General features: G+C 44.2%; 62 protein-coding genes, 1 tRNA gene and 1 other annotated feature. Of the genes, 55 read left to right on the forward strand and 8 right to left on the reverse strand.

Annotation, left to right across the window (positions count from 1 at the left end; genetic code table 11):
• Positions 1-21: 21 nt before the first annotated feature.
• Positions 22-1,041: an adenosine deaminase gene (add, locus tag AC3E8G_RS02895; RefSeq protein WP_490676978.1), complete on the reverse strand. Its 1,020-nt coding sequence runs from the start codon at positions 1,039-1,041 to the stop codon at positions 22-24.
• A 138-nt stretch (positions 1,042-1,179) separates the two neighbouring features.
• Here add and yghU point away from each other — a divergent pair, with 138 nt between their 5' ends.
• From yghU to rfbB, 9 genes are all read left to right on the forward strand, one after another.
• Positions 1,180-1,971: a glutathione-dependent disulfide-bond oxidoreductase gene (yghU, locus tag AC3E8G_RS02900; RefSeq protein ID WP_490676979.1), complete on the forward strand. Its 792-nt coding sequence runs from the start codon at positions 1,180-1,182 to the stop codon at positions 1,969-1,971.
• An 81-nt stretch (positions 1,972-2,052) separates the two neighbouring features.
• Positions 2,053-2,742, forward strand: coding sequence for a tRNA (adenine(22)-N(1))-methyltransferase (locus tag AC3E8G_RS02905; protein WP_490676980.1), 690 nt, complete (start codon positions 2,053-2,055; stop codon positions 2,740-2,742).
• Entirely contained in the window at positions 2,729-3,526 is a 798-nt protein-coding gene (locus AC3E8G_RS02910) for a Nif3-like dinuclear metal center hexameric protein (protein ID WP_490676981.1), read from the forward strand. Before AC3E8G_RS02905 ends, AC3E8G_RS02910 begins: the two co-directional genes overlap by 14 nt.
• Positions 3,527-3,535: 9 nt before the next feature.
• Positions 3,536-4,624 (forward strand): NAD(P)/FAD-dependent oxidoreductase, encoded by a 1,089-nt coding sequence (locus AC3E8G_RS02915; RefSeq protein ID WP_490676982.1) that lies wholly within the window; start codon positions 3,536-3,538, stop codon positions 4,622-4,624.
• Positions 4,625-4,876: 252 nt separating this feature from the next.
• Entirely contained in the window at positions 4,877-5,701 is an 825-nt protein-coding gene (locus AC3E8G_RS02920) for a ZIP family metal transporter (protein WP_490676983.1), read from the forward strand.
• Positions 5,702-5,818: 117 nt separating this feature from the next.
• A complete protein-coding gene (locus AC3E8G_RS02925; RefSeq protein WP_490676984.1) occupies positions 5,819-6,253 on the forward strand; it encodes a hypothetical protein in 435 nt (144 codons plus the stop codon).
• 185 nt (positions 6,254-6,438) lie between these two features.
• On the forward strand, positions 6,439-7,308 hold the full coding sequence (gene rfbA, locus AC3E8G_RS02930; protein WP_154858332.1) for a glucose-1-phosphate thymidylyltransferase RfbA: 870 nt from the start codon (positions 6,439-6,441) through the stop codon (positions 7,306-7,308).
• Complete coding sequence (locus AC3E8G_RS02935) at positions 7,308-7,901, forward strand: dTDP-4-dehydrorhamnose 3,5-epimerase family protein (RefSeq protein WP_490676985.1); 594 nt, start codon at positions 7,308-7,310, stop codon at positions 7,899-7,901. Before rfbA ends, AC3E8G_RS02935 begins: the two co-directional genes overlap by 1 nt.
• A 202-nt stretch (positions 7,902-8,103) precedes the next feature.
• Entirely contained in the window at positions 8,104-9,150 is a 1,047-nt protein-coding gene (rfbB, locus tag AC3E8G_RS02940) for a dTDP-glucose 4,6-dehydratase (protein WP_006596502.1), read from the forward strand.
• Positions 9,151-9,667: 517 nt separating this feature from the next.
• Here rfbB and AC3E8G_RS02945 read toward each other — a convergent pair.
• Both AC3E8G_RS02945 and AC3E8G_RS02950 read right to left on the reverse strand, forming a co-directional pair.
• A complete protein-coding gene (locus tag AC3E8G_RS02945; RefSeq protein WP_490676986.1) occupies positions 9,668-10,066 on the reverse strand; it encodes a DUF6556 family protein in 399 nt (132 codons plus the stop codon).
• 102 nt (positions 10,067-10,168) lie between these two features.
• A complete protein-coding gene (locus AC3E8G_RS02950) occupies positions 10,169-10,732 on the reverse strand; it encodes a hypothetical protein (RefSeq protein ID WP_490676987.1) in 564 nt (187 codons plus the stop codon).
• A gap of 238 nt (positions 10,733-10,970) precedes the next feature.
• Between AC3E8G_RS02950 and AC3E8G_RS02955 the strand changes: the two genes are divergently transcribed.
• The 12 genes from AC3E8G_RS02955 (at position 10,971) to proC (ending at position 21,268) form a co-directional block, all read left to right on the forward strand.
• Entirely contained in the window at positions 10,971-12,113 is a 1,143-nt protein-coding gene (locus AC3E8G_RS02955; protein ID WP_490676988.1) for a cysteine desulfurase family protein, read from the forward strand.
• Between the two features lie 21 nt (positions 12,114-12,134).
• Positions 12,135-13,355, forward strand: a complete 1,221-nt coding sequence (gene thiI / locus AC3E8G_RS02960) for a tRNA uracil 4-sulfurtransferase ThiI (RefSeq protein ID WP_490676989.1) — start codon at positions 12,135-12,137, stop codon at positions 13,353-13,355.
• A 74-nt stretch (positions 13,356-13,429) separates the two neighbouring features.
• Complete coding sequence (locus tag AC3E8G_RS02965) at positions 13,430-14,029, forward strand: hypothetical protein (protein ID WP_238656298.1); 600 nt, start codon at positions 13,430-13,432, stop codon at positions 14,027-14,029.
• 106 nt (positions 14,030-14,135) lie between these two features.
• Positions 14,136-14,222 (forward strand) — a sequence feature (ribosomal protein L21 leader region).
• A 33-nt stretch (positions 14,223-14,255) separates the two neighbouring features.
• Positions 14,256-14,570, forward strand: coding sequence for a 50S ribosomal protein L21 (gene rplU / locus AC3E8G_RS02970; RefSeq protein ID WP_003007734.1), 315 nt, complete (start codon positions 14,256-14,258; stop codon positions 14,568-14,570).
• A 15-nt stretch (positions 14,571-14,585) separates the two neighbouring features.
• Positions 14,586-14,930: a ribosomal-processing cysteine protease Prp gene (locus tag AC3E8G_RS02975; protein WP_006596492.1), complete on the forward strand. Its 345-nt coding sequence runs from the start codon at positions 14,586-14,588 to the stop codon at positions 14,928-14,930.
• A 16-nt stretch (positions 14,931-14,946) separates the two neighbouring features.
• Positions 14,947-15,240, forward strand: coding sequence for a 50S ribosomal protein L27 (gene rpmA, locus AC3E8G_RS02980; RefSeq protein WP_003002805.1), 294 nt, complete (start codon positions 14,947-14,949; stop codon positions 15,238-15,240).
• Between the two features lie 448 nt (positions 15,241-15,688).
• Positions 15,689-16,591: a LysR family transcriptional regulator gene (locus AC3E8G_RS02985; protein WP_048690250.1), complete on the forward strand. Its 903-nt coding sequence runs from the start codon at positions 15,689-15,691 to the stop codon at positions 16,589-16,591.
• Positions 16,592-16,594: 3 nt separating this feature from the next.
• Entirely contained in the window at positions 16,595-17,056 is a 462-nt protein-coding gene (gene lspA / locus AC3E8G_RS02990; RefSeq protein ID WP_048716749.1) for a signal peptidase II, read from the forward strand.
• The gene (locus tag AC3E8G_RS02995) at positions 17,046-17,936 is read left to right on the forward strand and encodes an RluA family pseudouridine synthase (RefSeq protein WP_490676990.1); all 891 of its coding nucleotides are present in this window, start codon (positions 17,046-17,048) and stop codon (positions 17,934-17,936) included. The genes lspA and AC3E8G_RS02995 overlap by 11 nt, the downstream gene beginning before the upstream one ends.
• A gap of 146 nt (positions 17,937-18,082) precedes the next feature.
• The gene (gene proB, locus AC3E8G_RS03000) at positions 18,083-19,192 is read left to right on the forward strand and encodes a glutamate 5-kinase (protein WP_490676991.1); all 1,110 of its coding nucleotides are present in this window, start codon (positions 18,083-18,085) and stop codon (positions 19,190-19,192) included.
• Positions 19,193-19,204: 12 nt separating this feature from the next.
• Positions 19,205-20,449: a glutamate-5-semialdehyde dehydrogenase gene (locus tag AC3E8G_RS03005; protein WP_490676992.1), complete on the forward strand. Its 1,245-nt coding sequence runs from the start codon at positions 19,205-19,207 to the stop codon at positions 20,447-20,449.
• Positions 20,450-20,452: 3 nt separating this feature from the next.
• Complete coding sequence (gene proC, locus AC3E8G_RS03010) at positions 20,453-21,268, forward strand: pyrroline-5-carboxylate reductase (RefSeq protein WP_490676993.1); 816 nt, start codon at positions 20,453-20,455, stop codon at positions 21,266-21,268.
• Positions 21,269-21,554: 286 nt separating this feature from the next.
• On the opposite strand, the gene AC3E8G_RS03015 is transcribed toward proC, so the two are convergent.
• Positions 21,555-23,078 carry an ATP-binding cassette domain-containing protein gene (locus AC3E8G_RS03015; RefSeq protein WP_490676994.1) on the reverse strand — a complete coding sequence of 508 codons (1,524 nt, stop codon included), beginning with the start codon at positions 23,076-23,078 and terminating at the stop codon, positions 21,555-21,557.
• Positions 23,079-23,396: 318 nt separating this feature from the next.
• On the opposite strand from AC3E8G_RS03015, the gene hemW reads away from it, so the two are divergent.
• The 20 genes from hemW to ldcB all read left to right on the forward strand — a co-directional run bounded on the left by hemW (position 23,397) and on the right by ldcB (position 42,777).
• Positions 23,397-24,527, forward strand: coding sequence for a radical SAM family heme chaperone HemW (gene hemW / locus AC3E8G_RS03020; protein ID WP_490676995.1), 1,131 nt, complete (start codon positions 23,397-23,399; stop codon positions 24,525-24,527).
• 3 nt (positions 24,528-24,530) lie between these two features.
• Positions 24,531-25,289, forward strand: a complete 759-nt coding sequence (locus AC3E8G_RS03025; protein ID WP_048716761.1) for an acyl-ACP thioesterase domain-containing protein — start codon at positions 24,531-24,533, stop codon at positions 25,287-25,289.
• Positions 25,271-25,975, forward strand: a complete 705-nt coding sequence (locus AC3E8G_RS03030; protein ID WP_490676996.1) for a hypothetical protein — start codon at positions 25,271-25,273, stop codon at positions 25,973-25,975. Before AC3E8G_RS03025 ends, AC3E8G_RS03030 begins: the two co-directional genes overlap by 19 nt.
• Positions 25,965-26,735 carry a TIGR01457 family HAD-type hydrolase gene (locus AC3E8G_RS03035; protein WP_023023020.1) on the forward strand — a complete coding sequence of 257 codons (771 nt, stop codon included), beginning with the start codon at positions 25,965-25,967 and terminating at the stop codon, positions 26,733-26,735. The genes AC3E8G_RS03030 and AC3E8G_RS03035 overlap by 11 nt, the downstream gene beginning before the upstream one ends.
• Complete coding sequence (locus tag AC3E8G_RS03040) at positions 26,728-27,357, forward strand: TIGR01906 family membrane protein (RefSeq protein ID WP_490676997.1); 630 nt, start codon at positions 26,728-26,730, stop codon at positions 27,355-27,357. Before AC3E8G_RS03035 ends, AC3E8G_RS03040 begins: the two co-directional genes overlap by 8 nt.
• A gap of 12 nt (positions 27,358-27,369) precedes the next feature.
• Complete coding sequence (locus tag AC3E8G_RS03045) at positions 27,370-28,329, forward strand: CPBP family intramembrane glutamic endopeptidase (protein WP_490676998.1); 960 nt, start codon at positions 27,370-27,372, stop codon at positions 28,327-28,329.
• A gap of 313 nt (positions 28,330-28,642) precedes the next feature.
• Positions 28,643-30,004 (forward strand): hypothetical protein, encoded by a 1,362-nt coding sequence (locus AC3E8G_RS03050; protein ID WP_490676999.1) that lies wholly within the window; start codon positions 28,643-28,645, stop codon positions 30,002-30,004.
• Positions 30,005-30,082: 78 nt separating this feature from the next.
• Positions 30,083-31,075: a hypothetical protein gene (locus tag AC3E8G_RS03055; protein ID WP_490677000.1), complete on the forward strand. Its 993-nt coding sequence runs from the start codon at positions 30,083-30,085 to the stop codon at positions 31,073-31,075.
• A 144-nt stretch (positions 31,076-31,219) separates the two neighbouring features.
• Positions 31,220-33,052: an excinuclease ABC subunit UvrC gene (uvrC, locus tag AC3E8G_RS03060; RefSeq protein WP_490677001.1), complete on the forward strand. Its 1,833-nt coding sequence runs from the start codon at positions 31,220-31,222 to the stop codon at positions 33,050-33,052.
• A 27-nt stretch (positions 33,053-33,079) separates the two neighbouring features.
• Positions 33,080-33,292, forward strand: coding sequence for a hypothetical protein (locus AC3E8G_RS03065; RefSeq protein WP_490677002.1), 213 nt, complete (start codon positions 33,080-33,082; stop codon positions 33,290-33,292).
• Between the two features lie 371 nt (positions 33,293-33,663).
• Positions 33,664-34,095: an immunity protein Imm33 domain-containing protein gene (locus tag AC3E8G_RS03070; protein WP_490677003.1), complete on the forward strand. Its 432-nt coding sequence runs from the start codon at positions 33,664-33,666 to the stop codon at positions 34,093-34,095.
• A gap of 115 nt (positions 34,096-34,210) precedes the next feature.
• Positions 34,211-35,047, forward strand: a complete 837-nt coding sequence (locus tag AC3E8G_RS03075; RefSeq protein WP_490677004.1) for a metallophosphoesterase family protein — start codon at positions 34,211-34,213, stop codon at positions 35,045-35,047.
• Between the two features lie 79 nt (positions 35,048-35,126).
• Positions 35,127-35,732 carry a nitroreductase family protein gene (locus AC3E8G_RS03080; RefSeq protein WP_219074230.1) on the forward strand — a complete coding sequence of 202 codons (606 nt, stop codon included), beginning with the start codon at positions 35,127-35,129 and terminating at the stop codon, positions 35,730-35,732.
• Positions 35,733-35,854: 122 nt separating this feature from the next.
• Positions 35,855-37,261 (forward strand): dipeptidase PepV, encoded by a 1,407-nt coding sequence (pepV, locus tag AC3E8G_RS03085; protein ID WP_490677005.1) that lies wholly within the window; start codon positions 35,855-35,857, stop codon positions 37,259-37,261.
• A 52-nt stretch (positions 37,262-37,313) separates the two neighbouring features.
• On the forward strand, positions 37,314-37,913 hold the full coding sequence (locus AC3E8G_RS03090; protein WP_195550524.1) for a uracil-DNA glycosylase family protein: 600 nt from the start codon (positions 37,314-37,316) through the stop codon (positions 37,911-37,913).
• Between the two features lie 28 nt (positions 37,914-37,941).
• Positions 37,942-38,433, forward strand: a complete 492-nt coding sequence (locus AC3E8G_RS03095) for a prolyl-tRNA synthetase associated domain-containing protein (RefSeq protein WP_154852715.1) — start codon at positions 37,942-37,944, stop codon at positions 38,431-38,433.
• Positions 38,434-38,454: 21 nt separating this feature from the next.
• The gene (locus tag AC3E8G_RS03100) at positions 38,455-38,736 is read left to right on the forward strand and encodes a rhodanese-like domain-containing protein (RefSeq protein WP_154852718.1); all 282 of its coding nucleotides are present in this window, start codon (positions 38,455-38,457) and stop codon (positions 38,734-38,736) included.
• A gap of 98 nt (positions 38,737-38,834) precedes the next feature.
• Positions 38,835-40,121, forward strand: coding sequence for a DUF6574 domain-containing protein (locus AC3E8G_RS03105; RefSeq protein ID WP_154852721.1), 1,287 nt, complete (start codon positions 38,835-38,837; stop codon positions 40,119-40,121).
• Between the two features lie 81 nt (positions 40,122-40,202).
• On the forward strand, positions 40,203-41,993 hold the full coding sequence (locus AC3E8G_RS03110; protein ID WP_490677006.1) for a TcaA second domain-containing protein: 1,791 nt from the start codon (positions 40,203-40,205) through the stop codon (positions 41,991-41,993).
• A 10-nt stretch (positions 41,994-42,003) separates the two neighbouring features.
• Positions 42,004-42,777, forward strand: a complete 774-nt coding sequence (gene ldcB / locus AC3E8G_RS03115; protein ID WP_154852724.1) for an LD-carboxypeptidase LdcB/DacB — start codon at positions 42,004-42,006, stop codon at positions 42,775-42,777.
• A gap of 248 nt (positions 42,778-43,025) precedes the next feature.
• On the opposite strand, the gene AC3E8G_RS03120 is transcribed toward ldcB, so the two are convergent.
• The 3 genes from AC3E8G_RS03120 to AC3E8G_RS03130 form a co-directional block, all read right to left on the reverse strand.
• Positions 43,026-43,268 (reverse strand): type B 50S ribosomal protein L31, encoded by a 243-nt coding sequence (locus tag AC3E8G_RS03120; RefSeq protein ID WP_023023047.1) that lies wholly within the window; start codon positions 43,266-43,268, stop codon positions 43,026-43,028.
• Positions 43,269-43,488: 220 nt separating this feature from the next.
• The gene (locus tag AC3E8G_RS03125; RefSeq protein WP_445278213.1) at positions 43,489-44,517 is read right to left on the reverse strand and encodes a hypothetical protein; all 1,029 of its coding nucleotides are present in this window, start codon (positions 44,515-44,517) and stop codon (positions 43,489-43,491) included.
• A gap of 179 nt (positions 44,518-44,696) precedes the next feature.
• Positions 44,697-45,635, reverse strand: a complete 939-nt coding sequence (locus tag AC3E8G_RS03130) for a DHH family phosphoesterase (protein WP_236128119.1) — start codon at positions 45,633-45,635, stop codon at positions 44,697-44,699.
• A 176-nt stretch (positions 45,636-45,811) separates the two neighbouring features.
• On the opposite strand from AC3E8G_RS03130, the gene AC3E8G_RS03135 reads away from it, so the two are divergent.
• The 13 genes from AC3E8G_RS03135 (at position 45,812) to AC3E8G_RS03195 (ending at position 53,153) form a co-directional block, all read left to right on the forward strand.
• Entirely contained in the window at positions 45,812-46,255 is a 444-nt protein-coding gene (locus AC3E8G_RS03135) for a flavodoxin (RefSeq protein WP_023026746.1), read from the forward strand.
• A 133-nt stretch (positions 46,256-46,388) separates the two neighbouring features.
• A complete protein-coding gene (locus AC3E8G_RS03140; protein ID WP_048689907.1) occupies positions 46,389-46,661 on the forward strand; it encodes a chorismate mutase in 273 nt (90 codons plus the stop codon).
• Between the two features lie 9 nt (positions 46,662-46,670).
• Positions 46,671-47,882 carry a chloride channel protein gene (locus tag AC3E8G_RS03145; RefSeq protein WP_490677007.1) on the forward strand — a complete coding sequence of 404 codons (1,212 nt, stop codon included), beginning with the start codon at positions 46,671-46,673 and terminating at the stop codon, positions 47,880-47,882.
• A gap of 117 nt (positions 47,883-47,999) precedes the next feature.
• Positions 48,000-48,347 (forward strand): 50S ribosomal protein L19, encoded by a 348-nt coding sequence (rplS, locus tag AC3E8G_RS03150; protein ID WP_003003254.1) that lies wholly within the window; start codon positions 48,000-48,002, stop codon positions 48,345-48,347.
• 44 nt (positions 48,348-48,391) lie between these two features.
• Positions 48,392-48,463, forward strand: a tRNA-Arg gene (locus tag AC3E8G_RS03155).
• A 205-nt stretch (positions 48,464-48,668) separates the two neighbouring features.
• On the forward strand, positions 48,669-48,902 hold the full coding sequence (locus tag AC3E8G_RS03160) for an Imm74 family immunity protein (RefSeq protein ID WP_129822124.1): 234 nt from the start codon (positions 48,669-48,671) through the stop codon (positions 48,900-48,902).
• Between the two features lie 20 nt (positions 48,903-48,922).
• The gene (locus AC3E8G_RS03165) at positions 48,923-49,477 is read left to right on the forward strand and encodes a hypothetical protein (protein WP_490677008.1); all 555 of its coding nucleotides are present in this window, start codon (positions 48,923-48,925) and stop codon (positions 49,475-49,477) included.
• Between the two features lie 69 nt (positions 49,478-49,546).
• Positions 49,547-49,969, forward strand: a complete 423-nt coding sequence (locus AC3E8G_RS03170) for a hypothetical protein (protein ID WP_490677009.1) — start codon at positions 49,547-49,549, stop codon at positions 49,967-49,969.
• Between the two features lie 12 nt (positions 49,970-49,981).
• Positions 49,982-50,404 (forward strand): hypothetical protein, encoded by a 423-nt coding sequence (locus AC3E8G_RS03175; RefSeq protein WP_195213966.1) that lies wholly within the window; start codon positions 49,982-49,984, stop codon positions 50,402-50,404.
• A 33-nt stretch (positions 50,405-50,437) separates the two neighbouring features.
• Positions 50,438-51,082: a DUF6572 domain-containing protein gene (locus AC3E8G_RS03180; protein WP_490677010.1), complete on the forward strand. Its 645-nt coding sequence runs from the start codon at positions 50,438-50,440 to the stop codon at positions 51,080-51,082.
• Positions 51,083-51,139: 57 nt separating this feature from the next.
• The gene (locus AC3E8G_RS03185) at positions 51,140-51,607 is read left to right on the forward strand and encodes a hypothetical protein (RefSeq protein ID WP_129822121.1); all 468 of its coding nucleotides are present in this window, start codon (positions 51,140-51,142) and stop codon (positions 51,605-51,607) included.
• Between the two features lie 191 nt (positions 51,608-51,798).
• Positions 51,799-52,086: a hypothetical protein gene (locus AC3E8G_RS03190; protein WP_129822120.1), complete on the forward strand. Its 288-nt coding sequence runs from the start codon at positions 51,799-51,801 to the stop codon at positions 52,084-52,086.
• A 254-nt stretch (positions 52,087-52,340) separates the two neighbouring features.
• Entirely contained in the window at positions 52,341-53,153 is an 813-nt protein-coding gene (locus AC3E8G_RS03195) for a PrsW family glutamic-type intramembrane protease (RefSeq protein WP_195611004.1), read from the forward strand.
• Positions 53,154-53,197: 44 nt separating this feature from the next.
• Here the strand turns inward: AC3E8G_RS03195 and mnmE are convergent, their stop codons facing one another.
• Positions 53,198-54,571 (reverse strand): tRNA uridine-5-carboxymethylaminomethyl(34) synthesis GTPase MnmE, encoded by a 1,374-nt coding sequence (gene mnmE / locus AC3E8G_RS03200; protein WP_195610997.1) that lies wholly within the window; start codon positions 54,569-54,571, stop codon positions 53,198-53,200.
• A 162-nt stretch (positions 54,572-54,733) separates the two neighbouring features.
• Here mnmE and rpiA point away from each other — a divergent pair, with 162 nt between their 5' ends.
• Complete coding sequence (gene rpiA / locus AC3E8G_RS03205; RefSeq protein WP_490677011.1) at positions 54,734-55,411, forward strand: ribose-5-phosphate isomerase RpiA; 678 nt, start codon at positions 54,734-54,736, stop codon at positions 55,409-55,411.
• The last annotated feature ends 111 nt before the right edge of the window (positions 55,412-55,522 follow it).

Below are 55,522 nucleotides of genomic sequence, written 5' to 3' on the forward strand. Positions count from 1 at the left end.
TAAAGTGCTAGTTTTTTTCGTTTATAAATAGTCTGCGTAGGCTTTTTCGAGTTTGGTCAGGAGTTCTTGTTTTTCCTTGTCGCTAGCAAAGGAAGCTTGGATAGCATCGACATTGTGCTGGTAAAAGTCAGCTGGCGTTGTATGGAAGTAGCGATGGTAGAGTTCATATTCCTTGGTCAAATCTGTATCAGAAACGGTTCGGTTATCTGTGTTGATACTGATATGGGCCTGAGCTTCCTTCATCTTGAGGTAAGGGAACTCTTCCACAGTGGCAGCAGCCTTGGTTTGGAGGTTACTGGTCAAGCAAAGTTCACCAGTAACCCCATTTTTTACAAACTCTTTTAGAAGTTCTGGTTCGTCAGCTAGCAAGGTCACGTGGCCATTTCGTTTGATGCCATAGGCCATGGATTGAACGACATTGGCTGGGCAGTGACACTCACCTGCGTGAAGGGTCATGGGGCGGTTGTAACATTTGACTTGTTGGATGAGGGCATCAATGGCTTGTGGTGGGTAGTGGTGCTCATCGCCAGCAAAGTCAAAGCCAACAAAATCCTGATCCCTAACCTGGTTGGCTTCTGCAAGGATGCGAGAGGTGAGCTCTTGATTGGACTGGCGCATGCCACAGACTAAGGCTTTCGCGACAATGCCAAATTCATCCTGGGCTTGGCGTAGACCATCGCAGACAGCATCGATAATTTCTGGGACGGTAAGTCCTTGGTCCATGGACAATTCTGGGGCAAAACGAACCTCGATATAGAGGACATTCTCCAGAGCAGCTTGCTTAGCGACATCGTAAGCAGCAAGGGTCAAGGCTTCCTTGGTCTGAAGAAGAGGGCGAATGTAGTCAAAGGCCTCCAAATAGTCCAAAAGATTCTCACAGTGGGCAGGTGCGGTGACATGGTGCTTGAGCTCTTCATCGCTAGCAGGCAGGTCGATAGTTGCCATGGCTGCCAATTGGCGAATGGTCGGAAGAGACAAGGAACCGTCTAAGTGGCAGTGTAGTTCTGTCTTTGCCAAACTATGAAAATCGATCGTGGACATGATTTTTCTCCTTCAAAATGTATTTTTTCTATACTATCATTTTGCCAAGAAAAGTCAAGTAAAGCCAGCGTAGCAGATTTTTGAAACTAGCGATGGGATTTGATATGCTAGTAGTAACATAGACAAAGGAGAAAAGAAATGTCAGATTATCAATTACCAGAAGTATGGGAAGCACCGAGCCAAATGGGAGGAGCCTGGGGTGGCTTGAACCAACCAACAGCAGGTGCCCGCTTTGAACAGACTCTTCCAAAAGGTGATCAGCCTTTCCAACTCTATACCCTTCCAACACCCAATGGGATTAAGGTGACCATTATGCTGGAAGAATTGAAAGAGCTTGGAGTGGAAGCTGGTTATGATGCTTATCGGATTAAGATTGGCGAGGGAGAACAGTTTGGTAGTGACTTTGTAGCCATCAATCCCAACTCGAAAATTCCAGCTATGTTGGATCAATCAGGAGAGGAAGCCATTCGGGTCTTTGAATCAGCCAATATTCTCTTGTATCTAGCAGAGAAATTTGGACAATTGCTTCCTACAGATCCTGCTAAACGGACAGAAGTGCTCAACTGGCTCTTCTGGCAGACAGGGGCTGCACCTTTCTTAGGTGGAGGCTTTGGTCATTTCTTCCACTATGCGCCTGAGAAAATCGAGTATGCCATCAATCGCTTTGCCATGGAAGCCAAACGCCAATTGGATCTGCTTGATAAGGAGCTCGCAAGTAAGCCTTATATCGCAGGGGATGACTATACCATTGCAGATATCGCCATCTGGTCTTGGTATGGTCGTCTAGCCCAAGACAAGGTCTGGGACCGTGCAGGAATTTTCCTAAATGTGAAGGAATACAAGCATTTGCAAGCCTGGACAGAGAAAATCGCCAATCGCCCAGCTGTAAAACGTGGCTTGGAAGTGGACTATAAGGAAATTAATCCGTAAGAAAAGGGCGCCGTTGCGCCTTTTTTTAATGGTGTAAACATGGTATACTAAGGAATGGAATAAAAGTATAGAAAGAAGCACATGGAATTTACGAAATTATCAAATCGCTTGGACTTGGTGGCTAGCTTCGTCCCAGCTGGAGCGAGTCTGTTGGACGTGGGGAGTGACCATGCTTATCTGCCAATCGCCCTCTTACAAGTAGGCAAGATTGAGGCTGCCATTGCTGGTGAAGTGGTTGAGGGACCATATCAGTCTGCCCTCCAAAATGTAGCGGATAATGGCTTGGAGGACAAGATTGAGGTTCGCCTGGCCAATGGCTTGGCTGCCTTTGAACCAGTAGACTGCATTTCTTGTATCACTATTGCAGGTATGGGAGGACGCTTGATTGCGGATATCCTAGCGGCAGGCCTTGAAAAATTAGCCAATGTCTCTCGCTTGGTCCTGCAGCCCAATAATCGAGAGGATGAACTGCGGGCTTGGTTAGTAGACCATGATTTCCGCATTGTTGATGAAGCTATCTTGGAAGAAAATGAGAAGTTCTATGAGATCCTCGTGGTGGAACAGGGTTCTCAAGAGTTGTCAGCCAAGGAATTACGCTTTGGTCCCTATTTGATGCAGGAACAAGCTCCAGCCTTTGTCCAAAAGTGGTCCAAGGAAGTGGAGAAATTGGCCTTTGCCTTGGAGCAAGTCCCAGTTGAGAATCAATCTGCCAGAGCATCATTAGAAGAGCGCATCGCACAAATCAAGGAGGTCCTAAATGCTAGCAAGTGAAGTCATCAAACGCTATGAAGCCTATTGTCCTCAGGAGCTTTCCATGGAGGGAGATGTCCGTGGCCTACAGGTCGGTACCCTGCAAAAAGACATCAAGAAGGTCATGGTTGCCTTAGATATCCGCGAGCAGACGGTGGCTGAAGCCATCGCTCATGGAGTGGACTTGATCATCGTCAAGCACGCGCCGATTTTCCGTCCCATCAAGGATTTGGTAGCCGATCGGGCTCAAAATCAGATCTATATTGACCTGATCAAGCATGATATCGCAGTCTATGTCAGCCATACCAATATTGACATTGTCCCAGATGGTCTCAACGATTGGTTCTGCCAGCTCTTGGACATTGAAAATACAGAGCCCCTCAGTATGACGGGAGAAGGAATCGGAATCGGCCGCATCGGTCAGGTGTCCGCCCAAACCTTTGGTCAGTTGGCTGAAAAGGTCAAAGAAACTTTTGGACTAGATGCTTTGCGCTTGGTCAGTTATGACCAGACTGACCTGGATCGGGTTATTGAGCGTGTCGCTATCTGTGGAGGAAGTGGCCAGTCCTTTTACAAGGATGCTCTTGCTAAGGGGGCTGAGGCCTATATCACAGGAGATATCTACTATCACACGGCTCAGGATATGCTGAGCGATGGCCTCTTGGCCTTGGATCCAGGACACCATATCGAGGTTCTTTTTGTGTCAAAATTAGTAGATAAGCTCAATCAGTGGAAGGCTGAGGAAGCCTGGGAGATTGAAGTGATTGGCAGTCAAGCCAGCACCAATCCTTTTTACCATATCTAAGGGGTCAAGATGAAAGTTGCCATTATCGGTGCAGGGATCGTGGGATCGACTGCAGCCTATTATTTATCCAAGAAAGCACAGGTGGATGTGATCGTCTATGATCATGGAGTCGGCCAAGCGACCAAGGCGGCTGCTGGCATTATTAGCCCTTGGTTTTCCAAACGGCGGAATAAGGCCTGGTATCGTCTGGCTCGTCTGGGAGCTGATTTTTACCAAGAATTGGTAGAAGACCTGGCCAAGGACGGTATTCATACAGATTTTTACCAGCAGACCGGTGTCTATCTCCTCAAGAAAAAGGAGGACAAATTAGAGGAACTCTATCAGTTGTCACTGAGTCGTCGGGAAGAATCTCCCTTGATCGGGGACTTGGCGATCTTAACAAAAGAAGAAGTAGCTCAGCAATTCCCAGGGCTGCAAGGTTTTGAAAGGCTGCTCTATGCATCAGGTGGTGCTCATGTAGAAGGAGCCCTTCTGACAGAAACCCTTCTTAAAGCCAGTGGGGCGCGAGTGATCAAGGAAGAGGTTGCTCTATCAGTCTCGGATCATGGCTATCAGATAGCAGGAAAGAGCTATGACCAAGTTATCCTAGCAACAGGAGCCTGGTTGGGGCAAATCCTCGAGCCACTTGGTTACCAAGTCGATGTCCGTCCCCAAAAAGGACAGTTGAGGGATTATCAGCTAGACCTAGATACTGATGACTATCCTGTGGTCATGCCGGAAGGAGAGCTGGATATCATTCCCTTCCAAAAGGGCAAGATCAGTATGGGAGCCACTCATGAAAATGAGATGGGCTTTGACCTGACGGTGGATCAAGCTCTACTCAATCAGATGGAAACAGAATCCTTGGCCTACTATCCAGAACTAGCTCAAGCGGAAGTCGTCGGCGAGCGCGTGGGAACTCGTGCCTACACCAGTGATTTTTCACCATTTTGGGGAGCTGTTCCTGATCGAGCAGGCCTCTATGTCGCTAGTGGACTTGGTTCGTCTGGCCTCACAACAGGTCCCCTCATTGGGTGGCACCTGGCCCAACTAGTGGTAGGAGGAAAGGTGCGCTTAGATCCAGCAGATTATCCAGTTGAACAGTATGTGAAGAAGTAGGATGGGACAAAAGTCCTAGCCTCTCAATTTTCTTTGGATTGTCGAGCAAGACGCAGTGGTTGAGTGGGCTCTACTACGCTGATTTCATCAGCTTTTACAGCCCTACTCAACTGTGCGGAGGTGGGACGACGAAATCGAATTCTAACGAATTACCGATTTCTGTCCCACTCTCTTTTTTTCGAAAGACCTTTCTTCATTCGGATAAAAATAGTAGAATAGAACAAGTGAAGCAACAAGAAAATGGGAGTTGTTATGAATTGGTTTCAATCACAATCCGTGGTCTTACAGGCCTTTCTCGCAGGATTGTTTACATGGGGCTGTACTATTATCGGGTCAGCCATCGTTTTTTTCTTCAAGCATATTAGTCGTAAATTACTGGACATCATGATGGGTTTTGCGGCAGGGGTCATGATTGCGGCCTCGTTTTGGTCGCTCCTGCAACCGTCTATTGAGTATGCGGAAAAATCATATGGGAGCCTGGCTTGGTTTCCGGCTGCGATCGGTTTTTTAGCTGGAGGATTTTTCCTCCGCTTGATCGATGCCATCGTCCCTCACCTTCATATGAGTAAGGAGATTGAGGAGGCTGAGAGTATCCATACACCTCGGGAGAAGAAGTTGTCGAAAACGACCCTACTCTTTCTCGCCATTACTATCCACAATTTTCCAGAAGGCTTGGCGGTCGGGGTTGCCTTTGGAGCTCTGGCTAGCAATCCTAGTCCAGAAGCCTTTATCGGGGCGGTTGGCCTGGCCATTGGGATTGGTTTGCAGAATATCCCAGAAGGAGCTGCTCTCTCGATCCCGATTCGAACGGATGGGAAATCCCGTCTCAATGCCTTTTATTGGGGATCTATGTCAGCCATCGTCGAGCCCATCGGAGCTCTGCTAGGTGCAGTAGCGGTCATATCTATGACGGCCATCTTGCCTTACGCCCTCTCCTTTGCGGCAGGTGCGATGATCTTTGTAGTGGTCGAAGAGTTAATCCCAGATTCCCAGACTAACGGCAACACAGATGTTGCGACCCTCGGTCTCATGGTTGGATTTGTCATTATGATGATCCTCGACGTCGCTTTGGGATAAGGAACTGAAAATGAGAGCATCAGGACAAGCTCTCTTTTTGATTGCTGTTATTGTCTTTGAGAAAAAAATAGTCAGATACAGCTCAAAGGGTTCTTCATTAGTAAGGAGTATCGTCTTATGGTAAAAATCAAGTTTATAAAGAAAAGCAAAAGGATGATGAGTGTCATCGCTTTGGCTCTCCTTTTTGCAATTGGGTTTTCTTTGTTTTACGTGAATAAAAAATTAGAGGAAAAGCAACGCAACAGAGAGTATGAAGTCAGCCTTGTGAAGACCTTGAAGAATTCTTACAAGGGTATTGAGGAGATTGAGATTCTAAATCCATCCTATAGCTCCATTCCTTCAGACGCATGGGGAGCTGAAGTGAAACTCACATTTGTTGACGGGACTTGCAAGAAACATGAATTGGCTTATGATAAAGATGCGAATAAAATTAAGATAGGGGTCTATCATTATGAAGATGAGGAATTTCAGAGTTTTATGGATTCTAGGAGAGGCACGACAAAATCAAGAGTAAGAGTAAGATATTCTGACGGCTCAGAGGAGAAGCAGTGATTAGTGTATAAATGGATGCCAGGGAGCCTTAGTTCAGGTGTCCTATTTGAACCGCGAGAAAGAAGATAGCTAACAAGACTAGAGCGTCTATATCTTGTCATCACCTTGTAGCATGGAAACAAGGTGACTTTTTTATATAAACATGATAAAATAGGGGTAATGAATACGTAGAAAGGCCTAACATTATGAAAGGTATTATTTTAGCCGGTGGTTCGGGTACTCGTTTGTATCCTTTGACTCGTGCCGCTTCCAAACAGTTGATGCCCATTTACGACAAACCAATGATTTACTACCCATTGTCAACTCTTATGTTGGCAGGGATCAAAGAAATCTTGATTATCTCAACTCCGCAGGATCTTCCTCGTTTTGAAGAGCTTCTTGGAGATGGTTCTGAACTTGGTATTTCCCTCTCTTATGCAGAGCAACCAAGCCCAGATGGCTTGGCACAAGCCTTTATCATTGGAGAAGATTTTATCGGTGACGATCATGTTGCCCTCGTTCTTGGAGATAATATCTTCCACGGAAATGGTCTAACCAAGATGTTGCAACGGGCTGAAGCCAAAGAAAAAGGGGCGACTGTCTTTGGTTACCAAGTCAAAGATCCAGAACGCTTCGGTGTGGTAGAGTTTGATGATGATATGAATGCCATCTCTATCGAAGAAAAACCAGAACATCCAAAATCAAACTTTGCGGTGACAGGACTTTACTTCTATGACAATGATGTCGTAGAGATTGCTAAAAACATCAAACCAAGTCCTCGTGGCGAGCTTGAAATCACAGATGTCAACAAGGCTTATTTGGAGCGTGGAGATCTCTCTGTTGAGCTCATGGGCCGTGGTTTTGCTTGGTTGGATACAGGAACTCATGAAAGTCTCTTGCAGGCTTCTCAATATATTGAGACTGTTCAACGCTTGCAAAACGTCCAAGTTGCCAACCTTGAAGAAATCGCCTATCGCATGGGTTATATCACCAAAGAACAAGTTCATGAATTGGCGCAACCGCTGAAGAAAAATGAATACGGACAATACTTGCTCCGTTTGATTGGAGAAGCTTAATGACAGAACAATTTTTCGGAAAAGAATTAGCAGCCCGCAAGATTGAAGCCATCCCAGGCTTGTTGGAGTTTGATATTCCAGTCCATAGGGACAACCGTGGCTGGTTCAAGGAAAACTTCCAAAAAGAAAAAATGCTTCCTCTTGGATTTCCTGAAAGCTTCTTTGCGGAAGGCAAGTTGCAAAACAACGTTTCTTTCTCACGCAAGCATGTTTTACGTGGTCTGCATGCAGAACCTTGGGACAAGTACATTTCTGTGGCAGATGAAGGAAAGGTTCTTGGCACTTGGGTAGACCTTCGTGAAGGTGAAACATTTGGGAACACCTATCAAACTGTGATCGATGCCTCTAAAGGGATTTTTGTTCCTCGTGGCGTAGCCAATGGTTTCCAAGTTTTGTCTGACAAAGTAGCCTACAGCTATTTGGTCAATGACTACTGGGCATTGGAGCTCAAGCCAAAATATGCTTTTGTCAACTATGCAGACCCAAGCCTAGACATCCAATGGGAAAACTTGGAAGAAGCAGAAGTCTCAGAAGCAGACAAGAACCACCCATTGCTCAAAGACGTCAAACCCCTAAAAGCAGAAGATTTGTAAAAATAAACCTTGCACAGTATTTTTGCGACTGCAAGGAGCCTGGTAGGATTGTTCCTGCCCTAGTGGAAACAAGATTGCCGTAGGGAATCTTGTAGGGAAATCCGGAGACTTCGGCTCCGGATTTAGCCATGAAACCGAAGGGTTGCTGGCGTCCCTCACTAGCCAAAGGAACAATCAAAACTAAAAATTATTTGGAGAAAAAATGACTGAATACAAAAACATCATCGTAACCGGTGGCGCTGGTTTCATCGGTTCAAACTTCGTACACTATGTTTACAACAACCATCCAGACGTGCATGTGACTGTCCTTGACAAACTCACTTACGCAGGTAACCGTGCCAACATTGAAGAAATCCTTGGGGACCGTGTTGAATTGGTTGTGGGTGATATTGCTGATGCAGCATTGGTTGACCAATTGGCTGCTAAGGCTGATGCGATCGTCCACTATGCGGCTGAAAGCCACAATGACAATTCATTGAATGACCCATCACCATTTATCCATACAAACTTCATTGGTACTTACACACTCTTGGAAGCTGCGCGTAAATACGATATTCGTTTCCACCACGTATCAACAGACGAAGTGTATGGAGACCTTCCATTGCGCGAAGATCTTCCTGGACATGGGGAAGGTCCTGGTGAAAAATTCACAGCAGAAACTAAATACAACCCATCATCACCATACTCATCAACCAAGGCTGCTTCAGACTTGATCGTGAAGGCTTGGGTTCGTTCCTTCGGTGTTAAGGCAACCATTTCAAACTGTTCAAACAACTATGGTCCATACCAACACATCGAGAAGTTCATCCCACGTCAAATCACCAACATCTTGTCAGGTATCAAACCAAAACTTTATGGTGAAGGCAAGAACGTCCGTGACTGGATCCACACCAACGATCACTCAACTGGTGTTTGGGCTATCCTCACTAAGGGCCGTATCGGTGAAACTTACTTGATCGGTGCTGATGGTGAAAAGAATAACAAGGAAGTGCTTGAGCTGATCCTTGAAAAAATGGGACAACCAAAAGATGCTTACGACCGTGTAACAGACCGTGCTGGTCACGATTTGCGTTACGCTATTGATTCAACAAAATTGCGTGAAGAATTAGGTTGGGAACCACAATTCACAAACTTCGAAGCAGGTTTGGAAGAAACCATTAAGTGGTACACAGACAACCAAGACTGGTGGAAAGCTGAAAAAGAAGCTGTCGAAGCCAACTATGCGAAAACACAAGAAGTTCTCAAATAACAATTAGCCTCTGTCAATCAGGATTTCTGGCCGGCAGAGGCTTTTCTATATTTTTAAAATAGACTATACTGTTTTTTAGAATGCATACAAACTTTTTTTGCATAAAATAACTAGTTAATTTTTTAAAAAAAAGTGATGTCTAATGGTTCGATTCATTTATGTAGTTATAAAACTTTCCGCTGTGAGAAAAGTGCTTGAAACAATAATGTTTCAAGCACTCGGGAGTTTTGGGAGTAAAACAGTTTGGGAAACTGTTTTAGCCTGAGCCCGGAAATTAAAGAGCGAGGGGGTTCAAAACGAATTGAACACAGGCTGCGGATTGTGTCAAAAAGATAAGTTCTCCTATAATCTAAAGATTCTGCGTCAAACTTCCTATTTTGACTTTATCCGCAGACGCCCTTTGTATCTTAATTGGTCATGGAACTTCTTCGAAGTTCGCTGACGTCCGTACTCACATAAGGAAAGTTTTTTTAAAAAATACTCTTTTCTATAATAAAAAGACCAACTGGTCTTTTTATTAATTAGCAGATGATTCGGTATCAGCAGCAGATGGTGTTGTGTCTGCAGGAGCTTCACTGGCACTGGTTTCTACCTGTGATGAATCAGTTTGTTCAGAGCTTGCTTCCGATGCTTGGCTGCTGCTAGCACTGGTATCTGTTCCCGTAGCACTTGAATCAGTAGCAGATCCATCCTTTTCATGGACAACCACAACGCTAGTGGAGCCATCTTTTTTCTCCTCTGTCTTAGTCGTCGGTTTCATGATACTGTATATAGTAAAGGAAGTAACGATAATCCCGAGAAGACTAGCAATCGTTGCGACAATCATCTGGAATAAAGAAAGGCTCTGTTTCACTTTTTCGCTTCTTGATGGTCTGTAGCTGTCTTGGTGTTTTTCTTTTCGTGAGTATTGTGACATAATCTCTTTCCTCTACATTTCATATTTGGTTCTTTTATGTGAACACTTTAGTCATTATACGTTATTTTTATGAAAATGTCTAAGAAGAAATGAAAGAGGTTTTTAAAATTTCAAATTGCTTTCAAACTGGACGCTTTGAGTCTCGCTTGCCTCAGAGGACGTTTCAAAGTTTGCCTGTCCTTTTTCAGAGACGGAAATTGCTTGGTTTGTTTGACTAGGCTGGCTGATGATTTCATGGTTACTAAAACTAGAGGAGTCATTAGGAGAGATAAACTGGCCATTCGCCTGAATCTCTATCTTGTTTGGATCCGAGATAGAGTAGTCAATCTTACCCTTGAATTCCTTGGTTTTTGAAATCACTTTTACATCTTTGACACGGATGATACGACGGAACCAGCCATTGTATTCGACCAAGCATTTGAATTCGATGTGGCTATCGGATTCACCAGGGATTGGTTGGATAAGGCTCATTTCGCGGAGGCTGCCTTCATCTTCCCTAAAGTATGGTGGCTTCTCCAAGGGCTGCTGTAGGTCACACTGTCCTTTACCGTGACAGGCTAGTTGGGTAGAAGGGAGGGCAAATGGAAGTGGTGGTAGGACAGTGAGTAGTCCTCCGAGAGCAAGGCTTCCAGCTAGGGCAATGGAAAGATAGATCGGTCGTTTCATGCTTGTCTCCTTGTAACTTCAATCAGTTCCAGTTCTGGACTTGAGTAGGTCATAAAAAACAACAGGGGATCTTGTAAGCGTTTTACAAAACTCTCCATCTTCATCATAAGCTATTTTGAGAAATTTACAAGTTTTCTGTCTGAAACTAGGAACAAAATGAAGCCTGCCAAATCCTTGTCCCTCCAACCTATAAATGTTACAATAAGATGATTGAAAATTGACTAGGAGAGAGTGGAAGATGATTTACTTTGATAATTCAGCAACAACCAAACCTTATCCAGAAGCCTTGGCTACCTACACGGAAGTGGCAAGCAAAATTTGGGGCAATCCATCTAGCTTGCACAATCTGGGAAGTCAAGCGACTCGGATCTTGGAGGCATCTCGTAAGCAGATTGCTTCCCTCCTAGGCAAGAAAGCAGAAGAAATCTTTTTCACCTCAGGTGGGACTGAAGGAGACAACTGGGCGATCAAGGGAGTTGCTTTTGAAAAAGCTCCTTATGGAAAGCATATCATTGTCTCAGCTATTGAGCATCCGGCTGTGAAAGAATCAGCCCTCTGGCTACAAGGTCAAGGATTTGAAGTGGATATTGCTCCAGTTGATGCGCGTGGCTTTGTCAAAGTAGAAGAGTTGGAAAAACTCCTGCGTCCGGATACAACCCTCGTTTCGATCATGGCAGTTAATAACGAAGTAGGTTCTATCCAGCCTATTCAATCCATTGCAGACCTGTTAGCAGATCGTCCGACCATCACCTTCCATGTCGATGGGGTTCAGGCGCTGGCTAAGGTTTCAAACGCTCTATACCTACCAGAACGGGTGGATCTAGCCACCTTCTCCAGTCATAAGTTCCATGGACTTCGTGGGGTTGGTTTCCTCTATCTCAAAGAAGGGAAGAAGATTAGTCCCCTCTTAACAGGTGGCGGACAAGAAAAGGACCTTCGTTCGACGACGGAGAACTTAGCTGGGATTGCAGCGACTGCCAAGGCCTTGCGCTTGGCGATGGAGCGTCAAGAGGACTTTGAACGGAAATGTCACCAGTTGAAGGAAGTTATTCGTGAGGAATTAGCCAACTATCCAGATGTGACTGTCTTCTCAGGAGATGAGGGCTTTGCACCCCATATCCTGACTTTTGGTATCAAGGGAGTACGAGGAGAAGTCATCGTCCACGCTTTCGAAGAGTATGAGATTTATATCTCGACAACCTCTGCCTGCTCTTCCAAGGCTGGCAAACCAGCTGGAACCCTGATCGCTATGGGAGTCGATAAGGCTCTGGCGCAAACAGCTGTCCGTCTTAGCCTCGATCTCGAAAATGACATGAGTCAGGTCGAGCAATTTTTGACCAAGTTCAAACTGATCTATGAAAAGACGCGAAAGGTGCGTTAAGGAAAAGAAAAGGAAGTTACTATGCCATTAACTTATTCAGAAATTATGATCCGCTATGGGGAGCTTTCTACTAAAGGAAAGAACCGGATGCGCTTCATTAATAAATTGCGCAATAATATCTCAGATGTCTTGTCCATTTACCCAGCTGTCAAAGTGACAGCCGATCGGGACCGGGCCCATGCCTATCTAAATGGGACGGATTATGAACAGGTAGCTGAATCCCTCAAACAGGTCTTCGGTATTCAAAACTTTTCACCTGTCTACAAAATTGAAAAATCTGTCCCAGCCTTGATTTCAGCCGTTCAAGAAATCATGCAGGATATTTACCAAGAAGGGATGACCTTCAAGATTTCCAGCAGACGAAGTGACCATTCTTTTGAGTTGGATAGCTGTGAGCTCAACCAAACCTTGGGTGGCGCTGTCTTTGAAGCGATCCCAAGTATCCAAGCCCAAATGAAAAAAACGGATATCAACCTCCAAGTAGAGATCCGGGAAGAAGCAGCCTATATCTCTTATGAAACCATTAAGGGAGCAGGTGGTCTGCCAGTTGGGACGTCTGGTAAAGGCATGCTCATGCTATCTGGTGGGATTGATTCTCCAGTAGCGGGTTACCTAGCCTTGAAGCGTGGTGTGGACATTGAAGCGGTTCACTTTGCTAGCCCGCCTTATACCAGCCCGGGTGCGCTGAAAAAAGCCCACGATTTAACTCGTAAATTGACCAAGTTTGGGGGCAATATCCAGTTTATCGAGGTGCCTTTTACTGAGATTCAAGAAGAGATTAAAGCCAAGGCGCCGGAAGCTTATCTCATGACTCTGACCCGTCGCTTTATGATGCGCATTACAGACCGTATCCGTCAAATCCGTGGTGGCTTGGTCATCATCAATGGGGAAAGTCTTGGTCAGGTTGCCAGCCAAACACTGGAGAGCATGCAGGCTATCAATGCCGTGACCAATACGCCCGTCATTCGTCCAGTGGTGACTATGGACAAGTTGGAGATTATCGATATCGCCCAAGCCATTGATACCTTTGAAATCTCCATCCAGCCTTTCGAAGATTGCTGTACCATTTTTGCACCGGATCGTCCAAAGACTAATCCAAAACTCAAAAATGCGGAGAAGTATGAGGAACGCATGGACGTGGAAGCTTTAGTTGAGCGTGCGGTAGCAGGCATCATGATTACTGAGATCAGACCACAAGCAGAGACTGATGAAGTTGACGAGCTGATTGAAGGGCTGTTGTAGGAGTTTAGAAGTAGCTTTTTACTGAAAGAATCTGGAATTGTATCCATTAATGCTGAAGATAAGAGGGGGTATTTATGAACGAATGGGATTCCTTTTTGAGTGGGCTCATGGGAGCATTGTCTTGGAAAGATGGACAAGATAATGCTTTGCTGTTTGGAATGCCCAGTTGGACTTATTTACTTGGTCTCTTAGTTCATTTTCAGATTTTCCTGAGCTTGTATGCTCTCTTATTTTGGGGATTTCATTTAAGTATTAAGGAAGCTGGCTCTGTCAAGAGGGCCATGAGAAATAAATGGGAAATCATACGTCAAAGCCATAAAAGTAAGGGCAGAGCTATTTTTGCTACAATAATTGGCTCTCTTCTTATATTTATTATCTTTCCTGCTTATGAAGGATATCGTGTGACCAATGGTGTTTGGCGCTACAATTATTTTACTAATCAGACAACCGAGCTAAAAACGGCTTTAGTTACTGGTGTTGATACGGAGACAGGAGGAAGCAAGTCTACCTATTCTCGAATTACCTTCACTATTACGGTTGATGGGAAAGAGCGAAAGGTCAATGTTTCAGATAGTAATAAAAGTCTTGCCAGATCAGCTAAAAAACATTTGAAGCCTCCGATAGCTATTGAGGTTCATGTCAATCAAGAAGGGCAGATTGTATATTTGAAATAAATGGAAGTAAAGAATGAGGCTATTTACTTGAAAATCCGTTTTCATTAAATGAAATCACTTGCCAAAGGTTAGTAGAAGTGCTATACTTAGAGAGTTGACTATGCACATGCCTGTGCAACCGCTCGATCATCGTTGCTCATCCTTTGAGCTTAAGTGGTTCGTCCCACGATGCTAGGCGAGTCTTCACAAAATACGGGGAAACCCAAAAATACATAGGAGGTGCATAATGAGCACATACGCAATCATTAAAACTGGCGGAAAACAAGTTAAAGTTGAAGTTGGTCAAGCAGTCTACGTTGAAAAATTGAACGTTGAAGCTGGTCAAGAAGTTACATTTAACGAAGTTGTTCTTGTTGGTGGTGAAAACACTGTTGTCGGAACTCCACTTGTTTCAGGAGCTACTGTTGTTGGAACTGTTGAAAAACAAGGAAAACAAAAGAAAGTTGTTACTTACAAGTACAAACCTAAAAAAGGTAGCCACCGTAAACAAGGTCACCGTCAACCTTACACTAAAGTTGTCATCAACGCAATCAACGCTTAATTTTTAGGAGAACACATGATACAAGCAGTCTTTGAACGAGCCGAAGATGGCGAGCTGAGGAGTGCAGAAATTACTGGTCACGCCGAAAGTGGCGAATACGGCTTAGATGTCGTGTGTGCATCGGTTTCTACGCTTGCCATTAACTTTGTCAACTCTGTTGAGAAATTTGCAGGCTATGAACCGGAACTAGAATTAAACGAAGAAGAGGGTGGCTTCATGCGGGTCACAATCCCGACAGACATTCCACCTCATCAAAGAGAAATGACCCAACTATTCTTTGAATCATTTTTCTTAGGGATGGCAAACTTATCGGAGAACTCATCCGAGTTCGTCCAAACAAGAGTTATCACAGAAAACTAACTGGAGGAAAACAATTATGTTGAAATTGAATCTTGCTAACTTGCAACTTTTCGCCCACAAAAAAGGTGGAGGTTCTACATCAAACGGACGTGATTCACAAGCTAAACGTCTTGGAGCTAAAGCAGCTGATGGACAAACTGTAACAGGTGGATCTATCCTTTACCGTCAACGCGGTACTCACATCTACCCAGGTGTGAACGTTGGACGTGGTGGAGACGATACTTTGTTCGCTAAAGTTGAAGGCGTAGTACGCTTCGAACGCAAAGGTCGCGATAAGAAACAAGTTTCTGTTTACCCAATCGCAAAATAAAAAGCGAAGAAACGGATTTAAAAACTCTCTGATTCATCAGGGAGTTTTTTTGCTATGTCCAAATTATTAGTTGATTATCTGAACACTAATAAATCTTTCTATATTTCATAAATTTAGATCACAGAAAAAATTTTTAAAACTTTCCTTAGGTGAGTACGGACGTCAGCGAACATCGAAGAAGTTCCATGACTTAGTTTTGAACCTAAGGTTTCAAAACTCCCGAGTGCTTGAAACATGATTGTTTCAAGCACTTTTCTCACAGCGGAAAGTTTCAAAATTTGCTTGAATTACTCAATCAAATAGAAATTATTTAATACTTAAAACTTTTCTTATAATATTTATGAGTAAAAATTCAACTCCTAGTATATCTCTCTCGATTGATACCCCCATCTTTTTTCATCCTCTAGATTATGATATAATGGAGTGATATTGTTAGAAGGAAGAAGACATGAATATTCAACAATTACGCTATGTTGTCGCGATTGCCAATAGTGGTACTTTTCGTGAAGCAGCTGAAAAAATGTACGTCAGTCAGCCGAGTCTGTCTATCTCTGTGAGAGACTTGGAGAAGGAACTGGGATTTAAGATTTTCCGTCGGACTAGTTCAGGGACTTTCTTGACCCGCCGCGGGATGGAATTTTATGAAAAGGCCCAAGAATTGGTCAAGGGCTTTGATGTTTTTCAAAACCAGTATGCCAATCCTGAGGAAGAAAAGAAGGAATTCTCGATCTCGAGTCAGCACTATGATTTCCTTCCCCCTTTGATTACCCAATTCTCAGTCCTTTATCCTGAGAATAAAGACTTCCGGATCTTTGAGTCGACCACGGTTCAAATCCTGGATGAAGTGGCTCAGGGTCATAGTGAATTGGGGATTATCTACCTCAATAAGCAAAATACCAAAGGGATTATGCAACGGGTGGATAAATTGGGCTTGGAAGTCGTTGACCTGATTCCTTTCCAGACCCATATCTATTTGCGTAAGGGCCATCCATTAGCCAAGAAAGAATCCTTAGTGATGGAGGACTTAGCACACCTACCGACTGTTCGCTTTACCCAGGAAAAGGATGAGTATCTCTACTATTCGGAGAACTTTGTCGATACGAGTAGCAGTTCCCAGCTCTTCAATGTGACGGACCGGGCAACCCTGAATGGGATCTTAGAGCGGACTGATGCCTATGCGACTGGGTCTGGCTTCTTGGATAGCCAGTCGGTGAATGGGATTACGGTTATCCCCTTGATCGATGATCTGAATAATAAAATGGTCTATGTCAAACGGGAAGAGGTAGATCTCTCACCAGTGGCTGAGAAGTTTGTCCAAGTCATGGAAGCCTACTTTGATGAGAAGAGGTAGGCAATGAAGAGAAAAGTAAGTATTTTTATCAGTATCCTCCTCTTGATCCTTCTGGATCAAGCGGTGAAGGGGTATGTCGTCAAGGAGATCCCGCTAGGGGGTATGCGTCGCTTTATCCCCAAAGTAGTCAGTCTGACCTACCTAAAGAACTCAGGAGCAGCCTTCTCCATGTTGGAAAACCAACAGTGGTTCTTTACCATCATTACCCTGATTGCGATGGGGGCAGCCTTTGTCTATCTCTATCGTCATATCAAAGGTTCCATTTGGCTCTTGTTGGGATTGACCTTGATTATTTCAGGGGGAATCGGCAACTTTATTGACCGGCTCCGTCAGGGCTTTGTCGTCGATATGTTCCACTTGGATTTTATGAATTTTGCCATCTTCAATGTAGCGGATATCTATTTAACCATCGGGGTGGGACTGCTACTGATTTATCTTTTGAGAGAGGAGAGCCATGGAAGTTAGAGTAGAAGTCGCTGGAGCGCGACTGGATAAGGCCGTCTCAGAGTTGACTGAACTCTCACGTGGCTTGGCCAATGAGCAGATCAAGGAAGGAAAGATCCTCGTCAATGGTCAAGTCAAAAAGGCTAAGTATACTGTAAAAGAAGGGGATGTTATCAGCTATGAAGTCCCTCAAGTGGAAGAAGTGACCTACGAGGCAGAAGATATTCCCTTAGAGATTGTCTATCAAGATGCGGATGTCGCAGTGGTCAACAAGCCCCAGGGCATGGTGGTCCATCCAAGTGCCGGTCATACCAGTGGGACCCTGGTCAATGCCCTTATGTATCACATCAAGGACTTGTCAGGGATCAATGGTGAGCTTCGTCCAGGAATCGTCCATCGGATTGACAAGTCCACCTCTGGCCTTCTCATGGTGGCCAAGAATGATGTGGCCCATGTAGCCTTGGCAGATGAGCTCAAGGCTAAGAAGTCCCTGCGCAAGTATTGGGCTATTGTCCACGGCAATCTTCCTAACGATCGGGGTGTTATTGAGGCGCCGATTGGGCGGAGTGACAAGGACCGTAAGAAGCAGGCTGTGACAGCCAAAGGAAAACCAGCTCTGACCCGTTTCCATGTCTTGGAGCGTTTCGGGGATTATAGCTTGGTCGAGCTGCAATTGGAGACAGGACGGACCCACCAGATTCGGGTTCACATGGCCTACATTGGCCATCCGGTCGCTGGTGATGAAGTCTATGGGCCTCGCAAGACTTTGAAAGGCCATGGCCAGTTCCTCCATGCCAAGACACTGGGCTTTACCCATCCACGGACGGGAGAAGTCATGGAGTTTTCAGTGGAGGTTCCGGAGATTTTTCAAAAAACCTTGGAGCAGCTCCGTCAAGGATAAGCATTCAATCATCAAAACGAGTTTACCTCTTGAGGTTCAAACTCGTTTTTTTGTGGACAAATGGGGGTTTCCCCTGGTCCGCTCTTAGTAATTTTTAAGGCTTTCATGGTATAATGTTACAATCGAATACTCTGGAGAATGAATGGATGAAGAATAAGAGAATTGTGTTTAAAGTGGGAACCTCTTCCCTAACCAATCAAGATGGAAGCTTGTCTCGGAGCAAGGTCAAGGCCATCACCCAGCAACTAGCTCTCTTACACGAGCAAGGGCATGAATTGATTTTGGTATCTTCGGGTGCGATCGCAGCTGGATTTGGTGCACTGGGCTTCAAGAAACGCCCGACCAAGATTGCAGACAAGCAGGCTTCTGCAGCAGTTGGCCAAGGTCTGCTGTTAGAAGAATATACCTCTAATCTACTGGTACGCGACATCGTCTCTGCCCAGGTCCTCTTGACCCAGGACGACTTTGTCGATCAACGCCGCTATAAAAATGCCCACCAGGCTCTCTTTGTCCTCTTGCAAAGAGGGGCCATTCCGATCATCAATGAGAACGATACAGTTTCGATTGAAGAACTCAAGGTCGGAGACAACGATACCCTAAGTGCCCAAGTGGCGGCTATGGTCCAGGCAGATCTCTTGGTCTTGCTGACGGATGTCGATGGTCTCTACACGGGACATCCCCAAAAGGATCCTACTGCCAAACGCTTGGAGCAGATTGACTCAATCAGCAAGGACATTATCGAGATGGCCGGTGGAGCAGGCTCAAGTAATGGGACAGGAGGCATGCTGACAAAAATTAAAGCAGCCACCATTGCCACAGAATCAGGAGTTCCTGTTTACATTTGCTCGTCCTTGAAAGAAGACGCTCTTCTAGAAGCGGCAGAGAAGACTCAGGATGGCAGCTATTTTACAGCTCAGGCCAAGTTTTTGCGCAATCAGAAACAATGGCTGGCCTTCTATGCCCCTAGTCAAGGGTCTGTATGGCTGGATCAAGGAGCGGTTAAGGCCGTTAAAGAAGAGGGCAAGAGTATCCTTGTGTCTGGTGTGGTAAAGGTTGAGGGAGCCTTCTCTTTCTCCGATATTATCACGGTTCATGATGCAGAGACTGGACAGGTCATTGGGAAAGGGCGTACCCGCTTAGGGGCTGCGGCCATTAAGGATTTGCTCCATGGGCAAAAGCCAAAAGGTATCGTCATTCACCGGGATGATTGGATTACCATCACACCTGAGGTAGAACTCTTATTTACAGAATTTTAAAGGAAGGAATAGATGGAGACGATCGATCAGATTCGCCTGGCTAAACAGGCCAAAAAAAGTATTAATACTGCAACAAGTGATGAGAAAAATAAAGCCTTAAGAGCGATGGCCGACGCCTTGGTTGATGCCACAGCTGACATTTTGGCTGCTAATCAATTGGATATGGAAGCAGCTCAGGGCCGGATTTCGGAGGTAATGCTGGATCGCTTACTTTTGACAGAAGAGCGGATTCAAGCCATGGCCGATGGGATTCTCCAAGTGGCTGCCCTGCCCGATCCAGTCGGAGAACTCTTGGAGGAGCGGACCCTGGAGAACGGTTTGGTCATTCAGAAGAAACGAGTGGCCATGGGGGTTATTGGGATTATCTATGAAAGTCGTCCAAACGTGACCTCTGATGCAGCAGCCTTGGCCCTGAAAAGCGGTAGTGCTGTTGTTCTGCGCAGTGGCAAGGATGCCTATCAGACAGCCCATGCCATCGTTAGCGCCTTAAAAACAGGCTTGCAAGCAACCACCATTGATCCCGCTGTCCTCCAGTTGGTCGAAGATACCAGTCGGGAGAGCAGTCTGGTCATGATGAAGGCCAAGGGGGATCTAGACCTTCTCATTCCACGTGGGGGAGCTGGCTTGATACAGGCAGTTGTAGAGCAAGCAATTGTCCCTGTGATTGAGACAGGAACAGGGATTGTCCACGTCTATGTCGATCAAGCGGCAGATTTAGACAAGGCTCTCAATATCATCCAGAATGCCAAGACCAGCCGACCATCCGTCTGTAATGCCATGGAAGTTCTCTTGGTGCATGAAGCTATTGCTGGTGACTTTCTGCCACTAGTGAAGAAAGTCTTGGTAGAAGAGGCTCCGGCACCAGTGGAGATGCGCTTGGATGCTCAAGCCCAGCAAATCATTGCGGGGACACCAGCTTCTGTGACTGACTTTGATACGGAATTCTTGGATTATGTCATGGCTGTCAAGGTGGTCCCTTCTGTAGAAGAGGCGATTGCTCATATTGAAGCCCACAGTACCCACCATTCAGATGCCATTGTCTCTGAAGATCCAAGAGCCATTGAAGTCTTCAGCAACCAGGTAGACTCGGCAGCCGTTTACGTTAATGCCTCGACCCGCTTCACAGATGGCGGAGAGTTTGGCCTAGGCTGTGAGATGGGGATCTCGACCCAGAAGTTGCATGCGCGTGGTCCCATGGGCTTGCGTGAGCTGACCAGCTATAAGTATTTGGTCACTGGAAACGGTCAAGTGAGGTAAGACATGAAAGTAGCATTTATCGGTCTTGGGAATATGGGAGCTAGTCTGGCCAAAGCGGTCGCAAAAGAAGTGGCTGCGAAAGATCTGCTCTTGATCAACCGTTCCCCTCAAAAGGTAGAAGAATTCATCAGCCAGTATGGGGGAACAGCGTCTGATCTTGATCAGGCCTTTAAAGAGGCGGAGGTCATCTTCCTAGGAGTCAAACCCTATCAAATCTGTCCTCTCCTAGAAGAGTACCAAACTGTCCTGTCTCAACGCTCCAATCTCTTGCTGGTGTCCATGGCAGCAGGCTTGGAGCTGGACAAAATGGCGGGTGTGGTTAAAAATGACCGAGTGAGGCTCATTCGCATCATGCCTAATACGCCTGTAGCTATCGGTCAAGGAGTTATCAGTCTGGCCCGCTCCCAAGCAGTGACAGACCAGCAAGTAGCCCAGGTCAACCAGCTCTTAGCAGGAGCAGGGGCTCTCTACGAAATCGAGGAAACATTAATGGATGCTGCAACGGCTGTCGCAGGCTGTGGGCCAGCCTTTGTCTATCAGATGATCGAAGCCATGGCAGATGCAGGAGTAAGCTTAGGGCTTACTCGAGAGCAAGCCTTGCAGATGGCTGCACAGACCTTCCAAGGCGCTAGTCAAATGGTCCTAGAGACAGGCGAGCACCCAGCCCGCTTGCGAGATGCAGTTTGTAGCCCAGGTGGCTCTACCATCGCAGGAGTCAACTGTTTAGAGCAAGTCGGCCTACGGGGCGACATTATTGCAGGAGTGGAAGCAGCCTACAAACGCACCCAAGAAATGGGACAAGAGGAAGCGAAGAAATAGAAAAAAAGATTGGTTTTGGCCAATCTTTCAAATTGAAAATAAATTCCTCTTAGAAACTTTCCTTAGGTGAGATCGGACGTCAGCGAACTTCCTCGAAGTTCCATGACTAATTATTTAGCCTAAGGTCTCAATAATTCCAAGTGCCTGAAACTATTACGTTTCAGGCACTTTTCTCACGGCGGAAAAGTTTCAATAGAGGCTTGGATAATTCTTGATTTGTTAGATTTGTATAATAGAACATTTTTTCTTCGTTCTCTAAGATTGGTTTTGGCCAATCTTTTTTACGTTAGAGCGACTCTATTTCTACCAAACCATTTTCCGTCAGACGATAGATCTTTTGGCAGACTTCTTTGAGGAAGGTCCGGTCGTGAGAGACAGTGACCAGTCCACCTGGGTAGTCTGCGAATAGGCGTCGAATTTCTGGTTGAGAAGTGGGGGAAAAATTGCGGGTAGGTTCGTCCAAGAGTAGAAACTGGGGACTTGTGAGGACTAGTTGTAGGAGAAAGAGTTTTCCTTGCTGGCCACCAGAAAGTTCAGAGATCGGATGGTGCATTTCAGAATAGGTAAAGTTGAGGGAGGCTAAGTGCAATTGAATGGTGTTGATTTCTTCGCGATCGCCTGAATGCTGTAGAAATTGAACGGGTGTCTGAGTCAGAGGGAGGCGCTCAGTGTAATCTTGTGGCATATAGGCAGTGCGGATGCTCTCATTCTTTTGTAAGAGGTCCCATATCATTTTTAGGAAAGTGGATTTCCCCACACCGTTGGAACCGATAATCCCTATTTTGTCCTGCCCTTGAAGAGTGAGGGAGAGGTCCTTGACTAGGACCCGATCACCAATTGCGAGCTCTTCCTGATCTAAGAGAAGGACTCGTTTTTGAGGAGACAAGGGAGTGAGGGGAGGGAAATGCAGATTGATGACTTCCTCATCATAGGGTTGGGAAGTCATGGATTGGAATTCTCGCTCGTAGCGCTTTTCTTGTGAGAGAAGGGACTTCATTTTCTTTGCCAGGAGACGTCCAGCGGTGCTATCCTTAGTGTTTCGTAAGGAAGTTTCGACTTGCTGACGGACGCGACGATGCTTCTCCATTGTTTTTCGGTAGGTTCGTTGATCATTGGCAGCTTGCTGGGACTGTTGCTTGAATTGTTGCTCCCTCTGGCTACTGTAGTCTTGATAGCCTAGGTGCTCCACAATGGTTTCAGCCTCCTTGCGGTGTTTGATCTGTCTTAGATGAATAATGGTATCCGCCGTCTGCGTCAAAAAATCTTCATGATGGGAAATAAATAGGATGGTTTGGGGACTTGTTTGGATCATCTGCTGGAGCCAGTCCAGGGTTTCCAAATCCAGATCGTTTGAAGGTTCATCTAAAAATAGTATTTCATGAGGACGGCAAAGTTCGTGAAGCAGTTGGACTTTGAGGGCTTCTCCTCCAGATAGACTTTCAATAGCTTGGTCGCTCGCAAAGCGGTCGCTATCGAAATGCAATTGATCAGCCAGTCTGTAGAGGGTGGCATAGTCTAGCTCGTCTTCTCCAAAAAAATATTCTTCCAATGTTTTTCCCTTCAATGCTTCCGGCAAAGTCTGGGGAATATAGGCATAGGAATGAAAAGAAGTAGTGATTTCGCCTTCTATGGTCAGATAATCTGGTAGGGATTTTGGGGACATAAGGACTTGAAGTAAGGAAGATTTTCCATTTCCTTCTTCGCCAATAATGGCAACTTTTTCTCCTTCATGAATGGTTAGGGACAGATCGCGAACCAAATCGCGTAAATCTTTTGTATGGCGGATGGTGAGGTGGGATAGTTTTAGCATAAGATTCCTTTCTACTGGGACAAAAAACAGCTCTACCTATTTAGTAGAGCTGTATTCAAGTGGAACCCAAACATAAAAAAACCTAATATAGCCAACAAGAAGTTGGAGAATAGGCAAGAGGGTACACAAAAAGAGATAGAACAAGCAGTCCACTAAATAAAGTATCTTATTTAACGAAACTTAGTTGTTCATATCTCCTTACCTCCGAATGTGATTAGCTTTATTCTATTCCTTTCATTCCTTCTTGTCAAGGAAATCCTTGCTTTACCCTCTCTTTTCTACTCGGGCTTTGGTGCGAAATGTGGTATAATAAAGGTTATGCAAGCTAAACCGTCCTCTGCCTATGTGCATATCCCATTTTGTACCCAGATTTGTTATTATTGTGACTTTTCGAAGGTTTTTATCAAAAATCAGCCGGTCGATGCCTATCTGGAACACCTAATCCAGGAGACGCGGTCTTATGAGATTGGCAAACTCCGGACCCTCTACATTGGTGGAGGGACCCCGACAGCTCTATCTGCCCAGCAACTGGCCTATCTCTTGACAGAATTGCCCAAGGTCATGGACCTATCGGAGGTAGAGGAGTTTACCATCGAGGCCAATCCTGGAGATCTGGATCCGGATAAGATCGCAGTCCTCAAGGACTCTCAGGTCAATCGGGTCTCTCTGGGAGTTCAAACCTTTGATAATAAGATGTTGAAGAAAATTGGGCGGAGCCACCAGGAGCAGGATATCTATGACAATATCCGCCACCTCAAGCAGGCTGGCTTTGACAATATTTCCATTGACTTGATCTATGCTCTGCCCGGTCAGACCATGGACCAGGTCAAGGAAAATGTCGCTAAGGCCATCGATCTGGACATTCCCCACATGAGTCTCTATAGCTTGATTTTAGAGAACCACACGGTCTTTATGAATCGGATGAGACGGGGCAAGCTTCCTCTACCGAAAGAAGAGTTGGAAGCAGAGATGTTTGAGTACATCATTGAGGAGCTGGAAAAAGCGGGCTTTGAGCATTATGAGATTTCCAATTTCTCCAAGCCTGGCTTTGAAAGTCGCCACAATCTGGTCTACTGGGATAATGCAGAATACTATGGTCTAGGAGCAGGGGCTTCTGGTTATGTGGATGGGATTCGCTACAAGAATCACGGGCCTATCCGGCATTATCTAGAGGCAGTTGAAGCAGGTAAGGCTCGAATCACAGAGGAGCCCCTGACACTGGAAGAAAAGATGGAAGAGGAGTTGTTCCTCGGTCTACGGAAAAAGACAGGTGTGTCCAAGGCACGTTTTGAAGAGAAATTCGGTGTGTCCTTTGACCAACGCTATGGACAAGTGGTGGCCAGTCTGACGGAGCAGGGACTTTTGGTTCCAGATGACAAGCAAATTCGGATGACCAAGAGAGGTTTGTTCCTTGGTGATACCGTAGCAGAGAAATTTATATTGGAGTAAAAGATGGCTAAAATTTATCAGTATGACATGAAAGTTCCTTTTGATATGAGCGATGTGAATGGCTTTATCAAGATGCCACAGCTCATCCTCCTGTCCTTACAGGTTTCAGGTATGCAGTCCATGGAGCTGGGTGTCAGTGACAGGGACCTGCTCGAGCAGCGCAATCTGGTCTGGATCATCACCGACTATGACATCACGGTTCATCGCCTACCGGTTTTTGATGAACTGATTACCATTGAGACTCAAGCCCTCGCCCACAATCGTCTCTTTTGCTACCGTTCCTTTGTCGTTAGAGACCAGAAGGGGGAAGCCATCGTCGAGATGGTGGCTACCTTCGTCTTGATGGACCGGGACAGCCGCAAGGTCCAATCTGTACCAGAGGAGATCACAGAGCCATATGAGTCACCATTTGAGAAGAAGATCCGCCGTGGTCCACGCTATCCAGAACTGAATGGAGCCATGGAGCAGGACTACCATGTACGTTTCTATGATTTAGATATGAACGGCCATGTCAACAACAGCAAGTACTTGGACTGGGTCTTTGAAGTCATGGGAGCGGAATTCCTAACCCAGCATATCCCCAAACGGGTCCATCTCAAGTATGTCAAGGAAGTCTTGCCTGGAGGGATGATCACCTCTAGCGTCGAGCGGGAAGGGATGATCAGCAATCATGTCATCTCATCAGAAGGCCAAATCCACGCCCAAGCCCTCATCACTTGGGAAGAAATAGATAAGGAAACATTATGGAAAAACGAAGATTAAAACAGAAAAAAGAAGACTTGATGGAGGTTCAACGACGGGTTGTTGCTTATGCTCGTCGTAAGAAAAATCCCCTCTATGTATTAGGAGATGGTTTCTTAACCTTAGTCGCAGCCTTTTATATCTTTATTGAAGAAGCAGTTCGCTTTGTCCGCTATCGGTTGAGTTTTGAAGCCTTTATGCGTTTTCTCAAGGAAGATGTTCGCTGGTATCGTGTTTGGATTCATTTGATTTTGGCCTTTATCCTACCTGTCGTTGTCTTTTCCTTGAGTATCACCAGCCAAGCGGGTAGCTTCTGGAGTAACTTCTTTGATAAGCTCTCCCAAGGTGTCCTATTCAGTACGACTGTCAGCCTCGCAGCGACTTTAATGACAGATTTCATCGAGACCATGAAGCCTATCCAGGCAGGGAAAGAAAGCAATGAGGAAAAAGAGACGGGCGTCTATACCATTACCATTGATCAGGCTAAGATCGGTGGCTTGATGGTGACCATCGTCATCTTGATGATTTCATCCTTCCTCTTTACTCAGGCTGGAAAAGCAAGTATCAATTTCTTCGGTCTTGTCCTTCAATTTGCCTTATATGGGGCTTGTTTGCTTCTGTATGGAGCAGGAGGCCAGTTTCAAGATCAGGAGAAAGTAGCAGAGGAAGCAAGTGAAAAAGGAGATCAAGAATCCCATGACTTATAAGGGTTATTTAATTGACTTAGACGGAACCATCTACAAGGGCAAGGAGCGGATCCCAGCTGGGGAAGCCTTTGTCCACGAATTGCAAGAGCGTCAGATTCCCTATCTCTTTGTGACCAACAATACCACCCGGACACCGGAAATGGTCCAAGAGATGCTGGCAGGCCAGTTCAATATCGAAACGCCACTGGATACCATCTATACAGCGACACTAGCAACCATTGATTATATGGTGGACATGAATCTTGGGAAAACTGCCTATGTCATTGGAGATGTGGGCTTGAAACAGGCTATTGCTGAGGCAGGCTTTGTCGAAGATACGGTAAATCCAGCCTATGTGGTGGTGGGTCTTGACTGGGAAGTGGACTATGAGAAATTCTCCATTGCGACCTTGGCTATTCAAAAGGGAGCCCATTTCATCGGGACAAATCCAGACCTTAATATTCCGACAGAGCGGGGGATGATGCCAGGGGCTGGTGCTCTAAATGCTTTGATCGAAGCCGCAACGCGCGTGAAGCCAACCTTTATCGGAAAGCCCAATGCCATCATCATGGATAAGGCCATCGCTCACTTGGGACTAGAGCGCGAAGAAGTGGTCATGGTAGGTGACAATTACCTGACTGACATTCGAGCAGGGATTGACAATGGCATCCCTACTTTGCTGGTGACCACTGGCTTTACCAAGCCAGAAGAAGTACCAGACCTACCCTTGCCACCAACGCACGTCCTATCGAGCTTAGCGGAGTGGGATTTCGATGCGTGATCGGTTGAAAGTAACGGGCTTTGTCCTCTGGCTCTTAGCAACGGTGATTTTGGGAACCATTCTACTAGCCTGGTTGATCTATCCCATGGAGATTGGCTGGTTACGAATTCAGAATCGGACCGGTTTGGCTCCTGCAGTCATTCAGAAGAATTTTCAAATCCTTATGCAGTATTTGACCAGTCCTTTTACCTGGAAGCTGGACATGCCGGATTTTCCATCTTCTCCCGATGGGCTCCATCATTTTCAAGCAGTCAAGTACCTCTTTCACCTGACCCAGGTCTTATTCCTGGTCTTGTTGCCAGTAGCTATACGATTTATTCGAACAGTGATGTGTAAGGGCTACGCAAGCCTCTATCGTCCTTTATTTGGTGGGATGATTCTCTTGCCGATTATCATAGGAGGAGTGACCCTCTTTATTGGCTTTAATCAATTTTTTACCCTCTTTCACCAAGTTCTCTTTGTCGGAGATGCTACCTGGCTCTTTGATCCTTATCGGGATCCGATTATTCTAACTTTACCGGAGGACTATTTCCTACATGCCTTTCTGATTTTCTTTGTATTGTATGAAGGGGCTTTTGGATGGTGCTACGGGTGGAGTCGGAAAAGAAAAACAGTAAATTAGTGGAGTGAATGGATGAAACAGTTCAATCGATTTATAGATCCCAAAAAGGATTTGGGAAGCTTTTCAGGGATGGTTTGCCTCTATCTCTTGGTCATGGTCTTTGTCAGTATCATTTCGACCTTTGCCATTACCCTCTTTATGTATGGACGGTATGGGGTGGAGATGGCAGAGAAGCAGGAGGAAGTCGCTTCAATCATCAATGGAAATGGGATTAGCTACTTGATATCTGTCAGTATAGGTGTCCTCCTATTTGCCCTTTATCGGCAAGGATCACTCTTTAAAGGAGATTTGAGACAAAAGGGACGCAAGATGACCTGGCAGACTTTCTTAGTGTTCATTGCCTTCTTGGGGTTTGCCCAGTTGGCTTCTAGTGCCTTATCTCAGCTCTTAGACCACATGATGGAAACCCTGGGCTTTTTCAAGCCTCAAGAGGATATGTCTGAGCAACTCAGCCAATCTTGGAGTCTCTTACTCTATGCGACCCTGATTGGTCCCATCACTGAGGAATTGGTATTCCGGGCCGCTGGACTGAGAGCCTTAGAAAAGTATGGAAAAGTCTTTGCAATCGTCATGACAGCCTTGGCTTTTGGAATGTTCCATGCCAATTTTGATCAGTTGTTCTTTGCGACAATTATCGGCTTCGGCTTTGGCTACTTGACTTTCGAGTATTCGATCTGGTGGGCTATTTTCTACCATATTTTTAACAACCTGGTCCTCTCTCAAGGGCTTCATTACCTTGGTACGCATGTCAATATGAATGCAGCCGAGTGGGTTCAAATTCTCGTCTTTTTAGGTGGAACCATCGCCTTTACCATTGTCTTGATTATAAAGAGAAAAGCTATTATTCACTACATTCAAGAAAACCGACCAGCACCAGGCATCTTCCAAAGAAGCATGTATTCTTTCTGGTTCTGGGTCTTGGTCCTTGGGACAACCCTTATGTCCTTACTTCCTTACCTAAGAGGTTATTAATATCAAGAGGCTGGGACAAAAGTCCTAGCCTCTCAATTTTTTTTGGATTGTCGAGCAATACGCAGTGGTTGAGTGGGCTCTACTACGCTGATTTTATCAGCTTTTACAGCCCTACTCAACTGTGCGGAGGTGAGACGACGAAATCGAATTCTTACGAATTACCGATTTCTGTCCCACTCTCTTTTTGCTATAATAGAGGTAGTAGAAGTGATGGTAAGCGATTAGGTTGATTGGGAATTGCTTGCTGCATCATCGCTCGGTCTAGATCTACTAAGAAGGATACGAAAGAAATTGTCAATGAAATAGGAGTTTTATGGTTAAAGATTATAGAGAACTTAGAAAGCGTTACAATATTCCAGTGATCGTCCTACTGGTCATTCTAGCCCTACCATTTTTGTATATTGTGCACGTAACCCAAAGTAAAAGTATTGCAACCATTTGTTTTTTGCTTTACCTAATGATTGAGCTGGTTCTAGCTATCATTAAAGATACTCTTTTAATCAAAAAGTTGAATAGTCTCATCTATGAGGATATTAATCTTGATCTGATGGCAAGCTATATTCTGACCCAAAAAAGAAAAAGTATCAAAACGATTAAGGTGAGAGTACAGATTGCCACACTTTTCTATTATTATCGGATTGGTGACTTTGGATCTATTGAAGCAGTTGTAAAGGAACTCAAGGAGAATCAGAAGTTTACAGATGCTGAACAAGTTAAATTAAACGAAATTCTCTTGAATGCGAACCTATTTTCAAGACCGGATTTGAAGGAGGATGAGTTTGAGGAGTTATTAGCTAACTATTTAGCAGATGATGAACCACTCAAGATGACTTACAGAGCTCGCTACGATATTCTGGTCAAAAAAGAGCCCAATGATGCCATCTTAAAGGAAGTAACAACTACCAAGTTCTCTCAATTGGAATCCATGTACCTAAGAGCAGTCAATGAGTCCCTCAAAGGAAATAAAAATGAGGCAAGGGAGCTAATTGCTACCATTGTGAAAGAAGATGAGAGACTGTATCTAGTCAGAATGGCTCAGGCCTATCTAGATAGTGAAAACTCAGGAGAAAAGAGTGTTTCACTTGATACAAGACAAGAAGAAGTTACATTGAAACTATTGCGAATGAAGCTGGTAGAAGAGGAGCTGGTCAAACAAGACCAATCAGCCAAATCTAATAAAGGGCTTGCTTTTTTCAGAGGCTGGAAAATCGCTCTTCTTTTAATTCCGCCATTTCTAATGTATGCGATAATTTTAAGCATCTTAGCTATCCTCAAAAAAATAGGGTCGTTCCTTCCCCAAAAATTTAAAATGGGGTTGCTTTTATTAATTCCTGTAGCAATGATCATATTCTATATCAAACAAGAACAAGAAATGAATGCTATTAAAGATGGCCGGTATTATCTAGTGGTTAAGAGTAAATCTTCTAATAAAGCTTCTATAGATAAGTCGACCTGGGTAGAGTTTTCTGGGGATTATATTATTCTCAAAGAAGGAAATACAACGACTACTATTCTGTATAATAGTGAGGATCGAAGTTTTGAAAAAGATGGAATAATTTATAGGTTTACTGATGACCATGGAGACTTATCCATCAGTGACATGGTTTCACACGAGTCCGTGTCATATGTCAGTACAGAGAGTTCAATGTTCCCTAAATCTGAAAAAGGAAAGTAATTGTTCAAGATTGAAATGCTTTGTCCATTTTTTAGAGTAGATGCATTTTTAGGGTGTTAGTAGAGGTAGAGGTGGAAAGTGAAGATTAGCAGAAAAACGTTCTTACGAAGTTTAGGGGTACTTATAGGGATTGGACTCTTGGTAAGCATCAGTTTTTATACCTATCAAGGATATTTAACGAAGAAATATTCAGGATTTCTATATTACACTGGAAAAGCGAAAATTGACTCTTACGAGTTTATTGCAGATGGTCAAGGTGTTATTGTTCATTGGGAACCTGTTGAGTCTGAGGAAAAGGAGTTGCTTAAATATAATAAGCAATTATTTACAGGCTGGGCTACTCCAGTATCTCAGCACTATGTTCTTAGAGAGAATATGAAATTGCCAAAACATCCTTCCGACATCCATGAAACTGTCAGAAAGGATGCTTATTGGACCCTGTCCATGTATAAAGTGGAGGGCAATCGTTTGAAAGAAGAGACTGAGATTGATTTACTTGCTACGGTTGATCAGTATAAAGAAGGCTATATTTCAAACGATCTTGGTCCTGTCTTTTCGTATAAAGGGAAAGATTATTTAACGCTTTATGTGAGACCATTAAAAGAATGGAAAAACGAAAAGAAAGTATTTTTAAACCTTCAAACTAGAAAAATTGAAGAAGTCGCAGCGCTTGAATCGATGGAAGATCCATTACCACAAACTGAAGTAAATGTTAAAGATTTTTCAGATCTTGGTATTAAAGATTCCATTTTAGATATCAACCAATTTGTGGTTGAGAAAAAGACGTTAAAAACATCTCCTATCAGCAAAGATAGAAAAGCAATGTCTATTCTGGAAAAGGAAAATTCAAATATAATTGTATTGAACAATAAGAATACGATTGATTTTGGTCCGCGACTTGTTTTGGTGTATCCACTATTTTATCCTAAAGGATATATCCCAGACGAGTATCTGTATATTCCAAAAGAACTTTCAGTAGATGGTCAGGAACATGATACTAAGAATAAACAAGAGTTTGATCAGTATTATGATGTTGAAAAAGCTAAGCAAATGTATCATCTGACTGATTGATTGAACTAGGCTGGCTGTCTCGTGGAAGTTCCAGTTGAGATTCTTCCATTGTAGAACTTTACGAAGTATACGATTTAAAACGAATAATATGATATAACAATATAAAGAGGGGCAAAGCCCCTCTTTTTTGCTATAATAGAGAGTATGAATAACTTGATTAAATCCAAGCTCGAGCTCTTGCCGACGAGTCCGGGCTGTTACATTCACAAAGATAAGAATGGTACCATCATCTATGTGGGGAAGGCCAAGAATCTTCGCAATCGGGTGCGGTCGTATTTCAGAGGGAGTCACGATACCAAGACCGAAGCCTTGGTATCTGAGATTGTGGATTTTGAGTTTATCGTCACCGAGTCCAATATTGAGGCCTTGCTTCTTGAAATCAACCTCATCAAGGAGAACAAGCCCAAGTACAATATCATGCTCAAGGACGACAAGTCCTATCCCTTCATCAAGATTACCAATGAGCGCTATCCCCGTCTCATCATCACGCGCCAGGTCAAAAAGGATGGCGGTCTCTATTTCGGCCCCTATCCGGATGTGGGAGCGGCCAATGAGATCAAGCGACTTTTGGATCGGATTTTCCCATTCCGCAAGTGTACCAATCCGCCTTCCAAGGTCTGCTTTTACTACCATTTAGGGCAATGTATGGCCCACACAGTCTGCCACAAGGACGTGGCCTATTTCAAGGGCATGGCTCAGGAAGTCTCTGATTTCCTCAAGGGGCAGGATGACAAGATTATCGATGAGCTCAAGCTCAAGATGACTACCGCTGCGCAAAACATGGAATTCGAGCGGGCAGCCGAGTATCGCGATCTGATCCAGGCCATTGGGACACTACGGACCAAACAGCGAGTCATGGCTAAGGATTTGCAGAACCGGGATGTTTTTGGCTACTACGTGGACAAGGGCTGGATGTGTGTGCAGGTCTTCTTTGTCCGTCAGGGCAAGCTGATCGAGCGAGACGTCAATCTTTTCCCTTACTACAATGATCCGGACGAGGACTTCTTGACCTATGTGGGGCAGTTTTACCAGGAGAAATCCCACCTGATCCCCAATGAAATCCTGATCCCTCAAGATATCGATGAGGAAGCGGTCAAGGCCCTTGTAGATACCAAGGTCCTCAAGCCCCAGCGTGGGGAGAAAAAGCAGTTGGTCAATCTGGCCATCAAGAATGCGCGTGTCAGTCTGGAGCAGAAGTTTAATCTCCTTGAAAAATCCATGGAAAAGACCCAAGGTGCTATTGAAAACCTAGGAAAACTCCTGCAAATTCCAACTCCTGTGCGTATTGAGTCTTTTGACAACTCCAACATCATGGGGACCAGTCCAGTCTCAGCCATGGTGGTCTTTGTCAATGGGAAGCCAAGCAAAAAGGACTACCGCAAGTACAAGATCAAGACCGTCGTTGGGCCAGATGACTATGCCAGCATGCGGGAGGTCATTCGCAGACGCTACAGTCGGGTTATGCGGGATGGCCTGACGCCACCTGATCTGATCGTTATCGATGGTGGTCAGGGTCAGGTCAATGTCGCTAAGCAAGTGATCCAAGAAGAGTTAGGGCTGGATATTCCTATTGCAGGTCTGCAAAAGAATGACAAGCACCAGACCCATGAATTACTCTTCGGCGATCCTCTCCAAGTCATTGAACTCTCTCGGATCTCGCAGGAATTTTTCCTCCTCCAACGGATCCAAGATGAGGTACACCGCTTCGCTATCACCTTCCACCGCCAGCTCCGTTCCAAGAATTCCTTCTCTTCTCAGCTGGACGGCATCGAAGGCTTGGGACCAAAACGCAAGCAGTTGCTGATGAAACACTTCAAGTCACTGACCAAGATCAAAGAGGCCACTGTGGATGAGATCGTCACAGTCGGCATTCCGCGAGCAGTCGCGGAGGCAGTGCAAGCCAAGCTCCATCAAGGAAAGCAGGAAGAGGCAAGTCCCTTGATGGAAGTAGCGGAGCCGGTAAAAGATTTACAGTAAAGGGTTTTATTTTTAGGGGAAAAATAAATGGAACTTCTTGATACAAAAATTGAAAGTAACGGTTTTATTTTTTATGGGAAATTCTCTGAGGGTCTTTTCCAAGAGTGGTTAAAAATCACAACTATACTGGCATCTAAAAGTGACCTTAAAAATGAGCTTTTGTTTCAGGTTGGGTTTAGTATCTATAAGCTGATAGAAGTAGAAAAACAGCAGTTTAGACTTGTCTCCTGTAAAAACTAAATAAGGTAAACTTTTGATATTCTGGTTCGATTTTTGCTTATTTTTAATAAAAATTTACCTTATTTTGATGAAATTGATTGAAATTAGTTGAAATTTTATTTTTTGAAAACTTATAAAAACGTTGATTTTAAAGTACTTTAAAATTAGAATAAATAAGTAGTGCCCCAACCAGGTCATACGATCTGTGAGAAAAAGAACACATAACAAAAAGAGGAGCTTCACAATAAAGTTCCTCTTCTTTTATATATCCGAATCATTATTCTTATTTCAAAAAAGGTAGTGAAAAAGGTAGTGATTCGGTTGATTTATATTGCAATGTAGTGAAATTTAGAATTTCAAGAATCGCTTAAAATCAAGGTTTCTAACATCTATTGACGTGTAGTGAACCCCTATTTCACCTCATTGATTATGAAGCCAACCCTTTTAAAGATTTTACAGAGGATTTAACGGTAGCACTTTGGATTCAGTCCGAACAGGCTAGTCTCGTTAAAGAATTGCAGATAAATCCCTCAGAAATTCGATTTGACGATAAAATTCTAATTGCCAAAGGTGTCTTTGAGGATGAACATGCCTATCTGCAACGACAAAATACTCAAATCCTGAAAGACTCAGGTTGGTTTATGGGCTATCAAAGGCAAGATAATGAAGACTTTGTTGGCATTCACGCTTTTGAACTATTGAAATGGAATCCAAAACTTATAAAAGTGTTGGTCTTACCAACTGATTATCTAGTTATTGTTAATGATGGAGAAATCCATTCAATTTTAAACGATTGCGATGAAGAAATTTTTGCGATTTCGTAAGTCTATTCATTAAACGTAAGAGAAACCATCCAATTCAAATGGATGGTTTTCACTTTTCGTACTCGTTTTTGTTATACTTAATGCATAAAGATTTTTCAACTATAAAGGAGTAGTTATGAACCATCGAATCGCCATTTTATCTGATATACACGGAGATACGACAGCCCTGGAGGCAGTGATTGCGGATGCGCGTGCTCTAGGCGCGACGGAATACTGGCTTTTGGGGGACATTTTGCTTCCGGGGCCAGGAAGAGAGGACCTTTTTGAGTTGCTGGATGCGATTCCGATTACAGCGGCTATTCGTGGAAATTGGGACGATTGTGTCCTAGAGGCTCTGGATGGCGAGTACGGTCTTGATGATCCGCAGGAGATCCAGCTTCTTCGTCTCACTCAGTACCTTATGGAAGGACTGGATCCTAAGCGAATCGATTGGCTTCGATCCCTTCCTTTGGTAGAGAAGAAGGAGGTCAATGGCATTCGCTTTTCACTGACCCACAACTTGCCAGAAAAGAATTATGGTGGAGACTTGCGTCCAGCAAATGCGACGGAGAACTTTGACCAATTGCTGGATGACCAGACGGATATGGCGATCTACGGGCATGTCCACAAGCAGTTGCTTCGCTATGGCAGTCAGGGCCAGCAGATTCTCAATCCGGGGACTATTGGCATGCCTTATTTTGACTGGGAACCAATTCAAAACCACAGAGCTCAGTATGCGCTGATCGATGTCGAAGAAGATGGGGTGACCAACCTGCACTTTCGTAAGGTGGCCTATGACTATGAAGCAGAGCTCCAAGATGCCAAGGACAAGGACCTTCCCTTTATTGAAATGTACGAAGAATTGAGACGAGAGGATAACTATCGAGGTCATAACAATGAGCTCCTCGCAAGGTTGAATAAGCAGTATGGTTATGACCAAGACGTCAAGTACTTCTATGATTTTCTTTCCTAAATGATCAATGAAAAAACTCTGCAAGCTCTTTCATTTTGTGTTAAAATAGAGGTAATAGAATTAGAAAAGGAAGTTGACTATGAAATTCCTAGAACTCAACAAAAAACGTCATGCGATCAAGCATTTTACAGACCAACCGGTCGATCCAAAGGATGTACGAACAGCTATTGAAATTGCGACCTTGGCTCCAAGTGCGCACAATAGCCAACCATGGAAATTCGTGGTCGTTCGTCAGAAAAATGCAGAATTGGCAAAAGTAGCCTATGGTGGGAACTATGACCAAGTCATGGAAGCACCTGTGACCATTGCTCTCTTTACGGATACTGATTTGCAACGTCGGGCTCGGAAGATTGCGCGTGTCGGTGGGGTCAAGAACTTCACAGAGGAGCAGTTGCAATACTTCATGCAAAACCTTCCTGCAGAATATGCTCGCTACAATGAACAACAGATTAGCGATTACTTGGCATTGAATGCTGGATTGGTCGCGATGAACTTGGTATTGGCCTTGACGGACCAAGGGATCGGCTCAAACATCATCCTTGGCTTTGACAAATCAAAAGTCAATGAAGTCTTGGAAATCGAAGAGCGTTTCCGTCCAGAACTATTGATTACTGTCGGCTATGCTGCTGAGAAGGTAGAACCTAGCTACCGCTTGCCAGTAGACGAAATCATTGAAAAACGCTAATAGAAACTGAAAGAACCGGATGGTCTCGTCTCTACGATACAAGTCCGGTTTTCTAGAATCCTTTGGCAGTCGCTGAAGGGATTCTAAAGGATTCAATTTAAATCGAAACAACGGAGGAATGCATGACAACAATTGACTTTAAAGCAGAAGTAGAAAAACGCCGCGAAGAAATGATGGCTGACCTTTTCAGCCTCTTGGAAATCAACTCAGAACGAGATGACAACCAAGCAGATGAGACTCACCCTTATGGACCTGGCCCCGTCAAAGCCCTTGAGAAATTCTTGGAAATTGCTGAGCGTGATGGCTACGAAACAACCAATGTGGACAACTATGCTGGACACTTCACCTTTGGACAAGGAGAAGAAGAGCTTGGAATCTTTGCCCACATGGACGTGGTACCTGCAGGTAGTGGCTGGAATACAGACCCATATAAACCTGAGATTATCGATGGCAAGCTCTATGCGCGTGGTTCATCAGATGACAAGGGTCCTACAGTAGCTTGTTACTACGGCTTGAAGATTATCAAGGATCTGGGATTGCCAGTATCTAAGCGCGTGCGCTTCGTGGTCGGTACAGATGAAGAATCTGGCTGGGGCGATATGGACTACTATTTCAAACATGTCGGTCTTCCTGATCCAGACTTTGGCTTCTCTCCAGATGCGGAGTTCCCAATCATCAACGGGGAAAAAGGAAACATCACTGAGTACCTTCATTTCGGTGGCCAAAATACAGGTCAAGCGCATCTTCATAGCTTCACAGGTGGCCTTCGTGAAAACATGGTACCAGAGTCAGCGACAGCAGTCGTTTCTAGGCAATTACCAGACCTAGCTGGTCTCTTGGAGGCCTTTGCCAATGAACACCAACTTCGTTATGAAGTGGCAACAGAGAATGACGGTAAATTTAAAGTCACCATTATCGGAAAATCTGCCCATGGCTCTACTCCAGAAGCTGGAATCAATGGAGCAACTTATTTGTCTCTCTTCTTGAACCAGTTCGACTTCGGTGGAGATGCCAAAGCATACTTGCAAGTGTCAGCATCTCTTCTTCATGAAGACTTTGCTGGTGAGAAGCTTGGCATTGCCCATACAGATGAGAAGATGGGGGCTCTCAGCATGAATGCGGGTGTCTTCAACTTCGACGAAAATAGCTCAGATAACACCATCGCCTTGAACATTCGTTACCCTAAAGGAACAGATCCAGAAACCATCAAAGCTGGACTTGAAAAAGTAGAAGGAGTGGCGTCCGTCAGCTTGTCTGCCCACGGCCATACCCCTCACTATGTTCCAATGGAAGATGAATTGGTCTCAACGCTTTTGCGTGTCTATGAAAAACAAACCGGACTGAAAGGTCATGAGCAAGTAATCGGTGGCGGAACCTTTGGTCGTCTATTAAAACGTGGGGTTGCCTTCGGTGCCATGTTCCCAGACTATGTGAACACCATGCACCAAGCCAATGAATTTGCGGATGTAGAAGATCTCTACCGTGCAGCTGCAATCTACGCAGAAGCCATCTACGAACTCATTAAATAAGACGCTACTCAGTCGGCACTTGCTGGCTGAGTTTTTGCTTAGAGGAGGAGAAATGGAGAAACTGGAGCGGATCAAAGAGGCCATCATGGCCGATCCACAAAACAAAAACTATACGGATAAAGGGATCGAGCCCTTGTTTGCGGCACCAAAGACTGCTCGGATCAATATCATCGGACAGGCACCTGGACTGAAAACACAAGAAGCCGGCCTCTATTGGAAGGACAAGAGTGGAGACCGTCTTAGGGAGTGGTTGGGAGTTGATGAAGAGACCTTTTACCATTCGGGTCTATTTGCGGTTATTCCCATGGACTTTTATTTTCCTGGGCATGGCAAGTCAGGGGACCTGCCACCTCGCAAGGGCTTTGCGGAAAAGTGGCACCCTCTGCTCCTTAAGGAGTGTCCGGATATTGAGTTGACCCTCTTGATCGGCCAGTACGCTCAAGCCTACTATCTCCATGAGAAGGTTAGTGGCAAGGTGACAGAGCGGGTGCGTCGGTACAAGGACTATCTGCCCGACTATTTCCCTCTGGTCCATCCATCGCCTCGCAATCAGATCTGGATGGCCAAGAATCCCTGGTTTGAAGCAGAAGTGGTGCCGGCTCTTCAAGCTCGGGTCCAGCAGATTTTAAGAGAGTACAAAAAGAAAAAATGAGTGATAACCACCAATAGGAGGAATTCCCATGGATGCATATCAAAAAGTCAAAGCCAAATTGGACGAGCTCGGGATTAATTTTGATGTGGTGGAGCATCCACCAGTATTGACTACCGAGCAGGCCGATTCCTATATTGAAGGTCTAGAAGGGGTCCGGACAAAGACCATGTTTTTGACCAATAAAAAGAAAAGCCAGTACTATCTGCTCATCATGGATGACCAGAAACTCTTGGATATGGAGGATTTCAAAGAGCAAGTAGGAGCCAATCGGATCCGCATGGCTTCAATTGAATCTCTGGCAGAAAAAATGCAATTACCAGCTGGGACAGTATCTCCTTTTGGCTTGTTAAACAATGAAGAAAAGGATATTCTCGTCTATTTTGATCAGGACATTGTGTCAGAGGAAATCATGACCTTCCATCCTAACACGAATGAAAAGACGATCTTTATCAAAACCCAAGACCTATTCCGCTTTTTAGAATCCATTGATTTTAAATATGAAATACTAAACTTGCCATAGTGGCATCAAAAAGGAGAAATCATGAAAGAAATTCCATTTAATGACTTTTTAACAAAGTACCAAGCAGGAGAAATTAACGTCGTCGATGTTCGCGAGCAAGAGGAGTACGATGCTCTTCATCTGGACGAAGTGACCTTACTTCCCTTATCAGTATTGGCAGAACGCTTTTCAGAGCTGAAAAAAGACCAAGCCTATTATGTCATCTGCAAGTCTGGTCGGCGATCAGCCCGTGCTTGCCAATTTTTGGAAGAAGCGGGCTATGATGTAACCAACGTCCAAGGAGGCATGGATGCATTTGAGTAGTTGGGATGGCCCAGCTTGTGAATTCCGGTAGAACATTGAATTCTAGTGGAAATTTTTATATAATATATCTGTATTTTGTTTTATAAGGAGATTATTTTATGATCAAACAGGATTGGCTTGATTACTTTGAAGCTGTGAACGGTCGTTCAGCAACTGAAGCAGAGATCGCTCAAGCGTTGGCTGCAGGTGAGTTCCAAGAAGAACAGGTAGCCCAAGAAGCTTCACAATTTGTAGGGGCTCCAGTAGCTCCAGACCAAGTAAACGCTGGATTTGTTGCTGCTCCAGCAGCACCTGAAGAAGTGACTTCTCAATTTGCTGCTGCGCCAGAAGCGCCAGCTCAAGAAGCACCACAATTCGCTGCTGCTCCAGAAGCGCCAGTTCAAGAAGCACCACAATTCGCTGCTGCCCCAGAAGCGCCAGTGCAAGAGGCACCACAATTTGCTACTGTGCCAGAAGCGCCAGTGCAAGAGGCACCACAATTTGCTACTGTGCCAGAAGCGCCAGTGCAAGAGGCACCACAATTTGCTACTGCGCCAGAAGCGCCAGTGCAAGAGGCACCACAATTTGCTACTGCACCAGAAGCACCAGTACAAGAGGCACCACAGTTTAATACTGCGCCAGAAGCACCAGCATTTGGCGCTCAACCAAATAGCTTCCAACAAGCGCCTCAACAACAGCCACAACCAGGATTTGGTCAACCAGCCCCAGGTCAAGGCTTCCAGCAAGCACCTTATCCAGGACAACCTCAACCAGGTCAAGCCTATTATGCACAACCTGCTCAACCAAATGCCTTTGGTCAAGCAATGAAAGGATTCTGGTCATGGTTTGTTTCTGCTTTGGTTCGACCAACAGTAGAAAATCAACCAAGAGTATTGAATGGTATTCTTCATTATGTCTTAACTGCATTTATCCTTAGCCTCTCACTTTTCTTCGTGGCGAGTGCCTTCCCTTACGCTGAAGTAGGATTTACGGCTTACCTATTGATTGTCATTGTAACTTTCTTTACAATTTACGCCACTCAATTAACTGGTTTCTTGGTTCGTCACCTTGTCTTGCAAGATAAAGAATACACCTACAAACGTTCATTCGATGAGTTTGCTCGCTTGTCTATCTATGCCTTGCCAGCATCCCTCATTGTCTTAATTTTTTCTCTAGTTAAGTACTTTGAAGGATTTAGCTTCCTTCGATCGTTAATCTTCGTTCTCTATTTCTTAGGCTTGCTATACACTGTTTACCAAGGTTTGAACAGAACAAAAATCAAGGCTGACAAATTCTTGTTGCTCCTTGCTTCAACAGCGGTCATTCTAGTCATCTTCACAATTGTTGGCATCGTTGACAGACGCATTTTAGAACAAGTATCCGTCTATATCGCTTCCTTCTTTTAATCGGGTAGGAACCTTGTCATAAAATTCTTGTTCATATAGATATCGGATAAAAAATATTTTAGGTTTTAGGAGAACATACCGATGAACAAAAAATGGGTAGAATTATTTGAAAAAGTGATCGGTCGCAAACCTACTCCTGAAGAATTCATTGCCGGAAGAGATTCCGGCTTTGATTTTAAGGCAATCAAATCAATTGCTGGAGTAGCGATCGATCAAGTGGCATCAGAAGTTCCAGTGCAAGGAGAGCAGGAGCCAGTAGAAGAGCTTGTAAATCCACTCCAACAGGCCTGGGAAGAACGTTTCTTCGCCCTTTATGGACGTGCGCCACTTCCAGAAGAGATCGAATCAGCACGTAGTCAGAACTTTGAAATTGTGGAAGGACCTGCTCCAACTATTCATTTGGATGAGACCAATCAAACAACACAGGTCTTCGCACCAGTAGAGAGTCCATCAGAGGCCTCAGAAAGCCTGTCCCAGCCAGTTGAAGCCGTAGCGGTAGCAGAAGCACTAGAACAAGAAGAAGCTGTCAAGAAAGGCAAGAAAAAGAAAGAAAAGAAAGTCAAAAAAGAGAAAAAGGGCAAGAAAAAGAAAGTCTTCTTCTTCAGTATTTTAACTTTGTTGGTCTTGACCTTGTCTGGTCTAGGCTATTACTTCTCATCAACGACAGGCCCACAGGTGACAGTGGACAAATTGGTCACAGCCATTGAACAAAAGGATTACCGGGAAGTGGCTAGCATCCTTTCAAATGATAAGGATAAGTGGACCAAAGAAGAAGCTCAGGGCTTGCTAGACTATATGACTGCTCAGAAGATTGATGTCATTTACGAATTAGATCATATCGCTCAGTCTTCCAAAACAGGGATCGTCAAGGACAAAAACCAGAATCTACTGATTGGAATCGAGAAGGCGGATAAGAAATTCGGTATCTTCCAAGAATATCGCATCGAGACCTATCCACTTGAAGTCACAGCGACTACGAATCTGGATGATGCCAAGCTTAAGACCAGTGAAAAAGAGTCGACTGTGCTCAAGAAAAACCAAACGACCAAGCTTGGAAAGGTTCACTTTGCACCACGAGATATGCAACTAGACGGTAAGACCGAAGTTGGAAAGATCTCTAGTGAGGTCAAGCTAGATCCAGCTCAAGCTTCGAAAAATAAGCTGGACTTGACCTTCAATTCTGAGAAACGTCTTCTTGAAATTGAATTTCCAGAGGAAGTCAGCAATCCAACGGATATCAAGGTGGCCGTGAATGGCAAGGAAGTCGGCACAAGTACCCTATTTGAAGTCGATGTCGTAGCCCATCAAGAAATCGAGGTCCATGCAGTCTTTAGTGTCAACAATGAGAGCTATACAACTGAAAAGGCCAAGGTTACGATCGGTGAAACTCCGGATGATGATGAAGTCATCACTTTGAAGCTTTCTAAGGATGTAGCCAAACGATTGAAAGATGCAGAATCAGCTCGTAAAACCAAGGAAGAAGAAGCCAAGAAGGCAGAAGAGAAGAAAACTGCTATCACCTCCTTCCTCCAAGACTACCGGACAGAAATCTTCTCATCTGTCTTAAGTAGATCCAACACCTACTCCAAGTACTATGACACTTCAAGTGATGCCTATAAGGAAATGGTGGAGTGGACAACAGGTGGCGGAGTCAAGAAGGCTGAAATCGACTACTATACACCAGGTGTTTTCAACGTTCTCAGCGTTAACGAAGAGAATGGAATGGTGATCGTGAAAACCCATGAAGAATATACTGTGCACTATGTGACCAGCCGAAAAGATAGCCAGAGTAGCAAGGACAAGACCTACACCCTGAAACCTGTAGGGGATACTTACGTGATTACGGCTATTGCGGTCACGGCTGGTAATTAGGAGGTTTATGATGAAATTAAGCATGACAAAGTGGACGCTTGCTGGCCTTGTTCTGTTGAGCCTAGGTGCCTGTGGCCAACAGAAGGAGTCAAAGAGCTCATCTCAAAAAGAGCCTGCTTCCAGTAAGCAAGTAGCTCAGTCGTCAGCCAGTAAAGAAACCAGTGCTTCCCAAGCAACTTCATCTGATGATAGCGACAAGTCAACGAAGAAGGCAGGCAAAGTAACGGTGGACCAAGGTGTTTCCTTTAATGGCTCTTATTACAGTGTCCAAGGAAAGTCTGGAGATATCGTCATCGCCAACAAGCACTACCCCTTAGCTGCAGACTACAATCCAGGTGAGGATCCAACAGCTGTTGAGGCTTTGCACGAGTTGATCGCGGCCATGCAGGCAGAAGGCTATGCTATCAGCGATCAGTACAGTGGTTTCCGCAGTTATGAGACCCAAGTAGATCTCTACCAAAGCTATGTCAATCAAGACGGTGCCGCTGCAGCAGATCGCTACTCAGCTCGTCCTGGCTATAGCGAGCACCAGACAGGTCTAGCATTTGACCTCATCGATACCAGTGGCAATCTCGTTCAAGAAGCAGGCGCAAGCAAATGGTTGCTCAAGAACGCTGCCAAGTATGGCTTTATCGTCCGTTATCAAGAAGGAAAAGAAGCGAGCACGGGCTACATGCCGGAAAGCTGGCACCTTCGCTATATCGGAGAAGATGCAAAAGATGTCGCAGCATCAGGAAAAAGCCTAGAAGAATACTTCAACTTTACCGGTGGCGACTACGAATAACAAGAAAGAGGCTGGGACAAAATTCCTAGCCTCTTTCTATGTTTATTTGGATTGTCGAGCAAGACGCAGTGGTTGAGTGGGCTCTACTACGCTGATTTCATCAGCTTTTACAGCCCTACTCAACTGTGCGGAGTTGGGACGACGAAATCGAATTCTAACGAATTACCGATTTCTGTCCCACTCTCATTTTTGTGCGGAGAAGGACAAGAAAAAACCACTGCCAAGTGGAAGTGGTTTTAATTGGTTTCTTATTTGAGACCGTATTTTTTGTTGAAACGATCCACACGTCCATCTGCTTGAGTGAACTTTTGACGTCCAGTGTAGAATGGGTGTGAGTCTGATGAAATTTCAACACGGATCAATGGGTAAGTTTCACCTTCGAATTCAACAGTCTCGTTAGAGTACTTAGTTGAACCACTAAGGAACTTATAACCAGTAGTAGTGTCCATGAAGACAACAGGGCGATATTCTGGATGGATATCTTTTTTCATTTTGCAATAATTCCTTTCTGCCATGGTCTCTTTCCGAGCCATAGATTGTTACTAAGTTAGTTTATCAAAAACAAAAGAGTTTGGCAAGGATTTTTACCAAATTTTTCGCATTTTATAAAGAAAAAAGTGGGAGAAGCCTATCCTGTTAGGTAAGCTTTTCCCACTCTGTCTAACAATCCTAGAAAGGAATAGTTAGCCCTGTAAGATCAACAGAAATCTTTTATTCTTGACCAGGTTCAGTAGTTGGCTGTTCTGGTTGTTGAGGTTGCTGTTGCTCTTGTGGTTGCCAAGCTTGTTGGAAACCTTGTTGAGGCTGTTGAGGCGCTTGTTGGAAACCTTGTTGAGGCTGTTGAGGCGCTTGTTGGAAACCTTGCTGAGGCTGTTGAGGCGCTTGTTGGAAACCTTGTCCTGGAGCAGGTTGACCAAACCCTTGTTGCGGTTGTTGCCATTGTTGTTGATTAGGTTGACCAAACCCTTGTTGAGGTGCTTGTTGGAACCCTTGTCCTGGAGCAGGCTGACCAAATCCTTGTTGCGGTTGTTGCCATTGTTGTTGACCAGGTTGACCAAACCCTTGTTGAGGTGCTTGTTGGAACCCTTGTCCTGGAGCAGGCTGACCAAACCCTTGTTGAGGCGCTTGTTGGAAGCCTTGTCCTGGGGCAGGCTGACCAAATCCTTGTTGAGGCGCTTGTTGGAATCCTTGTCCTGGGGCAGGCTGACCAAACCCTTGTTGCGGTTGTTGCCATTGTTGTTGTCCAGGTTGACCCGGTTGTTGTGGTGATTGGACAGATGATGCAACAGACTGTGCGAATCCTCTACTTGTTGAGGCAAGTTCTTGGAATGTCCCTTTAGTGATTTTACCACCAGACATGGCAAGAAGTCCTGTGATCACAAGAGCAATACTTGCAATGACTGCAATAATCAAACCAAAACCAATAGAAAAGCCATCACCGAATTCAGATGAAGCACCCAAGACTCTAAACATAGTGATGATCGTAATTAAGCTTTCAAGAATACCGATAGCAATGACACCAATGGAAAAATTTTTGTTCATTGGTGGAGCAATGTTTGGAAGGCAAGCTAGAACGATGGCACCAATAGCTAGGACAACGATGACCCATCCAAATTCACCTCGAATTCCACTGAAAGAATAACTTCCGTAGGATCCACCATTGAATGTACTCCATGGCAAAAAGGTAGAAATGGCAGTAAGAGCTGCTGCGACGATGATAAAAATACGATGTTTATGCATAAAACGTCTCCTTTTTTGTGATTATTATAGCATAAATAAGCTCAAACTGGAATGGAAATTTAAGAAATTGTTCACATTTTTCTAAATTTTATTAAAATTCATTCGTATTTTGTTTAAAATAAAAAAAGGCCAATCGTCTCCACTAGAAACGACTGACCTGCTTGCTTGATTTTCATTATCTATTTGGACTTGGCAACTTCTTGTAGTTCCCGATAGATTTGCTCGTTCTCTTCTAAGGAATAAGAATTGGCTCCACTGGCGAGGGGGTGGCCTCCACCATCGTGGCGTTTGGCAATCTCGTTGATTACCAGAGCCTTACTTCTCATACGGACGCGGTAGTGGCCATCTGCTTGCTCGACAAAGATAGCCCAGACGCTGACGTCTTCGATCCGACCAGGTGCTGAGACGATCGCAGCAGTCTCAGCATCTGTGATTTGGTAGTGTTTGAGGAGCTCTTGGGTCAGGGTCACGCGACTAGCTCCATTTTCATCGATTTCAAGATGATCATAGACATAGCCTTGAAGCTTGGCGATCTTAGAACTCATGCTGTCCATCTGACGAGAAAGACCTGCAAAGTCAAAGTCAAAGCTACGAAGGTGGGCAACCATCTCGAAAGTCCGGCTGGTCGTCGAAGGATAGAGGAAGCGTCCAGTGTCTCCGACAATACCAGCATAGAGGAGACGGGCTGCTTCTGGACTGATCTCAAGCTCTTGTTCAAGAGCAAAGAGGGTGATAAGCTCACTTGTAGAGCTTGAATCTGTGTCTACCCAGAGGAGATCTCCGTAAGCATCATCGTTTGGATGGTGGTCGATTTTGATCAGAAAATCGCCGCTTGTGTAGCGTTTGTCATCGATGCGAGGGGTGTTAGCAGTATCGCAGACAATGACCAAGGCACCCGCATAGTCCTCATCTGTTACAGTATCCATGCTAGCCATCCAAGCAAGAGTCGGCTCGTTAAAGCCGGTAGCTAGGACTCTTTTGTCTGGGAAGTTGGTCTGGATAATTTCCTTCAGACCGACCTGGCTTCCAATCGCGTCAGGATCCGGATTCATATGACGGTGAAGGATAATGGTATCGTAGTGGTTGATTTTCTCTAAAATGTCCTGTGTGATCTGCATATAGTACCTCATTTAATTCTCTTTCAATTTTAGCATAAGGAGGGCATTTGGAAAAGAAAAAGGTTGTCTAGCCTCAGGTGGACAATTTCCGAACAATGCCAGGCTCCCAGTACTTCCCTATGCAAAATGCGCGCGAAAGTGGTATAATGTCATAAGATTATTATTTGGAGGGAATTATGACATTAGCAAAGATTGTTTTTGCAAGTATGACAGGAAATACAGAAGAGATTGCTGATATCGTAGCAGATAAGTTTCGTGATCTTGGTGTCGAAGTAGAAGTCGACGAATGTACAACAGTAGACGCAGAGGACTTTCTTGAAGCTGATATTGCAGTCGTAGCGACCTATACCTACGGTGATGGTGAGCTTCCTGACGAAATCGTAGACTTTTATGAAGACTTAGCTGGTCTTGACTTGAATGGTAAGATCTACGGTGTTGTTGGATCCGGTGATACCTTCTACGACGAGTTCTGTAAGGCAGTCGATGACTTTGATCGTGTCTTTGCAGCGACTGGTGCGGTTAAAGGTTCTGAGTGCGTCAAGGTAGACTTGTCAGCTGAAGATGAAGATATTGAAAAATTAGAAGCTTTTGCAGAAGAAGTCGTAGCAAAAGTAGGCTAATCCATAGCTAAGAAAGGTGTTTGCATGTGGCAAGCACTTTTTTTATGGATGAAAACCTTCAATAGCTGGATAGGGCTAGTAAGATTGCGCGATTTTTGATAAAATGGGTAGCAAAAAGTAAGGAGGCCAGTGTATGGAACTAGAGAAGATTCGCCAAGAGATTGACAGCATTGATAAAGAATTGGTCCGTCTGTTAGAACGCCGGATGCACTGTGTGGAAGATGTCATTCGCTACAAAGAAACCCATCAAAATCCTGTCTTGGACCGGGCTAGAGAAGAAGAGGTCTTAGCCAATGTAGCCAGCTTGGTCCAGGAAAAACGCTATGAAGAGACCATCCTTGCCACTTATCGGGATTTGATGAAGCGCTCCAGAGGCTACCAGGCCGATCAGTTAGATGCGGATTAGGGTGCTGATATGACGATCTTTAAAAGAACCTTAGTGTATACCCTAGATGCCCTCATAATCGGGGTGATCGTTGGGGTGATTGATACCCTCTTTGGCCGTGTTTTGATCGGGATTGGTGAAGTTCGTACAGACTATCTCCTTTATCTCTTGCCCTTTCTAGCTCTAGCAGGTATCTTGATTACCTATCTCAATCGCACCTATGGGGGCAAGAGTCAAAAAGGGATGGAGCTGCTCTTTGAAGTGGGAGAGGGAAAGGAGAAAGACATTCCCAAGCGGTTAATCCCTTTGACTATTCTTTCAACCTGGATGACGCATCTCTTTGGTGGATCCGCTGGTCGCGAAGGAGTGGCGGTCCAGCTCGGTGGGACAGTGGCCCATGCTCTACGAAGAGAGGGACTTGGCTCAGACGCTTCACGGGTCTATTTGGTCACTGGGATGGCAGCTGGCTTCGGTGGCCTCTTTCAGACGCCTCTAGCTGCCATCTTCTTTGCTATGGAGGTCCTAGTAGTTGGGAGACTGGAGTGGCGGGCTCTCTATCCTGCCACCATTGCAGCCTTTGTCGCTAGTTGGACCTCTCACACCTTGGGGCTAGAGAAGTTCACCCAGGTCATTTCAGACAAGCTCTCCCTATCGCCTCACGTACTCTTGCAGTTGCTGGTCTTAGGAGTGATCTTTGGTCTGACAGGTAAGCTCTTTGCCTACCTTTTGGGGCGGTTAAAAACTAGCTTTGCCAAGACCTTTGCCAATCCCTATGTGCGGATTGGAGTGGTCGGTCTCGGTCTAAGTGTCCTCTTGTATCTGATTGGGACAGGTCGCTACACAGGACTGGGGACCAACCTGATCTCCCAAAGTTTTGCGGGAACTGATGGCAAGAGCTTTATCACTGGAGCAGACTGGATCCTCAAGCTCCTCTTTACGGTAACGACCATTGCTGCAGGCTATAAGGGAGGAGAAGTGACCCCGCTCTTTTCTATTGGGGCAAGTCTAGGTGTCTGGCTAGCTCCTTTCTTTGGACTTCCGGTTTATCTGGTAGCGGCCTTGGGCTATGCGGCAGTCTTCGCCGGGGCAACCTCAACGACCATTGGCCCCATCTTGATCGGATGTGAGGTCTTTGGTTTCCAGCATTGGCCAGCCTTTCTCTTGGTCTGTCTGGTCGCTACGCGTCTCTTTCCAGCCTTGTCTATCTATGGTGGACAAAAAGTTGAGAAAAAGTTGCAATAATCCTTTACAAACGGATATTCTTTTGGTATTATAAACTTTGTGCGTAATGGAAGCACAAAAATACAGTTTATCCGCTGGGGGAGTAGCCCTCAAGATTGACGAAGATAGGAGAATAAAATGAATCCATTAATCCAAAGCTTGACTGAAGGTCAACTTCGTACTGATATCCCTGCATTCCGTCCTGGTGACACTGTTCGTGTACACGCGAAAGTTGTCGAAGGATCTCGTGAACGTATCCAGATCTTTGAAGGCGTTGTTATCGCTCGTAAAGGTCAAGGACACACTGAAATGTACACTGTTCGTAAAATCTCTAACGGTGTCGGTGTTGAACGTACATTCCCAGTACACACTCCACGTGTAGAAAAGATTGAAGTTGTACGTTACGGTAAAGTACGTCGTGCGAAATTGTACTACCTTCGTGCATTGCAAGGTAAAGCAGCTCGTATTAAAGAAATCCGTCGTTAAGACGAATAAGGAGGCGGGAGTGATCTCGCTTCTTTTTTTTATAGGTCCCCTTAGTTCAATGGATATAACAACTCCCTCCTAAGGAGTAGTTGCTGGTTCGATTCCGGCAGGGGACAGAAATAGAAAAGAGAACACTGAAGATTCAGTGTTTTTTTGTTGGTTTATGGAAGGATGGATCATGGGGAAAGTGCTTGTATGGTATAATAGTGGAAAATGAGAACATTGATTTTTAAGGTAGTCCTATCATTTTGGAATACCAAATTAAAAGATTATGAGTGCTCTACAAGTTTAGTCTGAAAGGGATAAAGAAAAGGGAGTAGAATGAAAATTTCTGGTACAAGGTCTATCATCACATTTGACTATGAAAATGGCTATGTTTTAAAAGCAGAGGGAGAGTTGTTGATTGATGGTAGCTTTATTGTATATAGGTCAAGCATACAGAATTGGGAGCCACCTTACAACCACATTCCTATCACACAGAACGAGATAGATAAACTTGTCGAGGAAGTGAACTCCATGATGACTGAGCAGACAATACAGATCGAATTTATCTGAGTTAGAGTAGGAGAAGGATGATGAAAATTGATTACAGTGAATGGATGGTTATATGGGGATGGGATGGTTGTGTAATAAAGATAGAACTATCAGATATCATTCATGCGGAATATAATAAAGATGAGAACATTGTTATCGTCTATAGTGGAGAAAACTTTGTAAGCAAAATCATTTTCTACTTTAGTTTAGAAGGAAAATTGATAGGGCAACAAAATCTGATAGAAGGAACCCTAGATTGGAATCATAATGGTCAACACCAGATTGGTTTCCCTCATTTACATCATCTTCGCTTTAGCCCTAAATATCAGCGTATCTTCAGCATATTTTGCTTATCAAGTGACTTTGGACTTCCGTCAGAACTAGAGATTTATAATTTAGAAGGTGAGAGAATCGACCAAATTGAATCTCCTATAGGATATACAATGATGTATATTTCTGAGATAAGTAAAGAGAAACTGAGAATTGTCTGTGAGGCTCTTAAAGAGGATTGTTTTGATAAATTTGGTCGAAGGGATTTCTATTTTGATGTGGAGTTAGAAAATAGAAAATGGGTAAAAGATGGCATTGCCTATTGAGGAAGAGAAAAAGAAGCCTGATTTAATGATATTCTGGTTGAGAGAATAACTTGCACTAGGAGAATACAAATGAAACCAACCAACCTAGAATGGGAAGATGTTACCAAGTTTGAAGAGGTAAAAGGTTACGGCCGGCATATCTGGAGAGATAAGGATAAATATTATTTAGTTTCAGAAGAGGGAACTGTGGCTTCTTGGTTAGTAGTCTATGAATTACCAAATGAGTTGTTTGCCTTATTAGAAAGTGGAGAGAGATCGCTACTCGAAATATCTTGGAAGATTAAAACCGATCGTTGGCCACCGACGGAAGAAGAAAAGAAAGCTAGTAAGAAACGATTCATAGAAGAGAGTCCTACATCATTAATTGATTTACCTGAAACTAGAGAGTTATTTACTCAGGAAGAGCTTGAAAGATTAATTCCGCTTGCTGAACAAAAATGGATTGACTGGAGAGGCAAACTTCCAGACGATTATGTATCACCACTTAGGTAAGGAAGGTGTAAAATGAAACCAACAAAACTACAATGGGAAGATGTTATCCAGTTTGAAGAAGTTGAAGGATATGGGAAATCTATCTGGAAAAATGAGGATAAATATTATTTAGTTTCAGAAGAGGGAACTGTGGCTTCTTGGTTAGTAGTCTATGAATTACCAAATGAGCTATTTGCCTTATTAGATAGTGGAGAGAGATCACTACTCGAAATATTTTACAAGATTGAGACCGATCGGTGGCCACCTACGGAAGAAGAGAAGAAAGCTAGTGAGAAACGATTCATAGAAGAGAGTCCTACATCATTAATTGATTTACCTGAAACTAGAGAATTATTTACTCATGAAGAGCTTGAAAGATTAATTCCACTTGCTGAGCAAATGTGGATTGATTGGAGAGGGAGACTTCCAGATGATTATGTATCGCCATTGAAATAGCTTATGGGGAAAATAGAGAGGGTTTATTTTTAAATGAATCAGATAAAGGGGAATGGATTCATTATAACTGAAGAAAATGGCAATTATACAATGTCCTGGATGACAGGAGGTTTTCAAGATAGAGAAGTTACTTATCCAGTTAGTAAAGAATTAGTGGACAAGGCTTTAAGGTCAGAACAGGATGCTTATGAGGTTGAGTTATTCTTACAAACTGGAGAATGGGTGACTAAAGAAAGTAAAGAAGTAGCCAGACAAAATTATTTTAGATCCTCACCAGTTCGTATTTTAGTAAATCCATCATCTATTAAACGGTTGTTTTCCAATCAAGAATTTGAAGAACTGTTACAAAAAGCAATTTCCTCAGAGCTCAAACCAACTGAACTTAACGCTATTGGTGTTGTTGATAGTCATTTAGAACTTCTTTTGATGGATCCAGTTGGCTGGGAGGAAGAGATAGAAGCAGTCCATTTGGAAATTATGCAGGAAAAACTAAATAACTATATCTACTTCCTCGAAAACAAGCAGTATGTGGATCGATATGGTGATAACTTTAATAAAAAATTCATCCAAATTACTTTTCAATACTCTCCATCTGATAATGGATTGGCCTTTCTCGCAGCTGTTCAGAAAGTGTTACAACCAACAAATATGAGCTTGAAGGTAGAATTGCCGGAGTAATAAAGGGAGCGGGAACGCTCTCTTTTTGTGCTATAATGGAATACGTGGAGGGATAAAATGGATAAAGAATATCTAGTTTACCAAAACAAAGTATACTCTAATTTTGTGAATTATATAAATGATTATATTCTTCTTTCAAAAGATCCGGCAATGTTGAAAGAAGGCTACGTTCCCTATAGTTGCTATGTAGATGATGCCGGAGAAGGCGTATACGGGAAGCTTGAGCCTTATAGTGAGGTTAGTCAGAGGTATTCGGTTTATGATCGTGTTTTGTATAAAGGTCAGGAATTTGAAATGGCTGGTCACAAGCGTGGAGATGATGATTTTACAGCACCCGATTCTTATGTGCGAATATTAGTTTCTGATAAAGAATTTTTAAATGAAAACAATATAGCAGATGGTGCGGAATTGATGGATGATAAGTATGGTCTTATCACGTATGCATCAGGAAAAATCCCTGTCAGCGAAGTAACCATTTTACGTCGTAGAAAGGATTTGCCAGTAGACCGAAGGAGAAAAATATGAAATCATTTTCTATTTAACCTAGTATCGGTAAGGCTGTTTCTGGAGTTGGTTTTTGTACTCTCAAGATTTAAGTAACTGTACAACTGAATGCGAGGGAATGGAAGTTGACGAGGTGAGTGAGTTTTAGAGCTGTGTTGTTTCGAATAGTTCTAAAACGTATTTTTTGTATGATATAAAATAAAGGGCTTTCTATGGAAAATGATGCATTTTTTGATTATTATTTAAAATCACTTAAGTTTTATTTTGGTGATAGGTGTAAGGATTTTGGATTTATAAAGTTTTTTAAAGATAAAAATAATTGTTTTATTACTATAGAGGATTATGTTTTGGAATCATTTGTAGTATTGTCAAATTTTTTGAGTACGGATAGGATTGTGTTTTCTTGTGGAATTATTTATAGTAAGGGGGTAGTTACTGGAGTAGAAGTATGTATGAATGTATTAGAGTTAGAAAGATTAAATAATTTGTACAAGATATAGTTTTGATGAATATTAAAAAACATAAGGGAAACTGTCTATGTGGGATGTGTGGAGTTGATAGTATCAATGTTCCCTAGTTCTAGAGCTCTGTTGTTTCGGATGGTCACAAAATGCCTTCAATAATTTGCAGTACTCAGCAGTCTCTATTCCCCGTAGCCATTTATTGTTTTTTTAAGCTTTTATTGTTACAATATCCATATAGACAAAAAGACTGGATTTCCAGCCTTTTTAATTGTTTTAAAGAAAGGTTTTTTATGAAACGCAAATCGATTTTGTTTCTATTTTTATTCTTGCTCTCGATTGGTCTGGCTTATGAGACGCAGTCTATCACAGCTGGGTGGATGACAGGCAGCCAGTATGGAATCATTGGTATCTCTGTCCTCTTGCTCCTAGTTTATGCGATTCCTGCTGTTTGGGCTCTCTTTCATTTCTCCAAGAAGTGGAAGTTGTCTTGGATTCCGGTTCTCTTTTCACTTCTAGGTGGGGGCTTTATCGCAGGTTGGTTATCTAGTTTTGCCAATACCTATTTCCATGAGATGATTCAAGCGATAGCACCTAATAGCGACTTTTGGAACCAGTATGAGAGTGCCATCGCAGGACCACTCTTTGAGGAACCCTTCAAGTTGATTCCGATCTTCTTTGTCCTCTACTTGTTCAATGTACGTCGGATCAAATCTATCTTCCTTTTAGCGATTGCATCTGGTCTTGGTTTCCAGATTGTGGAGGACTTTGCCTATATCCGTCAAGACATGCCAGAAGGCTTCTCATACGCAGTATCTGGTATCCTAGGTCGGATCATGAATGGGGTCGTATCACACTGGGTCTACACAGCCCTCTTCATGGTGGGTCTCTACTTGATCGTTCAAGCTACAAAAGGTCGCAAGGAGTTGATGCTGACGGGTTGGTTCTATTTTGTATCTGGTTTTGGCCTTCACTTTGTCGGCAATTCACCATTTGGCCAAATCGAGACAGAACTCCCTCTCGCTATTCCATTCTTAACAGCAGTAGGACTCTTCTTGGTCTACCAAGCCTACCTCACTGTCCAAAGTATGGACCAAGGAAATTAAGAATAGAAAAATCGTATGTTTGCAACATACGATTTTTTTGAATCTTATTTTCCAAGACAGAACTGGCTGAAGAGTTGGGTGATGAGCTCGTCTGGAGCAGCGTCTCCTGTGATCTCTCCAAGGATTTCCCAAGTACGGGTCAGGTCGACTTGGAGCAGGTCCACTGGCATGCCCATAGCCAGGCCTTCGTTGACGGCTTGGAGGCTTTCAACGGCTTTCTCAATGAGAGAGATATGGCGGGCATTGGACAGGTATGTAGCATCTTGCTCGACCAGGCCAGCATTTTCAAAGAAGAGGGCATTGATCCGGTCTTCGATCTGGTTGATATTTTGGTTTTTCAGGACGGAAATTTTGATATGATCAGCAGGAATCTCGTCCAACTCGATTTGTTGCGGGAGGTCGACCTTGTTGAGGAGGATGATGCGGTTGCTATCTTGGGAGATTTCCAGCAACTGGCGATCCTGATCGGTCAAGGGTTCACTGGCGTTGAGGACCAGAAGGACCAGGTCGGCTTCTTTAAGGGCTTTGCGAGAGCGTTCCACCCCGATGCGTTCGACAATGTCCTCTGTCTCGCGGATCCCAGCCGTATCGACCAGCTTGAGAGGAACACCGTTGATGTTGACGTATTCCTCGATGACGTCACGGGTTGTCCCTTCGATATCAGTCACGATGGCTTTTTCCTCGCGCAGGAGGTTGTTGAGAAGGCTGGACTTACCGACGTTTGGTCGGCCGATGATAGCAGTAGAGATCCCTTCACGGAGAATCTTGCCACGGCGAGCTGTCTTGAGGAGATTGGTCAAGAGGGCTTCAAACTCAGTTGTCTTCTCACGGATAATCTCAGTCGTTGCTTCCTCGACATCGTCGTACTCAGGATAGTCGATGTTGACTTCGACCTGAGCCAGAGTATTGAGGATCTCTTGGCGCGTGTTGTTGATGAGATCAGAGAGTGATCCATCTAACTGTTTGACAGCGATGTTCATAGCCTTGTCAGTCTTGGCGCGGATAATATCCATGACCGCCTCAGCCTGGGTCAAATCGACACGACCATTGAGGAAGGCCCGCTTGGTAAATTCACCTGGCTCAGCAAGACGTGCCCCTTCGCGGATCACCAATTGCAGGATTTCATTGGTCACCGCAATCCCACCGTGAGTGTTGATCTCGATGATGTCTTCGCGAGTGAAGGTCTTAGGAGAGCGCATGGCTCCGACCATGACTTCGTCGAGGATCTCATTCTTATCTGGATCCACGATATGGCCGTAGTTGAGGGTATGGCTAGCCACGCTGGTCAAGTCTTTACCCTTGAAGATCTTTTGTGCGATTTTAAAGCTGTCTGTTCCGCTCAAGCGGACGATTCCGATAGCCCCCTCACCGAGCGGAGTCGAGATAGCAGCGATAGTATCAAATTCTCTAGTAATCATGTATCTTCTCTTTTCCTGTGTATTCCCTTCTATTCTATCGTAAACTAGCAAGAGGGGCAAGATATTGCTTTTAGAAGGAGGAGTTGAAAAGGTTTTCAGTTAAGAAGTGAAATCTGTCGGCCAATATGCTATACTAAATATGAATAGAAATGGAGGTCTATGATGGTAAACCTAAAAGAACAGGTAGGCATTAAGGCGGCTGAGTTTGTTACTGACGGCATGATTGTCGGTCTTGGTACAGGGTCAACTGCTTATTATTTTGTGGCTGAATTGGGACGTCGCATCAAGGAGGAAGGCTTGCAGATTACTGCTGTAACGACTTCAAGTGTGACTTATGAGCAGGCGGAAGGTTTGGGAATTCCTCTCAAAGCCATTGACGATGTAGAAGTAGTAGACTTGACCGTAGATGGTGCGGATGAAGTAGACCCTGCTTTGAACGGGATCAAAGGTGGGGGCGGTGCCCTCTTAATGGAGAAAATCGTTGCGACCAACTCAAAAGACTGCATCTGGATTGTCGATGAGTCTAAACAAGTGGAGACGCTTGGTGCCTTTAAACTGCCGGTAGAAGTGGTTCAATACGGAGCAGAGAATCTTTTCCGTCATTTTGAAAAGAAGGGTTATTCACCAGCTTACCGTGAAAAGGACGGCCAGCGTTTTGTGACCGACCAAGGCAACTTTATCATTGATTTGGATTTGAAAGTGATCTCAGATGCTGAAGCCTTGGCAGAAGAGTTGGACCGGACTGTCGGTGTTGTCGACCATGGTCTCTTCTTAGGAATGGTTTCCAAAGTCATCGTAGGGACACCAGAAGGTCCAAAAATCATTAGCAAATCACTTTAAAAAGGGCATTTTGTCCTTTTTTCTGAGGATATGAAACTTATTTATAAAATTTTATATGAAAGCGTTACATTTTCAAAAATTTGTGTTATACTGTATTCAGTTTAAATTATA

The sequence above is a fragment of the Streptococcus sp. SCPM-O-B-15294 (M123) genome (assembly GCF_058200455.1).

Excerpts from the sequence above, each read along its gene's own strand:
- AC3E8G_RS03025 (WP_048716761.1), top strand. The coding sequence starts at position 24,531 with ATGGCTAAAATTTATCAGTATGACATGAAAGTTCCTTTTGATATGAGC.
- AC3E8G_RS03180 (WP_490677010.1), top strand. The coding sequence starts at position 50,438 with ATGAATCAGATAAAGGGGAATGGATTCATTATAACTGAAGAAAATGGC.
- AC3E8G_RS02920 (WP_490676983.1), top strand. The coding sequence starts at position 4,877 with ATGAATTGGTTTCAATCACAATCCGTGGTCTTACAGGCCTTTCTCGCA.
- AC3E8G_RS03075 (WP_490677004.1), top strand. The coding sequence starts at position 34,211 with ATGAACCATCGAATCGCCATTTTATCTGATATACACGGAGATACGACA.
- AC3E8G_RS03140 (WP_048689907.1), top strand. The coding sequence starts at position 46,389 with ATGGAACTAGAGAAGATTCGCCAAGAGATTGACAGCATTGATAAAGAA.
- AC3E8G_RS03120 (WP_023023047.1), bottom strand. The coding sequence starts at position 43,268 with ATGAAAAAAGATATCCATCCAGAATATCGCCCTGTTGTCTTCATGGAC.
- AC3E8G_RS03045 (WP_490676998.1), top strand. The coding sequence starts at position 27,370 with ATGAAACAGTTCAATCGATTTATAGATCCCAAAAAGGATTTGGGAAGC.
- AC3E8G_RS03015 (WP_490676994.1), bottom strand. The coding sequence starts at position 23,078 with ATGCTAAAACTATCCCACCTCACCATCCGCCATACAAAAGATTTACGC.
- AC3E8G_RS02950 (WP_490676987.1), bottom strand. The coding sequence starts at position 10,732 with ATGAAACGACCGATCTATCTTTCCATTGCCCTAGCTGGAAGCCTTGCT.
- AC3E8G_RS03170 (WP_490677009.1), top strand. The coding sequence starts at position 49,547 with ATGAAACCAACCAACCTAGAATGGGAAGATGTTACCAAGTTTGAAGAG.
- AC3E8G_RS03105 (WP_154852721.1), top strand. The coding sequence starts at position 38,835 with ATGATCAAACAGGATTGGCTTGATTACTTTGAAGCTGTGAACGGTCGT.
- rpiA (WP_490677011.1), top strand. The coding sequence starts at position 54,734 with ATGGTAAACCTAAAAGAACAGGTAGGCATTAAGGCGGCTGAGTTTGTT.
- yghU (WP_490676979.1), top strand. The coding sequence starts at position 1,180 with ATGTCAGATTATCAATTACCAGAAGTATGGGAAGCACCGAGCCAAATG.
- rplU (WP_003007734.1), top strand. The coding sequence starts at position 14,256 with ATGAGCACATACGCAATCATTAAAACTGGCGGAAAACAAGTTAAAGTT.
- rpmA (WP_003002805.1), top strand. The coding sequence starts at position 14,947 with ATGTTGAAATTGAATCTTGCTAACTTGCAACTTTTCGCCCACAAAAAA.
- proB (WP_490676991.1), top strand. The coding sequence starts at position 18,083 with ATGAAGAATAAGAGAATTGTGTTTAAAGTGGGAACCTCTTCCCTAACC.
- proC (WP_490676993.1), top strand. The coding sequence starts at position 20,453 with ATGAAAGTAGCATTTATCGGTCTTGGGAATATGGGAGCTAGTCTGGCC.
- AC3E8G_RS03040 (WP_490676997.1), top strand. The coding sequence starts at position 26,728 with ATGCGTGATCGGTTGAAAGTAACGGGCTTTGTCCTCTGGCTCTTAGCA.
- AC3E8G_RS03195 (WP_195611004.1), top strand. The coding sequence starts at position 52,341 with ATGAAACGCAAATCGATTTTGTTTCTATTTTTATTCTTGCTCTCGATT.
- AC3E8G_RS03100 (WP_154852718.1), top strand. The coding sequence starts at position 38,455 with ATGAAAGAAATTCCATTTAATGACTTTTTAACAAAGTACCAAGCAGGA.
- ldcB (WP_154852724.1), top strand. The coding sequence starts at position 42,004 with ATGAAATTAAGCATGACAAAGTGGACGCTTGCTGGCCTTGTTCTGTTG.
- uvrC (WP_490677001.1), top strand. The coding sequence starts at position 31,220 with ATGAATAACTTGATTAAATCCAAGCTCGAGCTCTTGCCGACGAGTCCG.
- AC3E8G_RS02985 (WP_048690250.1), top strand. The coding sequence starts at position 15,689 with ATGAATATTCAACAATTACGCTATGTTGTCGCGATTGCCAATAGTGGT.
- rplS (WP_003003254.1), top strand. The coding sequence starts at position 48,000 with ATGAATCCATTAATCCAAAGCTTGACTGAAGGTCAACTTCGTACTGAT.
- AC3E8G_RS03160 (WP_129822124.1), top strand. The coding sequence starts at position 48,669 with ATGAAAATTTCTGGTACAAGGTCTATCATCACATTTGACTATGAAAAT.
- AC3E8G_RS03190 (WP_129822120.1), top strand. The coding sequence starts at position 51,799 with ATGGAAAATGATGCATTTTTTGATTATTATTTAAAATCACTTAAGTTT.
- add (WP_490676978.1), bottom strand. The coding sequence starts at position 1,041 with ATGTCCACGATCGATTTTCATAGTTTGGCAAAGACAGAACTACACTGC.
- thiI (WP_490676989.1), top strand. The coding sequence starts at position 12,135 with ATGCCATTAACTTATTCAGAAATTATGATCCGCTATGGGGAGCTTTCT.
- AC3E8G_RS02965 (WP_238656298.1), top strand. The coding sequence starts at position 13,430 with ATGAACGAATGGGATTCCTTTTTGAGTGGGCTCATGGGAGCATTGTCT.
- AC3E8G_RS03165 (WP_490677008.1), top strand. The coding sequence starts at position 48,923 with ATGAAAATTGATTACAGTGAATGGATGGTTATATGGGGATGGGATGGT.
- AC3E8G_RS02915 (WP_490676982.1), top strand. The coding sequence starts at position 3,536 with ATGAAAGTTGCCATTATCGGTGCAGGGATCGTGGGATCGACTGCAGCC.
- AC3E8G_RS03145 (WP_490677007.1), top strand. The coding sequence starts at position 46,671 with ATGACGATCTTTAAAAGAACCTTAGTGTATACCCTAGATGCCCTCATA.
- lspA (WP_048716749.1), top strand. The coding sequence starts at position 16,595 with ATGAAGAGAAAAGTAAGTATTTTTATCAGTATCCTCCTCTTGATCCTT.
- AC3E8G_RS02945 (WP_490676986.1), bottom strand. The coding sequence starts at position 10,066 with ATGTCACAATACTCACGAAAAGAAAAACACCAAGACAGCTACAGACCA.
- AC3E8G_RS03030 (WP_490676996.1), top strand. The coding sequence starts at position 25,271 with ATGGAAAAACGAAGATTAAAACAGAAAAAAGAAGACTTGATGGAGGTT.
- mnmE (WP_195610997.1), bottom strand. The coding sequence starts at position 54,571 with ATGATTACTAGAGAATTTGATACTATCGCTGCTATCTCGACTCCGCTC.
- AC3E8G_RS03080 (WP_219074230.1), top strand. The coding sequence starts at position 35,127 with ATGAAATTCCTAGAACTCAACAAAAAACGTCATGCGATCAAGCATTTT.
- AC3E8G_RS03095 (WP_154852715.1), top strand. The coding sequence starts at position 37,942 with ATGGATGCATATCAAAAAGTCAAAGCCAAATTGGACGAGCTCGGGATT.
- AC3E8G_RS02975 (WP_006596492.1), top strand. The coding sequence starts at position 14,586 with ATGATACAAGCAGTCTTTGAACGAGCCGAAGATGGCGAGCTGAGGAGT.
- AC3E8G_RS02910 (WP_490676981.1), top strand. The coding sequence starts at position 2,729 with ATGCTAGCAAGTGAAGTCATCAAACGCTATGAAGCCTATTGTCCTCAG.
- AC3E8G_RS02995 (WP_490676990.1), top strand. The coding sequence starts at position 17,046 with ATGGAAGTTAGAGTAGAAGTCGCTGGAGCGCGACTGGATAAGGCCGTC.
- AC3E8G_RS03050 (WP_490676999.1), top strand. The coding sequence starts at position 28,643 with ATGGTTAAAGATTATAGAGAACTTAGAAAGCGTTACAATATTCCAGTG.
- AC3E8G_RS02905 (WP_490676980.1), top strand. The coding sequence starts at position 2,053 with ATGGAATTTACGAAATTATCAAATCGCTTGGACTTGGTGGCTAGCTTC.
- AC3E8G_RS03125 (WP_445278213.1), bottom strand. The coding sequence starts at position 44,517 with ATGCATAAACATCGTATTTTTATCATCGTCGCAGCAGCTCTTACTGCC.
- AC3E8G_RS02955 (WP_490676988.1), top strand. The coding sequence starts at position 10,971 with ATGATTTACTTTGATAATTCAGCAACAACCAAACCTTATCCAGAAGCC.
- rfbA (WP_154858332.1), top strand. The coding sequence starts at position 6,439 with ATGAAAGGTATTATTTTAGCCGGTGGTTCGGGTACTCGTTTGTATCCT.
- AC3E8G_RS03175 (WP_195213966.1), top strand. The coding sequence starts at position 49,982 with ATGAAACCAACAAAACTACAATGGGAAGATGTTATCCAGTTTGAAGAA.
- pepV (WP_490677005.1), top strand. The coding sequence starts at position 35,855 with ATGACAACAATTGACTTTAAAGCAGAAGTAGAAAAACGCCGCGAAGAA.
- AC3E8G_RS03065 (WP_490677002.1), top strand. The coding sequence starts at position 33,080 with ATGGAACTTCTTGATACAAAAATTGAAAGTAACGGTTTTATTTTTTAT.
- AC3E8G_RS03005 (WP_490676992.1), top strand. The coding sequence starts at position 19,205 with ATGGAGACGATCGATCAGATTCGCCTGGCTAAACAGGCCAAAAAAAGT.
- AC3E8G_RS03090 (WP_195550524.1), top strand. The coding sequence starts at position 37,314 with ATGGAGAAACTGGAGCGGATCAAAGAGGCCATCATGGCCGATCCACAA.
- AC3E8G_RS03035 (WP_023023020.1), top strand. The coding sequence starts at position 25,965 with ATGACTTATAAGGGTTATTTAATTGACTTAGACGGAACCATCTACAAG.
- AC3E8G_RS03110 (WP_490677006.1), top strand. The coding sequence starts at position 40,203 with ATGAACAAAAAATGGGTAGAATTATTTGAAAAAGTGATCGGTCGCAAA.
- hemW (WP_490676995.1), top strand. The coding sequence starts at position 23,397 with ATGCAAGCTAAACCGTCCTCTGCCTATGTGCATATCCCATTTTGTACC.
- AC3E8G_RS02935 (WP_490676985.1), top strand. The coding sequence starts at position 7,308 with ATGACAGAACAATTTTTCGGAAAAGAATTAGCAGCCCGCAAGATTGAA.
- AC3E8G_RS02925 (WP_490676984.1), top strand. The coding sequence starts at position 5,819 with ATGGTAAAAATCAAGTTTATAAAGAAAAGCAAAAGGATGATGAGTGTC.
- rfbB (WP_006596502.1), top strand. The coding sequence starts at position 8,104 with ATGACTGAATACAAAAACATCATCGTAACCGGTGGCGCTGGTTTCATC.
- AC3E8G_RS03130 (WP_236128119.1), bottom strand. The coding sequence starts at position 45,635 with ATGCAGATCACACAGGACATTTTAGAGAAAATCAACCACTACGATACC.
- AC3E8G_RS03185 (WP_129822121.1), top strand. The coding sequence starts at position 51,140 with ATGGATAAAGAATATCTAGTTTACCAAAACAAAGTATACTCTAATTTT.
- AC3E8G_RS03135 (WP_023026746.1), top strand. The coding sequence starts at position 45,812 with ATGACATTAGCAAAGATTGTTTTTGCAAGTATGACAGGAAATACAGAA.